Origin of the sequence: Thermogutta sp., assembly GCF_039793925.1 — a bacterium.
Lineage (GTDB): Bacteria > Planctomycetota > Planctomycetia > Pirellulales > Thermoguttaceae > Thermogutta.
Genome location: NZ_JBAMME010000199.1, coordinates 57,813 through 115,483, shown reverse-complemented (window position 1 = coordinate 115,483; position 57,671 = coordinate 57,813). Strand labels below are relative to the sequence as shown.

39 protein-coding genes and 3 tRNA genes are annotated in these 57,671 nt (G+C 57.3%); 14 read left to right on the top strand and 28 right to left on the bottom strand.

Going from position 1 to position 57,671, the window contains the following annotated elements; all coding sequences use genetic code 11:
* Window positions 1–39 precede the first annotated feature (39 nt).
* Window positions 40–756: a TlpA disulfide reductase family protein gene (locus ABJK56_RS07685; RefSeq protein WP_347244075.1), complete on the top strand. Its 717-nt coding sequence runs from the start codon at window positions 40–42 to the stop codon at window positions 754–756.
* 165 nt (window positions 757–921) lie between these two features.
* Here the strand turns inward: ABJK56_RS07685 and ABJK56_RS07680 are convergent, their stop codons facing one another.
* The 3 genes from ABJK56_RS07680 to ABJK56_RS07670 all read right to left on the bottom strand — a co-directional run bounded on the left by ABJK56_RS07680 (window position 922) and on the right by ABJK56_RS07670 (window position 7,796).
* A complete protein-coding gene (locus ABJK56_RS07680) occupies window positions 922–2,829 on the bottom strand; it encodes a DUF4914 family protein (RefSeq protein ID WP_347244074.1) in 1,908 nt (635 codons plus the stop codon).
* 462 nt (window positions 2,830–3,291) lie between these two features.
* Window positions 3,292–4,110 (bottom strand): sugar phosphate isomerase/epimerase family protein, encoded by an 819-nt coding sequence (locus ABJK56_RS07675; protein ID WP_347244073.1) that lies wholly within the window; start codon window positions 4,108–4,110, stop codon window positions 3,292–3,294.
* Window positions 4,111–4,250: 140 nt separating this feature from the next.
* The gene (locus ABJK56_RS07670) at window positions 4,251–7,796 is read right to left on the bottom strand and encodes an aminotransferase class I/II-fold pyridoxal phosphate-dependent enzyme (RefSeq protein ID WP_347244072.1); all 3,546 of its coding nucleotides are present in this window, start codon (window positions 7,794–7,796) and stop codon (window positions 4,251–4,253) included.
* A gap of 465 nt (window positions 7,797–8,261) precedes the next feature.
* On the opposite strand from ABJK56_RS07670, the gene ABJK56_RS07665 reads away from it, so the two are divergent.
* Entirely contained in the window at window positions 8,262–8,933 is a 672-nt protein-coding gene (locus tag ABJK56_RS07665) for a hypothetical protein (protein WP_347244071.1), read from the top strand.
* Window positions 8,934–8,961: 28 nt separating this feature from the next.
* On the opposite strand, the gene glgB is transcribed toward ABJK56_RS07665, so the two are convergent.
* The 20 genes from glgB to ABJK56_RS07565 all read right to left on the bottom strand — a co-directional run bounded on the left by glgB (window position 8,962) and on the right by ABJK56_RS07565 (window position 34,781).
* Entirely contained in the window at window positions 8,962–11,019 is a 2,058-nt protein-coding gene (glgB, locus tag ABJK56_RS07660; RefSeq protein WP_347244093.1) for a 1,4-alpha-glucan branching protein GlgB, read from the bottom strand.
* Between the two features lie 549 nt (window positions 11,020–11,568).
* On the bottom strand, window positions 11,569–12,219 hold the full coding sequence (locus ABJK56_RS07655) for a hypothetical protein (protein ID WP_347244070.1): 651 nt from the start codon (window positions 12,217–12,219) through the stop codon (window positions 11,569–11,571).
* A 165-nt stretch (window positions 12,220–12,384) separates the two neighbouring features.
* A complete protein-coding gene (locus tag ABJK56_RS07650; RefSeq protein WP_347244069.1) occupies window positions 12,385–13,380 on the bottom strand; it encodes an aldo/keto reductase in 996 nt (331 codons plus the stop codon).
* A 257-nt stretch (window positions 13,381–13,637) separates the two neighbouring features.
* Window positions 13,638–14,600, bottom strand: coding sequence for a hypothetical protein (locus ABJK56_RS07645; protein WP_347244068.1), 963 nt, complete (start codon window positions 14,598–14,600; stop codon window positions 13,638–13,640).
* 4 nt (window positions 14,601–14,604) lie between these two features.
* Window positions 14,605–16,176 (bottom strand): hypothetical protein, encoded by a 1,572-nt coding sequence (locus ABJK56_RS07640; RefSeq protein ID WP_347244067.1) that lies wholly within the window; start codon window positions 16,174–16,176, stop codon window positions 14,605–14,607.
* Window positions 16,177–16,187: 11 nt separating this feature from the next.
* Window positions 16,188–17,825, bottom strand: coding sequence for a hypothetical protein (locus ABJK56_RS07635; RefSeq protein ID WP_347244066.1), 1,638 nt, complete (start codon window positions 17,823–17,825; stop codon window positions 16,188–16,190).
* 67 nt (window positions 17,826–17,892) lie between these two features.
* The gene (locus tag ABJK56_RS07630; protein WP_347244065.1) at window positions 17,893–19,329 is read right to left on the bottom strand and encodes a prepilin-type N-terminal cleavage/methylation domain-containing protein; all 1,437 of its coding nucleotides are present in this window, start codon (window positions 19,327–19,329) and stop codon (window positions 17,893–17,895) included.
* 43 nt (window positions 19,330–19,372) lie between these two features.
* Window positions 19,373–19,894 (bottom strand): prepilin-type N-terminal cleavage/methylation domain-containing protein, encoded by a 522-nt coding sequence (locus ABJK56_RS07625; protein WP_347244064.1) that lies wholly within the window; start codon window positions 19,892–19,894, stop codon window positions 19,373–19,375.
* On the bottom strand, window positions 19,891–20,718 hold the full coding sequence (locus tag ABJK56_RS07620; protein WP_347244063.1) for a prepilin-type N-terminal cleavage/methylation domain-containing protein: 828 nt from the start codon (window positions 20,716–20,718) through the stop codon (window positions 19,891–19,893). The genes ABJK56_RS07625 and ABJK56_RS07620 overlap by 4 nt, the downstream gene beginning before the upstream one ends.
* Window positions 20,719–20,769: 51 nt before the next feature.
* A complete protein-coding gene (gene gspG / locus ABJK56_RS07615; RefSeq protein WP_347244062.1) occupies window positions 20,770–21,222 on the bottom strand; it encodes a type II secretion system major pseudopilin GspG in 453 nt (150 codons plus the stop codon).
* 211 nt (window positions 21,223–21,433) lie between these two features.
* Window positions 21,434–22,636, bottom strand: coding sequence for a type II secretion system F family protein (locus ABJK56_RS07610; RefSeq protein WP_347244061.1), 1,203 nt, complete (start codon window positions 22,634–22,636; stop codon window positions 21,434–21,436).
* 179 nt (window positions 22,637–22,815) lie between these two features.
* A complete protein-coding gene (locus ABJK56_RS07605; RefSeq protein ID WP_347244060.1) occupies window positions 22,816–24,540 on the bottom strand; it encodes a GspE/PulE family protein in 1,725 nt (574 codons plus the stop codon).
* Between the two features lie 509 nt (window positions 24,541–25,049).
* Complete coding sequence (locus tag ABJK56_RS07600; RefSeq protein ID WP_347244059.1) at window positions 25,050–25,790, bottom strand: hypothetical protein; 741 nt, start codon at window positions 25,788–25,790, stop codon at window positions 25,050–25,052.
* Window positions 25,791–25,990: 200 nt separating this feature from the next.
* Entirely contained in the window at window positions 25,991–27,307 is a 1,317-nt protein-coding gene (locus ABJK56_RS07595) for an ABC transporter permease (RefSeq protein ID WP_347244058.1), read from the bottom strand.
* Between the two features lie 80 nt (window positions 27,308–27,387).
* Window positions 27,388–28,092: an ABC transporter ATP-binding protein gene (locus ABJK56_RS07590; RefSeq protein ID WP_347244057.1), complete on the bottom strand. Its 705-nt coding sequence runs from the start codon at window positions 28,090–28,092 to the stop codon at window positions 27,388–27,390.
* 190 nt (window positions 28,093–28,282) lie between these two features.
* A complete protein-coding gene (locus tag ABJK56_RS07585; RefSeq protein WP_347244056.1) occupies window positions 28,283–29,191 on the bottom strand; it encodes a hypothetical protein in 909 nt (302 codons plus the stop codon).
* A gap of 135 nt (window positions 29,192–29,326) precedes the next feature.
* On the bottom strand, window positions 29,327–31,360 hold the full coding sequence (locus tag ABJK56_RS07580) for an ABC transporter ATP-binding protein (RefSeq protein WP_347244055.1): 2,034 nt from the start codon (window positions 31,358–31,360) through the stop codon (window positions 29,327–29,329).
* Window positions 31,361–31,708: 348 nt separating this feature from the next.
* A complete protein-coding gene (gene rsmH, locus ABJK56_RS07575; RefSeq protein WP_347244054.1) occupies window positions 31,709–32,593 on the bottom strand; it encodes a 16S rRNA (cytosine(1402)-N(4))-methyltransferase RsmH in 885 nt (294 codons plus the stop codon).
* A gap of 215 nt (window positions 32,594–32,808) precedes the next feature.
* Window positions 32,809–33,381 (bottom strand): BMC domain-containing protein, encoded by a 573-nt coding sequence (locus ABJK56_RS07570; protein WP_347244053.1) that lies wholly within the window; start codon window positions 33,379–33,381, stop codon window positions 32,809–32,811.
* 71 nt (window positions 33,382–33,452) lie between these two features.
* Window positions 33,453–34,781 (bottom strand): 4Fe-4S dicluster domain-containing protein, encoded by a 1,329-nt coding sequence (locus ABJK56_RS07565; protein WP_347244052.1) that lies wholly within the window; start codon window positions 34,779–34,781, stop codon window positions 33,453–33,455.
* Between the two features lie 449 nt (window positions 34,782–35,230).
* On the opposite strand from ABJK56_RS07565, the gene ABJK56_RS07560 reads away from it, so the two are divergent.
* From ABJK56_RS07560 to ABJK56_RS07550, 3 genes are all read left to right on the top strand, one after another.
* A complete protein-coding gene (locus ABJK56_RS07560; RefSeq protein WP_347244051.1) occupies window positions 35,231–35,788 on the top strand; it encodes a hypothetical protein in 558 nt (185 codons plus the stop codon).
* Between the two features lie 242 nt (window positions 35,789–36,030).
* On the top strand, window positions 36,031–37,431 hold the full coding sequence (locus ABJK56_RS07555; protein ID WP_347244092.1) for an ATP-binding protein: 1,401 nt from the start codon (window positions 36,031–36,033) through the stop codon (window positions 37,429–37,431).
* Between the two features lie 79 nt (window positions 37,432–37,510).
* Window positions 37,511–38,887, top strand: coding sequence for a sigma-54 dependent transcriptional regulator (locus tag ABJK56_RS07550; RefSeq protein ID WP_347244050.1), 1,377 nt, complete (start codon window positions 37,511–37,513; stop codon window positions 38,885–38,887).
* Window positions 38,888–39,013: 126 nt separating this feature from the next.
* Here the strand turns inward: ABJK56_RS07550 and ABJK56_RS07545 are convergent, their stop codons facing one another.
* Window positions 39,014–40,291, bottom strand: a complete 1,278-nt coding sequence (locus ABJK56_RS07545; RefSeq protein ID WP_347244049.1) for an alkaline phosphatase family protein — start codon at window positions 40,289–40,291, stop codon at window positions 39,014–39,016.
* A 564-nt stretch (window positions 40,292–40,855) separates the two neighbouring features.
* Between ABJK56_RS07545 and speY the strand changes: the two genes are divergently transcribed.
* From speY to ABJK56_RS07530, 3 genes are all read left to right on the top strand, one after another.
* The gene (gene speY / locus ABJK56_RS07540; protein WP_347244048.1) at window positions 40,856–42,001 is read left to right on the top strand and encodes a deoxyhypusine synthase; all 1,146 of its coding nucleotides are present in this window, start codon (window positions 40,856–40,858) and stop codon (window positions 41,999–42,001) included.
* 74 nt (window positions 42,002–42,075) lie between these two features.
* Window positions 42,076–43,329, top strand: coding sequence for a DUF58 domain-containing protein (locus tag ABJK56_RS07535; protein WP_347244047.1), 1,254 nt, complete (start codon window positions 42,076–42,078; stop codon window positions 43,327–43,329).
* Entirely contained in the window at window positions 43,271–45,772 is a 2,502-nt protein-coding gene (locus tag ABJK56_RS07530) for a transglutaminaseTgpA domain-containing protein (protein ID WP_347244046.1), read from the top strand. Before ABJK56_RS07535 ends, ABJK56_RS07530 begins: the two co-directional genes overlap by 59 nt.
* 79 nt (window positions 45,773–45,851) lie before the next feature.
* Here ABJK56_RS07530 and ABJK56_RS07525 read toward each other — a convergent pair whose 3' ends face one another.
* Window positions 45,852–46,211, bottom strand: coding sequence for an ATP-dependent Clp protease adaptor ClpS (locus ABJK56_RS07525; protein ID WP_347244045.1), 360 nt, complete (start codon window positions 46,209–46,211; stop codon window positions 45,852–45,854).
* Between the two features lie 145 nt (window positions 46,212–46,356).
* On the opposite strand from ABJK56_RS07525, the gene ABJK56_RS07520 reads away from it, so the two are divergent.
* From ABJK56_RS07520 to ABJK56_RS07495, 6 genes are all read left to right on the top strand, one after another.
* Window positions 46,357–47,745: a dipeptidase gene (locus tag ABJK56_RS07520; RefSeq protein ID WP_347244044.1), complete on the top strand. Its 1,389-nt coding sequence runs from the start codon at window positions 46,357–46,359 to the stop codon at window positions 47,743–47,745.
* 115 nt (window positions 47,746–47,860) lie between these two features.
* Window positions 47,861–49,132, top strand: coding sequence for a serine--tRNA ligase (gene serS, locus ABJK56_RS07515; protein ID WP_347244043.1), 1,272 nt, complete (start codon window positions 47,861–47,863; stop codon window positions 49,130–49,132).
* A gap of 791 nt (window positions 49,133–49,923) precedes the next feature.
* Window positions 49,924–51,504 carry a 2-isopropylmalate synthase gene (locus tag ABJK56_RS07510; protein ID WP_347244042.1) on the top strand — a complete coding sequence of 527 codons (1,581 nt, stop codon included), beginning with the start codon at window positions 49,924–49,926 and terminating at the stop codon, window positions 51,502–51,504.
* Between the two features lie 102 nt (window positions 51,505–51,606).
* Window positions 51,607–51,691, top strand: a tRNA-Leu gene (locus ABJK56_RS07505).
* 843 nt (window positions 51,692–52,534) lie between these two features.
* Entirely contained in the window at window positions 52,535–52,726 is a 192-nt protein-coding gene (locus tag ABJK56_RS07500; protein ID WP_347244041.1) for a hypothetical protein, read from the top strand.
* A gap of 252 nt (window positions 52,727–52,978) precedes the next feature.
* A complete protein-coding gene (locus ABJK56_RS07495; RefSeq protein ID WP_347244040.1) occupies window positions 52,979–54,556 on the top strand; it encodes a hypothetical protein in 1,578 nt (525 codons plus the stop codon).
* Window positions 54,557–55,081: 525 nt separating this feature from the next.
* Here the strand turns inward: ABJK56_RS07495 and ABJK56_RS07490 are convergent.
* The 3 genes from ABJK56_RS07490 to ABJK56_RS07480 form a co-directional block, all read right to left on the bottom strand.
* Window positions 55,082–55,155, bottom strand: a tRNA-Lys gene (locus tag ABJK56_RS07490).
* Window positions 55,156–55,277: 122 nt separating this feature from the next.
* Window positions 55,278–55,361: transfer RNA gene (locus ABJK56_RS07485), tRNA-Leu, on the bottom strand.
* A gap of 365 nt (window positions 55,362–55,726) precedes the next feature.
* On the bottom strand, window positions 55,727–57,472 hold the full coding sequence (locus ABJK56_RS07480) for a VWA domain-containing protein (RefSeq protein ID WP_347244039.1): 1,746 nt from the start codon (window positions 57,470–57,472) through the stop codon (window positions 55,727–55,729).
* Window positions 57,473–57,671 lie beyond the last annotated feature (199 nt).

Below are 57,671 nucleotides of genomic sequence, written 5' to 3'. Positions count from 1 at the left end.
GGACGGATATGTAGTTTGTTCGGAATGTGAGGGACAGAGATGACTTCGCCTCCGCACGAGGACCTTCAACCGCTGGAAAAACCGCAGCATACCGAGAGCCCTACGCCCTCGAAAATCCTCTCTGTCGCTAGGCTGTTGGGCAAAGGCTTTCAGATTCTGGCGATGCTTTGCCTGCTGGGGCTCTTTGCCCTGGTGATCATCAAGTACTCTCCCTTCAGTCCGGAAAAAGTCCCGGTAGGAGAAAACCATCCGGCGGTCGGCCGGGCGCTGACGACGCTCACACTCGCGCCGCTCACCGGAACCACCACGGGCATCACATCCGCCGACCTGTCCGGACGGGTGACGCTGATCAACTTTTGGGGCACGTGGTGTCCCCCCTGTCGCCAAGAATTTCCTCACATGAAAGCCCTTTTCGAGGAATTTAAAAACCATCCCACATTTCTTTTCCTGTCGGTCTCCTGCGGGGGCGATTCTCAGGAGAATATCGAGGAACTCCGTCGCAGCACGTCTTCGTTCGTCAATTCCTCTGGCGCCGCATTTCCCACCTACGCCGATCCGAATTACCGTACTCGCAATGAGATTGATCGGATCGCAGGTTTTCAGGGATACCCGACGACGATTCTCATCGACGGCACCAGGACAATCCGCGCGATGTGGGTAGGCTACTGGCCAGGCATCGAAAAGGAAATAGAACGAACGCTCAAAAAACTCCTCGCCGAATCACAAAGCTCTCATGGCGACAGTGCGAAGCCGTAAGGCTCGCGCAGTGCCTACATTTGTCGGCACGGACCAAATCGACTACGGAGCGCTGCCTTCACCACAATGCTCACCTGGACGGTCGAGATCTTAATCGCGGCGCAACGTTATTTCCCACCGGCTTTTCCGACGGAGTTTCTTCCTCGAAGACGGCCGCCTCGTCCATCAGGTGGTGTAGGGATTGAAGGGAATCAATGACTCGAAGGTGCTGAGCGGAGCACGCTCCAGACATGCCCGAATGATCCGCCGACCAAGGGGATCCAAGCCGGGCATGGAAACCAAATCTTTGAGGTTCCTTTCGAAAAACTTATAAAGGATCTCCGCACCGCGATCGTACGCTTCCGGTCCCACTTCAGGCTGGGAATCCACTTCCAGGAACCAACTGGGAATCTGAGTGCCCTCGATCTGCATGAAGGAGAGTGCATACCCCAGCAGCGGACAGCGAGCCGGCTTAAGCTGTTCAGGCCGGAATCGGGCACCGCCGCGTCGCGCGAGGTATTCCCGCATAAGCCACTCCGGCATGAAGCCCACCTCCCAGCATCCGATGTGCTGATTGGGTACCAGGACAAAACGCGTATCGGGCGTCTCCAAAATCTGCCTAAGCAAGAGGTTGGCCTGATCGACTTTACACCCTGTGGCGAACGGCCAGTACGATCCCACACCCTCGCTCTGAAGCGAATCGCTATCCACGATGCTGGGATTGGAATGACCTCGGGGTGCTACCAACCGCCACAACCACGCCAGGGCCGGCGGTAGGACGTGCATCATTCCCAGGATACCGTAGCTAGGATTCTGTCGCGTGCAGGGTGGTGTACGGACTCCGAAACTCCGCACGTCGACGGAAACCGGCTCGTTGATCACGTTCGGCACCAAGCGCCGCGGCAGAATTACCCGGGGATTTGGGCAGGGTTTGCCCGGTGCATCTTCGATGTGTTCCCAAATCAGACACGTCGCCCGGGGAACCGCGTGGATATTCAGGAAAATGATGGGCTCCTTCGCCATCGTGCAAATGCGTTCAAGATAGGGATCCGTGCCATATTCCTTGATGTGGTCAACCCGCACGAACCACGCGGTTTCCGCATCGGAGACCACCAGTTTTTTCCCTTTGGAATTTTGAAAGCCCGGATGGCACAGGGCCATGTCATCCGTTACCGGAAACAAAGTGCATCCCTGAACCAGGGAAATGTAGCGTTTCTGGCCAGTGATGATGTTTCTTCCCAGCAGAAGTCGGCCATCGGGCTCCCGATGCGGATACTCGAGCATTTCGCTCTTCCCTCCGCCGCTGGCTCCTTCGTGCATGATGGTCATGATGTTGTCGTAAGGCGTCATGACCTGCACGGTGGAACCGTGTAGCGTCACCCAACCCTGCTCTTCTCCCAGGGAAAGGAGCACACCGTAAACACCCTTCTTGGCGCTGGGTCCCGGGTAGAGGTTCAGCGAAAAAACCTCATACACCGGAGGACCACGGTGGTGAATGACCACCTGTTTGCCGTCGCAGAGGGTGTGTCGGAAGGGGGGCGCAACAAACACCACGGCCTCGGGACAAAACTCCTGCGGCAATTCCACCGCTGGAATCATCTCCTGCAAAAGGGCGAGGGCACCAGCGAAGAAACTCGCGTTAAGGGGCGCGACGAGAGCGGCCTGAAATCCCCACCGCTTTCCGCCGGCGTAAAACGGCAGAATGATCAGCTCCTGTTCCGCAAGCCAATCCAGAATCTGCTGCCGCACCTGCTCAAAAGGAATTGAGAAACGCTCGTGAAACCGCGGCTTGTCGGTGGGACGATCATCCGCCACCACCATGCAATCGGGGTCGCGCCGCCGCATATAGGGCTCTGTGTAATTGACCGCGATGCCATTCCGGCACCGGACTACGGTAGCCTCTTTGACAAGTCCTTTCCCGGGGACCTCATAAACGACTTCAAAGTAATCGCTCTCTGGACCTCCCACTGCCAGGTCGAAAAGCTCTTGCGGCTTTTCGGGAATAATCACTCGCCGCGCTGTTTGCAGCACGCGGAGGAGACTTTCTGGTCCAACGATCCGACTTCCCACTGCACTGTTCAAATCGACTGCCATGATCGTAAGCTCGTATCTTTTCGTCCCGATAAATTTCGTTTCGAACCAACAACCGTTTGGGCGTCCTTTTCATAGGCACACTGCGCTCGCGCAGACCAACGCTACGCTGGAACGCCCGGCCGAAATGCTATCTTAAACAGACCGAAATGCTAGCTCCCACCGCTTCAATTGCGGGGAACGCCAATCGTCCTCGAGAGTGAGCGAGTCGCTCTGACACCATTCTCTTTATCTTAACGCCCGGGCAACGGGGCGCAATGGCTGTGTCACGCATAGAACATTTTGCCATGCATAAAACATATGCATAATGCTTCATTAATGCTATTCGACCCAACCGGGAACCCCGGCGCGGAGACTTTACTCGTGGCGCGCCCGAGAAGCACTGACACCGCACTTTCTTGAAGGTTCGCGATGTGTTCTCAGGAGCTTGCCGTGGATCGCCCGGGCTGTCCGCGTTCTGCCTCACTATCCCTTGGCGGCCTCACCCAAAAGCCGAGCGTATGCCGACTTCGCATGCTCGAGGAGGTAATCGTACGAATAGGCCTCCACGTCCTCGCCGATCAGTTCCACATCGAAGAACCCATCGTAGCCGTTGTCACGGAGGGCCCGCACTATTTCAACGAGGGGCAGAGCCCCCTCTCCAAGCAGGCAACGGTTTACCTCGCCATTAGGGGGCGACTTGGCGTCGCCGAGTTGAACCAGCGCGATATGGGGAATCAGTTGCGGAATCCGTGAGACGATGTCGGGAACAGCGCCTAAATGATAGACATCGAAAATCAGCTTCACCTGGTTGGAACCGAGTGTATCCACCAACTTGAAATAATCGTCAAGATCGGTGATGAAAGTAAAATCGGCGGCGCAGCCGGGGTGCATCGGTTCCACACCTAAAAAGACGCCCAGTTCCTGCGCCAGGGGGATCATCTCCTTAAGGGCCTCCCGAAACAATCGCCGGGCGTGGTTGTGTGTGTGGAGTCCCCGAGCACCACTGTACACGAGAAGGCACTGGGTTTTCAGCTCTGCTGCCGTCCGGACGGCTTCCAGGGCATCTTCCACGGCTCCCTTGAATGTTCGGCCGTCCGTGCCGGTAAATCCGCCGGCCCAAAACAGATGTGACACCCGCATTCCCGTTTCGCTCAGCAACTCTGCCCCTTTCTCTTCGCCGAAGTCGGAAAGCTTCTGCCGCCACACACCGATGGCCGGGATTCCCGCCGCTTTGTACCGCAGGACATCTTCCTCGAAAGACCAGCGGAACGTTGTGGTTTCGGAAACAGATAAACACGCCATCCGTGTTCGCCTCCCAGGTTTCAACCGTGATCCGGCCGAACGCCATCGCGGACTTGCCCGCGTCCAGTGTAACCAGTATGTCGCAAACCTCCGGACACGTAAAGGTGCACACGACCGTGCAAGTTGACAGTTTTCTGTCTTCACGTGCTGGAAGATGCAGACGCCGATTTAGGGAGACGATAGCGGGGGTCGATGCGGTCGATTTCTTCCGTCATGACGTCAATCGTATAACGGATCTGGTCTTCGGTATGGCGTGACGTAAGGAAGAATCGCAACCGTGCGGCGGACTCCGGCACAGCCGGATAGACAATCGGTTGGACGTTGATGCCACGACGGAAAAGGGCCTGCGAGAGTTGCATCGAATGCAGCGAGTGTCCAAGGATGATCGGCACCACCGGCGAATCCCGGCTGGCGCCCGTATCAAACCCACGTTCCTGGGCAAGGCGGAGGAAGAGGGCCGCCCGATCGCGGAGGCGTTGGACACGCTCAGGCTCCTTCTGAAGTAGCCGCAGTGACGCGAGAGCCGCTGCGGCGTTGGGCGGCGACAATCCAACGCTGAACACGAACCCGGGAGCCGTGTATTTGAGATACTCAATCAGGGCCTTCCTGCCGGCAATGTAACCACCGCAACTTCCAAAAGATTTGCTGAGGGTTCCCATCCAAATGTCCACGCCATCGCGAGGAACACCAAAGTACTCGCCGATGCCGCGCCCTGTTTCTCCGATCGTGCCCATTGAATGCGCCTCATCCACCATAAGAAGCGCCTTGTGTCGCTTCTTCACTTCAATGAAATGCGGCAAATCCGGGATGTCGCCATCCATGCTGTAAACGCCCTCGATCACGATGAGCACCCGCCGGTACTCCCTTCGGAAAAGGTTCAACAGCCGGTCCGCTGTCCGCCAGTCATTATGTGGGAAGGGCCGACGGCGGGCACCGGAGAGAATGGCCCCTTGAAGGATGCTGTTATGCGAGAGTTCATCATGCAGAATGAGATCGCCCGGTTTGAACAGATGACCGATCACCGTCTCGTTGGTGGCGTGACCGCCTACAAACACAACGGCGGACTCCGTTCCCAAAAACTGGGCAAGCTCCTCCTCCAGCTCACGGTGGATCACCTTTTCGCCGGACACAAGTCGGCTGGCGGAGACGCTTGTCCCGTAGCGTTCGACGGCCTCCTGCACAGCGCGAATGACTACCGGGTCGCCCGACATTCCGAGATAGTTGTAGCTGGAAAAGTTGATCATTTCACGACCGCCGATAACCGTGCGGTCATTCGTAATACCCTCGTGGACTGTGAAAAACGGATTCCCCAGTCCACTGGCCTCCAGAACCCGCAATCTTTCCTGAAGGGCACGGTACTCAGGGAACTTCTCAACGTTGTAAAATTCTTCAGGAATGTCCTGACCGGCGGGGATGATGACGCGGCGCTCCTGCTCTACCCCGCCAAGGTATTTCTCCACTGCTTCAACAACTTGCGCACAAGTTTCCAGTTCTGGCAGGATCTCGGCCGGAAAGCGGCCACCGAAGCGCTCTTCCAGCGAGGCGAGAATCTCCATCCGTTCAAGGGAATCAAGTCCGATTTCGGTAATGGCAGTGTCCAACGTCAACCCTTCGGCGCGATCTCGGGCGACTCGCCGCACTTCCGCCAAAACCGCCTCAATAATTTTTTCACGATTCGGACGCGCAGATGTGATTCTGCCCGACGCCCCGCCTGATTGAACGTTCCGACCAACGTCACCCAGGCTGGACAGATTGCTCCCGCCTCCTGCGGCCTGCCAGGCCGGGCCAAGATCGCTACCTTGCACCAACCGTTGGATGAGATCCCCGTTTCCCCCCGAGGATACTGCGGACGCCGTCTCTGGAATTTTTTCGGCCGCGTGAATCGCGTCCGGAGTTGTTGCGGATATGCTGACCAGGGCGACGGGTTCCTCCTCGTGGGACTGTTCCCTGTGCCATGCAGCCACTACTTCCAGAGTTCCTTCCAGATAGGCCTGACGGCACGCGAAACGTTGAATCTTATTGCTGGATGTCCGTGGGATGCTTCCCGCCTTAATGAGCACGATGGCGTCCACCGCCAGTTCATGTTCCAACGCCACGGCCCGGCGGATCGCCTGAAAGATCGAATCAAATCCCTCTTTGACCCGGCGCTCCACCTCCTGAACGATGATTAACTGCTCTCGCCCATCGCGCTCCACGGCGAAACATGCCCCGGCGTTCGGTCGCAGTCGTTCATCGGCCTCCTCCACCGTCCTTTCAATATCCTGGGGATAAACATTCACACCGTGGATGATGATCATGTCTTTGATTCTACCGGTTACGAAGAGCTCACCCCGGTCCAAAAACCCCAGGTCGCCCGTCCGCATGAAGGGGCCTTCTCCATCGGCCAGATGCGCCCGGAAGGTGTATTGCGTCGCCTCTTCGTTCTCCCAGTAGCCGACGGCCACACTGGGGCTTTGCACCCAGATTTCGCCGATTTGACCTTCGGGAAGCCGCTGGCAGGTCTCGGGATCCGCGATGACGATTTTGCCATCCGGAAGCTGCTGACCACAACCCACAAGCGCCCGGGCATGTGGTGCCTTGGGATCACACTCCACGGCTCGGCCACGCGCAATTTGCTCGCCGTCGAATACCCGGATGATTGGCGGCTCTTTGACAAATCCTCCGGAGACCATCAGCGTGGACTCGGCCAGGCCGTAGCAGGGATAGAAGGCCTCCCGTCGAAAACCACAGGGGGCGAAATACTCGCTAAAGCGTTCAATCGTGTCGGCCCGAACAGGCTCCGCCCCGTTGAACGCCACCTCCCAGCAACTGAGGTCCAGTGTGTCCCGCTGCTGCGGAGTGATAGCCCGCACGCACAGATCGTAGGCGAAATTTGGCCCTCCGCTTGTGGTCCCACGGTACCTGGTGATCGCTGCCAGCCACCGATAGGGTTTTTGCAAAAATGCCATCGGAGCCATCATGACATTGGGCCGTCCTACAAACACCGGCTGAATGATGCCTCCGATCAGGCCCATGTCGTGATAGCTGGGTAACCAATAGACCCCCGTGCCACTCCGCCGGTGCTCAAACGCCCAGCAAATAAGGGCGGAGTTGTGAAGAAGGTTGGCGTGAGTCAGCATGACGCCCTTGGGTGTCCCGGTGGAGCCTGACGTGTACTGCAGGAACGCCAGCGTTTGACCGTCGATATTCGGGTCCTCCCACCGATCTTCCATTTGCGGTTCGATTTCCGTGGTGGTCAGCCAGGAAAGCTCTTTGAGATGGGGTGTTTCATCGATCAGAGTGTCCACACGATCTCGCACCGTTCGCGTGGTGAGCGCGACGCGAGCGCGCGCGTTGTCCGAAATCGCCTGAATCCGTTCCATGGATCGGTTTCTGCGCGGTGGATAAACCGGCACTGCCACAACACCAGCATAGAGGCAGCCAAAAAACGCGGCGATGAAATCGAGCCCCGGAGGATATAGCAAAAGTGCGCGCTCCCCCACCAAATCGTGCGTTTGCAACCAAGCGGCGATCGCGCGAGCCTGCCGATCGAGTTCCCGATAAGTAATCGGCTGCTCTTCCGTTTCGCCATCCACCAGGTAGATGAAAGCAATGTCATCCGGTTGATAGGTGGCACGATGCCGTAACAACTCGACCAGAGTGGTCGGTCCAAAAAAACGACCGGGTAGTTTCTCCGACTTGTTCATGGCAAAACTGGATCATCCGTCTCTTGATGAGGCCAATTCTTTGACAGCGGTTTTCAGCCAGGCTCAGTGCCGAATTCCGAGGGGCAAATGCGTCAATCCTCAAGCCGCTGCACTCAGTTTTGTGGCCTCCGGAATCGTTATCATCAAAAAAGCGCTTCCACAGGAAGCTTCATCCTTTAGTCTGCCGAGGTTCCCTCATGCTGGGCGAAGGGGATTTCGCCGTTCGGGCCCTGAAGAACGATGCAATCCTTCACCTATTTCGACACATCTTAGCCTATGTTACGCTTTTTCTCAGGAATCCGCAAAGGCGGTCGGATAGCCATCCCTCGTGGGATAGCGATCCCCCAAGAAGGCGATGTCCTCGGATCGGAAGCAGGAGGCGTCTCCTCCAGGTTCTTGAACCGCCTCGGGAAAAGAGCGACGATTGAATCCAGAGCGGTGGATTCTCGACTGGAGGGTGGTGCGATGCTTGTGGTCACGTGTCCTTCCTGCCAAGCACGTTTGAAAGTCAGTTCGCAGTTTACTGGTCGGGCGGGGAAGTGCCCCCGGTGTGGGGAAATCGTCCCCATTCGCCAGAGCGAACAAACACCAGCGAGCTCCGCTCCGGCCGAGCTTGCCGCCAGTCCCTCGCCACCGGCAGGGGACGAGGACCTACCGCATATCGAGCATCCGGACCGCCTGGTCCGGCACTTCCACTATCTTGTGTGCGACCGGCAAGGGCTGGTCGCCACCTGGGAGTCCAATGGTCAGGGATGGATGATTCGTTCGGGAACAACGTTTGTGCGAGCCGTCCGGAATGCGGACAAGTTGCCCGCTCAAGGAGATTTCAAACTCGTCGAACTGCAAATCGTGCCACATCAGGACGGTTCGCACCGCCTGGAAGGCCTGCACGTCTATCAATTGGCCGCCCGATACGCGCTCACAAGGATTGAACGCGGGGAAGACGCGATCCTGGGAGCCATCCGCGGACCGGGCTCGCTCAACCGGGATCAGAAGGCGGCCGTCTTTCGGTACATCCGCGAGAAATTCATGCGTCCGATATGGGAAGACAATCAGACGCTCATCGACTACCTGACCAATCAGGATTATCACTCGCCGGGCATTTCCCCACCCACCCATCCTGCCAGCCCAGCGTGAACATCAAGGAGGGATGTCTTCGGTGCCATCACCGCGCGGGTGACTTTTCTGACTGGATGTGGAGCCAATCTCTTCGCGGTTTGAAGATGACGCCCGCCAGCGGCGGGAGCACGATTTTCATCGAGGCGGGAAATCCGTGCCATGGGACGGGCTCGGAGACCGCCCGGCCGTAATTGCCGATGTTGCCGCCGCCGTAAATCTCGGCATCGCTGTTAAAGATTTCTTCGAACTGACACACCTCGGGGACGCCGATGCGATGTTCCCACCGCGGCACCGGTGTGAAGTTGAGCGCAATCACCAGGTAATCGTTGGGATCTTTGGCCCGACGGATATAGCTGAGTGTACTTTCCTCCCAGTTATGGCAGTCGATCCACTGAAAGCCCTCCCAGCGGAAATCGACCTCGTGAAGGGCACGTTCCCGCCGCAGGAGCTTATTGAGATCTGCCACACACCGCTGGAGCCCGCGATGTGTGGGCCAATCGAGAAGTTCCCACTGCAACTGGGCGTCATAGTTCCATTCGTGCCACTGCCCGAATTCACTGCCCATGAACAGCAGTTTTTTGCCGGGGTGTGTCCACATATAGGTGTACAGGAGCCGAAGATTCGCGAACTTCTGCCACCAATCGCCCGGCATCTGCGAGATGAGCGAGCCTTTTCCGTGAACCACTTCATCGTGCGATAGCGGAAGGACGAAGTTCTCGTGGAAGGCGTAGATGAGGCTGAAGGTAAGCTCGTTGTGGTGATACTTGCGGTAGATGGGATCCTTGTGCATATAGCGGCGGGTGTCGTTCATCCAACCCATGTTCCACTTCATGCTGAAGCCGAGCCCGCCTTGGTACGTGGGATGCGACACCCCCGGCCAAGCCGTGGACTCCTCGGCGATCGTGAGGACCCCCGGGAACTGTAAATGAACCTGTTCATTGAGCAGCTTGAGGAAAGCAATGGCCTGAAGATTTTCCCGACCTCCGAATTCATTGGGAATCCACTCGCCCGGACCCTTGCTGTAATCCAGGTACAACATGGAGGCGACGGCATCCACGCGGATGCCATCCACGTGGTATTTGTCAAACCAGAAGAGGGCGTTGGCGATCAAGTAGTTGCGGACTTCATATCGGCCATAGTTGAAGATGTGTGTGCCCCAGTCACGATGCTCGCCCAAGCGGGGATCTTCATGCTCATAGAGGGCGGTTCCATCAAACCGGCGGAGTCCGTGGCCGTCTTTCGGGAAGTGGCCGGGCACCCAGTCGATGATCACGCCGATGCCGTTCTGATGGCAGTAATCCACAAAATACTGAAAATCTTCCGGAGTCCCGTAACGAGATGTGACGGCATAATAACCGACCACCTGGTATCCCCAACTGGCCGTGAGGGGGTGCTCAGCGATGGGCAAAAGCTCTATGTGGGTGTAGCCCATCTTCTTCACGTAGTGCACGAGTTCGTGGGCAATCTCGCGATAGTTCATCCAGCCAGTCGGGTTGTCGTTTGGTCGCCGCCAGCTTCCCAGATGGACTTCGTAGATGGAAATAGGTTCTTCCAGCCAGTTCCGCTTCTTCCGCTGTTCCATCCACTCTTGGTCGTGCCACTGGTAACGATTGATGTTGAAAACGCGGGAGGCACTTCGCGGCGGGACCTCGGCCCAGAAGCCGAATGGATCGGCCTTCTCGAAAACCTGGTCGTGATAACGGATCTGGAATTTGTACAGGTCTCCTTCTTTCAGACCGGGGATGAAAATTTCCCAAAACCCGTTGGGAATGTGCTTCCGCATGGGGTGGCATCGACCGTCCCAGCGGTTGAAATCTCCGATGACGCTGACGCTCGTGGCGTTCGGCGCCCAAACGGCAAAGTTCACACCCTCAACTCCGTTGACGGTACGGAGCTGCGCGCCGAGTTTGTTATAGCACCGCCAGTGGCGTCCCTCGCCGAGCAAATAAAGGTCGTAATCGGTCAAAAGCGGGGGAAAAGTGTAGGGGTCGTGCATGATCACCTGTTTGCCATCTTCCTGAGCCACCCGAAGCAAATACTGGGGTTGCTGGCCATTTAGCGGGCAGAGGGCCTCAAATAGGCCCGCGGGGTGAATCCGGCGCATTGGCCGGGGCACGCCCTCGTGGGCCAGATCAATGACCCAGGCCTGTTTGGAGTGGGGAAGAAACGCGCGAATAGACAGCAGCTTTCGCCCGTCTTCCTCCACCACGTGGGGGCCCAGCACTTCAAACGGATTCTCGTGTTTTCCCTCCAGAAGCCGACCCAAATGCTCCAATGGAACGTGCGTCCGCACGGTCACCTCCTTGTCTCCCATGTCACCTACGACGCAGCTTATTTTACCCAAACTTTTCGATTTTCTCACCCGATACCGTTTCCAACAACAGGCTTTGTAAAGGCATCGTCAGAAAGCCGCACTGATCATCCAGATTCTCTAAATTGCCGAAAATGTTGATAAATCTCAAAAAATGCACATTAACAAAATTCTCTGATCGGTATGACAGCCCCGTTTGGTATAGGCGTGAGAGTCACTGAACCAGGCTAGCCCCTCCGCGGCAATCCCTCACGAAACACCACGATTCGATTCTTTTTGAGGGAACTCCGAACGACTAAAAGATGGGGCCAAACTCAGCGAACTCCCGTAGGACCGAGGATATCACCCACTCGTCCTCAAGGAGTGCTTGGAACCGGCTCGCCAGCTCAATGGCCGAATCCACGCGGCGAGCCACTTCAGCCTTCTTCCTATCAGCGACGACTTCATTGCAGAACGAGCGGGCTCGCCGCGATCGTTCCCAGGAAGGGAACTCGTCACAGGAAGAACGACCCCATTGGAGAAGCATTCTCTCTTCCGCCAGTGAGGGCGATCGATACGCCAGAGCCGGCACTGGATTTCGTGAAATTGGGTGGCTCGGGCAATTCGCTGCCACAAATCGAAGTTCCGCACCGGGACCGACTGGTCGTAACATTCCCAATGCCAATCCGATTGCGGCCATTGGTGTAAACCAAAGAGAAGGCCCTCTCGAATTGCCGGGCTTGCTGTCCAGATAATCACCCGGGCGGACTGGTTGAGGGATTCAAGGGCTCGGGCGATCGTTAGGAGTTCGAGACGCTCGCCGCAAACGCCAGGCTCTTCATCTTCGGCTACGAACTCATCATGGCCCTCCTCGGACCGGAGAACGAACCGCCAACGGAAAGGATTCCCGTTGAGGCCGGTTTGGTACAAAAGTACAAACGTCAGACGCGGGACAGCAAACTCATCGTCCGTCCCGACCGCGACGTCCCGCGAGCGATTCACATGCGAAATCATCGTTGATACCCCGCCGATGTCCTACTCAGCGAATATGAACTACAAAGTCTTCCTGAACCATCTTGTTACAGGATATCGGCAAACTTTGCCTAGATTTTGCAGATTAACTGAAAATTTGCAGGACATCGGCGGAGTCAAGCTGGTGGGGAAGGAAACCCTCTTGTATCACGACCTCTTGGCAAGATTGTGCCACCAGTCGCAGCCGTAATTACCCACTTTGTATTGCTCAATCTGACCGGTGGCTGCGGGTCCTGCAGCCTTTGCCAACAACTCCTGGACTTCCTCGTCAGCAAGTGGGCGGAAATTCCTGGCCATCTCGATGTCTTGCCGCAGATTCTCGCGCGATTGAATCCCACAGATCAGACTGGAGATTGGAAGCGAGAGTGCAAAGCGTCGGAGCAACGGTGCCGGTATGCCCAGCTCTCGCGGCAATCGCCCACCCTGCGACGCCAGGGCCTTCATGCCAATAGCGCCAATATTTCTCTTGACACAAACCGGCAACACCTGCTTTTGAAAACTCTCGTAATGGGCATCCAGAATGTTGATGGGCATTTGAACGGTGTCCCATTCGAATGGTTTGGCGAGCATCGCCAAATGGAACCGCGGGTTCTTATGGCCGGTGAAGCCGATGTAACGAATCTTGCCTGCCTTGCGGGCCTCGAGGGCGCACTTCAGAGCCCCATTTTCTGCGAAGATGAGATCCGGATCGTCGTTCCACTGAATGCCGTGGAACTGCCATAAATCGATCCGGTCCGTTCGGAGACGGCGGAGGCTATCCTCAAGATTCTGGCGGGCGGTTTTGTAATCCCGTCCACACACTTTCGTCATGAGGAAAACTTTGTCGCGGTAGCCATTCTGCGCGAGGGCCTTTCCCATACGTTCCTCGCTTCCACCGTTGTGGTAATCCCAGCAGTTGTCGAAGAAGGTCAAACCATTGTCGATGGCCTCATGCATGATGGCGATGGCTTCCTTTTCATCCCGAATCGCCCCAATATCCCAACCACCCAGTCCAATGATGCTCACGCGTTCGCCGGTCTTGCCTAGCGGACGCGTAGGAAGCCCTGCGGGACTGGACTCCTGAGCCAGCAGCATGCTGCGACCCATTGCCAAACCGGCGATGACTGTTTGCAGGAATTCACGGCGTGTGGATTCGAAGTTCATTGCAGCATCTCCTTGGGAAGGGATAACTAAACAAAACAAACGGCAGCCGAGGGCGCACAATTTTAGCGATGCGAAATTGTTAGAAAAGCCCGCCAAAACGGGCGAAGCTGCTTAAAAAGAACTGTTCGGCGCGGTGAAGCGGAATCGAACTGGGAGAGGAGACGGGTAGGACAAGTCAATGGTAATTAAGTGGTACATTTCTTTTTTATGCGAATGCGGTTCGTTGCAATACAACACAGCGGTTATTCAGAAATGCTTCAGCTTCGATCGCGGGCAAGCGCGGCTGCAAGATTATCTCCCAGGGCCAGAGTGCGCACCTGGCCGTTGATCTCCAGTTCCACCTGCCGTAATCCGATTTTGAGAACCCGGCCGCGGATTTCCCCGACCTGGAACGTATCATTTTCTCCCAAGCGGAGAGTTTTATTTTCCGTGCGGACATAAAGCCACAGTTCCCGCTTGCCATTCACCTCGACGATGCCGTTCACGTAGGCGAACTGGCTGGGATCGAGAACCGGCTCCGGCGGTGGCGTACTCGGTCGTGTGGGACGCGACGGTCGCTGCGGCGCTGGAGGAGGCGGGGGAGGAGGCGGCGTGTACGCCACAAACACGTTCCGATCCACGATACTCTTGACGTATTCCTTTAAATCGGGAAGCTTTCGTTCCACGAGCGGTCCGGTGGGCAAAGTGTCTTTCGCGATGGCATCGTCGAGGGCGATCGCCTCGATGCTGATCAACAGGTCGATGCGTTTTCCCTCTTTCACGGGCGTGATCGACAACCGCTGGATTGCGTGGAGATAGTCTCGGGAATAAAAGGCGTAAAGAAATCGGGTGAGCGATTCGAGGGTTCCCTGTCCGCGCACAGTGAACGGCATGCGATAAAAGAGATTCTTTTCCCGCCGCACTTCCCCGCTGTCCACCTGGATAGCTTCCAATTGGGCATTTTGGGCACATTCCAAAAGCCAGTTTTGATAGAGCCGACGTGCAACGGCGGGATCTGCCGGCAGTGAGCGTGCCGCCCATTCTTTGAGTTGCTCCTTGGCCTTTTGGATGTCTTGAAGCTGTCTCTCTTTCGCCCGAATCGAATTGATAAGCGTGGCCCGCGCCGTTTGCCGGATGCGGAACGGGGTCGAAACGATTGCCCAAATAGTGCGCCCCCCGACAAATATGATCAGCAGGGCTGCGAGAAGTGCCAATATTCGTTCCCTTGGCCCGAGTTTCATGGCATCACCTCACGGCTTGTCTCGGGGCTACGGAACGGGGAGCCGCTGTGGGAGTCAGGCCCGGCGCTCGGCCGCTCGGCGGACGGATGGACCGGGCCGGCGCCGAAGGAGCGGACCGAATCACGACGGACGTTCCAAAGCGCAACGTGTAAGGCTTCTGAGAATCGTCTTCCGCTTTTCCTTTGGAAACCACCCGATGGGTTTCATCTTCGAGCGATTGCTCCATTTTCTGGACACTTTCACTGGAAGCAGCAAATCCTTCTAGAGAAATCTCACCCGCCTTCGATCCAGCGGCCAGGGATACTTTGGTGAGCATCACCTCCTTCGCGGGGGGAATCTTCTCGTTCAAACGCCTCAGTTCTTCCAGCCAGTCAATCTGTGTCCCAATCCAACCTCGAACAGCCTGGGCGAGTTGCGCGACCTGGGCTCCAGCCTTGAGTTCGCGATCCAGTTCCGATTGCCGCTGCCGCAGTTGTACGATCTCCTGATCGAGCTGGGCCAACTGCCACCAGCCGTAACCGATCCCCAATGCCGCAAGGATGGCTGCACCGATACCCGCTAGCAAAAGCTGTCGCTTTTTCGATGGCGGTTCAGGACGCCGGTGCGGATGGAGGAAATCCAGCGAAGGCGTGATTTTTTCCTTCTCGTCTGCCAGGAGCCCGAGGAGCGCTGTGTACTGGCCAGGATGATCGGGGAGCGATTCTGCAAGCTGAGGACTGAGCGTGAACGGCTGGAAAGGATTGAAGCAACTCACGGAAAGGTCCAGTCGCTCACGCAAAAGCCCAACAAGGTGTTCGTGAGCCGGCGTATTCCCGCAGAGAACAAGGTGATTAGCACGGCCGCCGCCCAGTTGATTCTGAGCCGCCATCATTGTCCGGCGGATCTCGCCCACGAGCGTCTCGGCCGACGACTGTTCTCGGAGCGGATCACCGACCAGCCGGGCAGTGCGCATGAACACCAACCGCCCTTCCACGATCACGGAGAGGTCCACTTCGTCACCAACCAGGTCGATGATCAGCCGAATTTCTCCCTCCGAAAGAGGCAAGCACCGGCGAGCCAGGGAAGCCGAGGCACACGGGCGAAGAAGCAGGCGTTCCGGGCGAAGTTGAGCGACCCGGCATGTCTCCTCTATCTGAGCCAAGAGCTGGGGAGAAAGCGCTGCCACCAGGACATTACGCGGCTGGGTAGGATCTCCGTCCAGAGACAGATAGTCGATAGTCCAATCTTCAGTGACGTGTGTGAACTCCCGCAGCGCCTGAAGTTTGACCACTTCCGGCAGATCGTCGTCAGAGACCGGCGGCACCGAGAGTTGACGGAGTTCCACAAACGAACGGCTGATGGTCACGAAGGTGGTGGGACGACGAATATTGCGGGCGGCCAATGCGGCTGCCAGGCAGCGTCCGATATCTTCGGGGCTCGGCCGAAATGGCTCTTCACCCCCCGCAGCCGCTCCCCCAAGAGCATCGCGAAGATTGACATCAAATAGATGCTCCAGGACGAGACGATCCGACCGAGGCGTGGCGACTGCCACCCTCAATTCCCGATCATTCCATTCGTAGGCCAACCAGCGTGCCATGGGTTATCACCTCAGGGGGACCGGACCGTCCCAACACTACCAAGACCGGCCACCTGGCCCGAAGACCCCAGAACGTCGATGGAAAATCCCCGTCCCAGATGGCTCATATCTCTCCAGAATAATAGCCGGGCTGGACGAACGGTAGCGTCGACAATCGCTTCCACCCGGCAACTCGGCCCGCCACCGGCGAAATATCCGACGACCTGCGCGCGGTAAACACTACCCCCGCACGTGATGAAAGGCATGAGGGCCTTCATTTCGTCGAGAGTCACTAATCCATCCGCCAAGATCCAGGTTTCGTAACGATAGTTCTCGTCGTCAATGAGTGTGGGATCACTTGGTCGGGATTGAATGATCATCTCCGCCACACTGGGGTCCAGCGTGGGGATCCCGTACAGGATGGAGCGCGGTGCAAGGTTAATGTTGATGCGTCCCGGAATTACTTTGCTGGAAGTGGTTGTGAGATTGGCCATGATCAGCGGTAAGATGGTCCGCAATAGCATGGGATCACTGGGAAACACGGGGTCAATCACCCGCGGCTCATTCTCTCCCGCAAACTGCATCCGCACCTTTGCTCCGATCAGGTCAAGCACGGTGCTGAACTTCACTCGAGAAGGCCGCGAGAAGTCAATCTGGGCGTCTGCGGGCATCGGTTCCGACTGTTCCGACCCCTCATAAGGGCCGTTCTGGCGATAGCCCACAATGAAGGTTGCGACATCGTGGCCGAATTCTTCTTCTAGCTGGTCATAAAGAGCCTGGAGATCATCCTGGTTGATGTTGATCTTGGCTCGGCCGTCAGGACGCACGTTCAGTTCCATGCTGTACAGGGTGAGGTAAGCCGACCAGCCCCGATACGCGACTGGATCGTCAGCGCTCAGCCCGGCGAAAGCTTCAGGAATGGTTTCATCCGCATCGATGATACCGTTACGATTGCGGTCTGCTCCGAACAGCAGTTCGGGCGTCACCCCCCGCACGAGAAGCAGTTCCTCAATGGTTTCTAGCGGCCCATTTTTCGTCGCGTAGGCCGGAGACAGCCCTGAATAGTATTCGATTTCCGCTCCAAACTCCCGGGGTTCGTCGTCGGCATCCAGCCAGTCCATGATGGCGTCGGCGATGTCTTCCGTCATGCCAGGCAACCCCATGAGAAGTTGCCGTCCGCCATTTTCGGCGTACTGGTCGGCCAGAAGCAGACTGTTGACGTTAAGTTTGGCCGACTCGTTTTCCAAGCCATAACGGACGGCCGTTCCCATAGTATCTTCCCAATCGGGGGCAATGACGGAGAAAAGCCCGGTGTCAAGCGGGTCGGCGGCCTGGTGGACAACCATTCCGGAGAACCAGGCGGGATTATTAAACCATCCGCCGTTGTCGTTCTGCCACTCCTCGTCCATTGAAACAAAAAGCCGCACCGCTTCCACACCAGAAGCGGCGAGGGCACGCGCCTGGGCCATCCGATTGGAGACGTGCACACCTTCGCGTTCCGCCAGCATGAGGTCTCCCAGCGTCAGGGCGGCCAATGAAAGAAGCGCCACCGTCACGAGCACGACAAGTAGCACCATCCCGCGGCGCTGTCTTTTCGGACTTGCCGAGCTCACGCGCAGGGCACACAGCGGCTTCTGTCGTTCTTGTACTTCCCACAGTTTGAGTGTCATATCGCGCCCAGCAGAGCAGTCACATAAAGCGTCCGCTCATGTATGAAGACCTCTCGAATCAGCCAAATCATCGGGATGGCCCTCCCGGCGGAAAGTCCCTCGGCGGAGTGCCCGGCGAACCTCCCGGTGCGCCAGACGGCGGACCGCCGGACCCCGACGGTGGTGGACCAACCCCACCCGGCGGCGCTCCTCCGGAGGGACCGGGACTTGGGGGTGGACCGCCCCGACCACCTTCCCCAGAACTCCTCCCACCGCCATCGCGGCCTGAACCACTGTCACGCCCTGATTCTCCCGATCGACTACCTCCCGATCCCGATGTGCCCCCACTTCCTGAAGGGGCCTGCTCCTGTGGCGTTTCTTCCATACTTTCTTCCTCGGGCGTCATTTCCTCACCGGAGCCCGATCCACCCGTACTTTCCGCCCCCGCCGTCGCGCCAAGAGTTCCGGTTTCATGCGCAGCCGGCAAGTACACCACCGTGCGATACACATGGTAGGCACTTGTATCCAGCAGAAGTCCTGAACTGGTACTCGCCATTCCGCTTACGCCCTCAGAAGACACGTCCGTGAGCGTGCCGGACGAAGAGGAAGGAGCGGAAAAGGTCTCGTCAAGGCCGACCGATTTCGGACGCAGATACAGGCGTATTTCCACCGCTTTAGGAAGGCACCCCTGGGAGCCTGAGTCCCATGAGTCGGTCCATCCTGAGCCATCAAAGTAAGCGAACTGGATGGCTGCCACTTCGGGAGCGATGGGCTGGAGTTGCTGGTCAATCGTGTCGAGCTCACCGGTTTGTGCTGCCCAGACCGTGACCGCCCGGTCCAGTTCCCGCCGTACCAGTCCCCCCTGCTCTTCAAACCCGGTTATGCCCGGCATAGCCGCGAATGAATAGTTAATCGTTTCCTCGGGCGAAACGACAAAGTAGGCTACCGTTTTCACATCACTCACGCGGTCGATGAAAAGACCTTCTGAGGACAACATGATTTCCGAGGAAAGTTGGTCTGGGCGAGGCAGTCGGCTGACATCTACCTCGATCCAGTCGGATCCGCCGTACAACCCCGGGACCGACCGGGGCAGCGTCGTCATGGTCCAATCTCCGCCCAATTCACTGACATCGCTACCGCCGGTTAATTCCCCCAACAATTCGCTATCCAAACCTGCAGCGCCGGCAAGTGACGACAGATCACTCTGTGCCGCTTGGGTAACCAGGCCAGGGATGAGCTTCTCAAAATTGACTGGATCATACGGCACCGCGCCCCGGATGTCCTGGGCAATGCGTTCCAGAAGGGTGCGAGCAAGTTGGGCTTCCTCCACCTGGGCCCGGGCCTTCTGAACGACTCGGTAGTGGAAGTCCACCGCGGCTCCGAGCGCAGCGAGAAGAATCGCGACCAACCCCAAGGCCACGATGACTTCCAGCAGCGTGAACCCACGGTCCCTCAGCAACCAGTCGGGGCGATACCGCCCAGGCCCGCCGGATCTTCTCCCATGGATGCCGCTTGCGTCACTCATGATCTTTGCCAGGCTTTCAATGCACTGACCCACCCCACTGCACTTACTCGTTTGATGTTTCCGCCGACCCGGAGCCGCTCCCGGCGGAGCCAGCCGACATTGTCCCCGCACTCTCCTGTTCGCCAGGTTGAGTAAATTCCATCGTAGGATCGAGCATCCATTGCGTCAGGCTGTACTGAACCGGATGGGCCACCATGCTCGGGTCCTGGGCCACGATCACCTGCACACTGAGCAGCCCATCCAACTCCAGCGGGGCAATGTCCACAGTGTAAAGCCATCCTGGTTCTGCCGTGTCGTCAATGTCTTCGACCGGAGCATCAGCCACGGTTTCCAGCGGCAGCGCTCCCGCATTAAGCTGCGCCAGAATTGCCTCCGCGATGAGTTGCGCTCGCGTGAGATCCCGGACCCGCGCAGCATTTCGATACGCGTTGTACACGAGTTGTCCGATCGCTGCCAATGACGTTAAAAGAATGGCAAGTGCAAGGATCACCTCCAGGATCGTGAAGCCCCGAGATTCCCGCCTGCGGTAACTCTTTCGGACAATCGTGTTCGCTGCGGTGGTCATGGCAAAGAGCCCTGCTGCCCGACCAGTGTGGTGCCCTCCTCATGCTCTCCGTTGTAAGGATCGCCAACCAGGACAGAGCCGGTCAGCCCACGAAGCGAGATATCAATCCGCCGTCCATACTCGTTTTGCAGCGTCAGAAGGGCCGAACTGGTCGATCCATCCGGAAAAAAGAAGATGGTGGTACCGGAAGCGGTGCCTCCTGTGGGAGTGCCCGTCCCCAGAGCTCCCATGATGGATGCGTCCGCTCCCAAACCGGTCACGTCTTCTGAAAAGGTGGCGCTCAAGTTGGAGTCCATCACCTGCATGTCCGCGAATGTGATCTTTTCCGGCAATTCTTTCCGACCGGTGATCACAGTGTCCAAGCCCATGTTGCCACTCTGCGAACCCAGGAGCGATGACCCGGCAGCGCTTCCACTATCCAGTGGTGGCAGCGACTGATCCGCCTCCGTAAGTCCGGCGGATTCGATTCCCGCGTCACTCCATGGCTGGACGGCGTATCCGCTTCCCCCCACTTCGCAGATGAAGCAATAAATTCGACCACTGGCCATGGCTCGACTCCGCGCCCGGGCCCATTCCACCCGAATCTGATCAGCCGCGAGCTGGAGACGTCGGCCCGCCATCGGCTTCTGAATGGCCGTCAGCACCAAGCCACCGATGATCACGATAATTCCCAGAACGATGATGATTTCGACAAGCGTGAAACCTCGCCGCACTGGTCGCTCCCAACGCGACTTTAATCCAAAGAGTTCCTGCTGGCTCTGATGGCAAGCCAGCAAGACGCGGGCGGGCATGCCGACCGGTGAAACGAGGCGGTGAAGTCCCATAACGTGGTTCTCATAGTTTGAAATGATCAAGCCGTTCCCGGCGTTACCCCTTTACTGGCCCCAATTTGTGATGTCATCTTCTGTGCCATCCACCCCGTCGGGGCCCATGGACCAGATGTCGGGCCGGCCTGTCGTATTGTGCTGAGGTGGATACATGTACAGGTACTCATGCTGCCACGGATCCAACGGCACGGCTTGGGCATTCAGATAAGGCCCATTCCACTTGGTCGGATCAGGAAGGTCCGCAGGTGGCATGATTAGCGCATCCAGCGAGGGAGGATAATCGTTGAGGTCAAGATAATAGGCGTCACAGGCCTGTTCAAACGCCTTAATCTGCGTCCGGGCCGCATTTTCGTACGCCCGACGCTGCATCGGAATGAGGTTTGTCACCGCCAGCGAAGCGATCACCAGGAGAATCGTCAGCACAATGAGAACTTCAATGAGGGTCAAGCCTCGCCGGCGTTCCCGATTCATCTCCACTTTCCAAATAGTCGTTGGCTTCATCACAACCTCATCCTTCTTTATCAGACCTTCTTCCCTTCTCCGGTTGGGCATATACCCCTTTCCGCCGGTCCCTTCAAGTCATCCCTCCAAAAATACTAACGCTTCCCACGCGAAAACGCTTCGCCCCATTATCGAAGGGGATAGGCCCCCAAAATTGAAGGCCACCGTATGCAGATCGCTGTCGTCACGCGGCCGTGGCCGACTTTGCCGGCTAAATCGCTTGGCTCATCTTGAAGATAGGCAGAAGCAGGGCCACGACCACCACCAAAACCCCGGACGCCACGAGGAGGAGGAGAATCGGCTCGAGCAACCGCACCCCCACATCGAGCTGACGCCATGTTCTCCGCTCCAGGGCCTCCGCAATTTGTATGAGGACGGTTTCCAGCGTGTTGGCCTCTTCTGCCACTGAGATCATCTCGATCACCATTGGAGGAAAGAGCCGGCAACTGGCGAGGGGCACCGCCAATCGCTGGCCCTGAGAAATGCTTTTGGCGGCTTTCTGAATTGCTTCCGCCAAAAGAACGTTTCCCGTCGCTTCGCTCGCAATCTCCAGGGCTCGCAGGATCTGAACGCCATTCCGTAACAAAGTTCCCAAAACGCGGCAAAACCGGGCAACCGCAAAGTTCAGAACGATCGTCCCCAAAATGGGCACCTTGATGATGTATTGGTCCCAAACTCGGCGACCCGATTCACTTCGCAGCCATGTACGGAGTGCCATAATTACCACCACGACTCCGCCCGCAACCCAAAGCCCCCAGGATTGGAGGAAGGCACTGAAGGAGAGTAGCCCTTCGGTCAAGGCGGGTAGCTCGTTCCGGTTGCGGAGATTTTCAAAGAGCCCCTCAAACTTCGGCACAAGAAAGACCAACAGGGCGCTCACCACAATCGTGCCGATGATCATCAGCATGACGGGATACGCCATCGCCCCTTTGACGCGCTTCCGCAAATCCTCTGTGGCTTCGGTAAATTCCGAGACGCGGTAGAGGGCCTCTTCCAAAAAACCGCCTTCGGTTCCCGCCCGCACCATGCTCACGGCCATTTCGCTGAAGATGTGCGGGAAACGGGCCATGGCATCGCCCAGCCCTGCTCCGTCTTCCACCCGCCGGGCCACTTCGCCCAGAACTTCTTTAAGCACCGGATGAATAGACTGCGCGCGGACAATTTGCAGCGCCTTCAACAGGGGAACGCCGCTGCGCAGGAGGTCAGCGAGCTGACCGTAGACCACGGCCATGGTTTGGGCAGGAACGCGACTGCGCTGAAAGAGACGTCGGGGCGGGGCCTCAGCACGGATCTCGACAGGATAAAGCTCCCGACTGGCAATCGTGGCAAGCGCTTCCCGCTGGGTCGCCGCCTCGATCGACCCGGTCACCTTCTTGCCGCTACTGTCAACCGCGACGTAACTGTACTCGGGCATCTTTTCCCCGCACGAGAGGGCCAGACGGGCCGCACCCGCACCGACGATGACGTACCGCCACTCTATTTTTCAAAGCTCTGGTCACACCCGCCCACTTTGGCGACTACCGTGCCATCCATTTCAGGAACGGATGCCGCATTACGATTCATCCCATTACGACAAATCGAAAACCGAGCTGTCTAATGCTCATCCGGGCGGGTGACGCGGTCTATCTCTTCAATTGTAGTCCGACCGCTCAAAACTTTCCGCCAAGCGTCCTGACGAAGGGTGATCATCCCTTCTTCAATAGCAGCCTGTCGGATCGCCCAACTGCTGGCCCTATCGTGAGCGAGTTCCCGAATGCGCTCGCTGCTGACCAGGAGCTCGAAGATACCGATCCGCCCTTTATATCCCACATGTCGGCACGCTCGACATCCAACCGCCCGATAAAGCAGGACACCTTCCTCGAGGATTTCCCTGGGGAAATCGCGAGGCAGTTCCTCGGGTTTTGGCCGATACGGTTCTTTGCATTCCGGACACAGTGTGCGGACCAACCGCTGGGCCATCACCGCCTCGACTGTGCTCGACACCAGGAACGGTTCCACCCCCATATCGGTTAAGCGAGTGAAGGCCCCCGCCGCATCATTGGTGTGCAGAGTGCTGAACACCAGGTGACCGGTCAAGGATGCCTGGATGGCGTTCTCCGCGGTTTCTAGGTCACGGATTTCGCCCACCAGAATGACATCCGGGTCGTGCCGGAGGATGCTTCTCAGCGAGTTGGCAAAAGTCAACCCGATTTTGGGGTGCACCTGGATCTGGTTGATTCCTTCCAACTGATATTCGACAGGGTCTTCGGTGGTGATGATTTTGATCGATTCGTCGCGAATTTCTAACAGTGCGCTGTAGAGCGTGGTTGTCTTACCAGAACCCGTCGGACCGGTCACCAGAATGATCCCGTGGGGCAAGTTGATCAATTCGTGGAATTTCTGATAGACATCCTCTTCCATGCCCAGTTTACGGAGATTGAACTCCATCGCTCCTTTGTCAAGCAGACGGAGCACAACTCCCTCGCCATGGATCATGGGAATTACCGACACGCGCACGTCCACTTCGCGCCCCGCCACTCGCAGTTGGATTCGGCCATCTTGCGGGAGACGACGCTCCGCAATATTAAGGCGGGCCATAATTTTTAGACGGCTGATGATGGCCGCCTGGAATCGATTAATCTCAGGAGGAACGGGCTGTGGATGGAGAACACCGTCGATACGGTAACGGATTTTCAACCCCGAGGGCTGCGATTCGATGTGGACGTCGCTGGCCCGCAGCTCAATCGCCTCCAGGAGAATTTCGTTCACCAGCCGAACGACCGACGGTTCCTGGGCAAGCTGGGAAAGCTCCGAGCCATCCGTCTCAATTTCTTCCAGTAATTCGATCTGGTTTTCTTCTTCCTGTTGACTCTGGGCAATCAATTCGTCGATTGTCTCCCCGCCCACTCCGAGATACGTCTTAATGAGCTTGGCGATTTCCGCACGAGAGGCAAGAACGGGGATGACGGTTTTCCCCGTTGCGGTGGCCAGTTCATCAAGCGGATAAAGATTAAACGGATCGCTCGTGGCAACCACCAGGGTGCCATTCTCGTCCTTGATGGGGAACAGCGATTCGCGATAGATGAATTTAACCGGGAAATTCCGCAGAATGCTGGGGTCGATTTTGACTTCGGACAAATCCACATACTCGATGCCGAGCTCTTCTCCCAGCGCGCGGAGCGCTTCCTCTTCCGTCAGCAACCCCAGCCCCACGGCGGCCTGATCGAGACGTCGTCCTTCGCCCTGGTTTCGCCGGGCGAGCTGCAATTGCTGCGGAGTCAAAAGTCCTTTTCGCACGAGGATTTCGCCTGCTTCCATCGAAACGTCACTCTTCGTCAAACGACTCGCTCCCTGCACGTCCCGTGGTTCAGGACGCTGCGCAAAGAACGGGGAGCGCTCGTTCTTTCCACGAACCTCCATCTACTCGGCCCGGGTCTGCTCTCTGCTTCCACACCAGGGCCTCCCGGTCGTTGCTGACCCCGACGACCGAGTACCGGCTCGACCTCAATATGATCCCAACAAGGCAGGTAAGACAATGCCCATCTCAGGCGGGTATGGTACGGTGTGAAAGACAGCCGGCCCCGTCATGAGCGAAATTCGCTCACTTAAGGATTGCCATTAAGGGACTCAGCGCACTTGTCCCCGCACCATCGTCCCCCTCCAATTTCACAGCCGATACCCTCATGAGGTTCCGCAACTATCTGTCCAGAAAGCCGCAGGTGAACCAAAAGCCAAAGAATCGGGGCCCGTTCGTTGAGACATTAATACGATCAAAATACTGATCAAATCGCTTGTCTAGGAACGGGCCCCTGGTTACTCATGCCCGCGGATATTCCTCGATCAGGGGATCACGTTCCCCGATTGCCACCGCCACGTTGGCCGCCCGGGCCACCGGGGCCACCCGCCGGGGCGGGGAACAGCTCGCTGAAGTCGATGTCGATCTTCTCACCGATCATCTCGTTCCATTTCTTCTTCTGCTCCTCGGTGAGCTGACCGAGCACGGCTTCCTCTACCTTTTGCCGCATTTCGCGGAAGCGCTCACGCATCTGAGCGGGATCAGGACGCTCACCCTGCTGCGGGCGCTGGCCGCGAAGCTCCTCACGAACCTTGTCGCGGGCCTCGCGGATCTTTGTGAGTTGCTCCTCACTGATGCCCAACTCCTTCCGAACATCTTCCCGCTCCACAGCCGCGGCGATTCCACCCAACTGGAGTTGAATCTGGTTTAACCGCTTCTGCTGATGGGGCAGAAGGACATTCTGAATGGCCTTGTTGGTTTCTTCCTGCAGCTGACGGAACCGTTGTGGGTCGCGCTGGCCACTCTGGAATGCCTCTCGCATTTTCTCCCGAGCTTGCTCGGCAATCTTTTGGAGCTGGGCCTTCTGGTCATCTGTCAACTCCAGCTCCTTTTGGATCTTTTCAGACCGCAGGAGGAACTGGACGCCCATGCCGCCACTTGGGCCGAAGCCGAAGGGGCCGCCCGGTCCCCGCTGTCCGCCCCGTCCTCCCGGCGGCTGAGCAAGAGCTGTTCCCGCGACCAATGCTACTCCCAAACCAAACACCAGCACTGCTGTCCACGCACGCATCCTCATCTGACAATCCTCCACATGTGCAACACGACACCTCAAAGAAGATCCTACGGGTCGGGTTTGTTGAGCCGCTGCCGACCGGAGAGCGTCCACCACTCTCCAATGGAAATTAACCCGACCGCCACAGAAAAGTTCCGGCCCGGCGGATACGGCAACTTGTGCCATCGAGATGGCAGACCCCCTGCAACTCCCGAGGGACCAGATCAGACGCCAGAGGCCAGAGCCCGGGCAACATCCGTCCGGTACGCGATGAGGGCGGGCAAATAGCCCACGATCGAGGCTAAAATAATCAGTCCTGGAACCAAAACAAGCTCAATGGGCTGGAAACTGAGGGCGGAAATCTGGACTCCGGTTTCTTCGAATATGACGCCCGAAAAAGCGCCGATCAGTCCGTGGCCCAAACAGACCCCAAAAGCCCCACCACCGAGTGAGAGGAGGATTGACTCCAGCAGGATGACCGCCATCACCGTGGTACGCTTGGCCCCCAGCGCCCGCATGATCGCGATTTCCAGGCGTCGCTCACTCATTGAGTTGTAAATGCTTACCATCAGACCGATCCCCGCCACCACCACAATGAGCACTGCGAAAATGAGCAGCACGGTCTGAATATTCCCCAGCAATCCTTCGAACAGTTTGGCGACCTCCTCCGCGGGAATGACGCATTGAACGCCCGGCTCTTTGCCAACAAGTTGCGGGAGCGCCAAGGCCCTGGCCGTATTTGTCCAGTCTCGTTTTACCAGAACGGCCGTCAGCAGCTTCTCGTTTTCGCTGTGAGCTGGCTCTGATTCCTCGTGACTGGAGCTCGTTGCGGAGTTATGTTCTTCGCTCTGGGTTTCCCCTTCCGAGCTTGCCGATTGCTGCTGGTCGTGGAGATGGAGCTTCCAGAACCCTTCGATGTTCACAAAGATTCCGCGGTCGTTGGGTGTTCCGGTGGGCTTAAGCACCCCCACGATTGTGAATTCCTCGGGATGCTCATGGCCACCCTGGGAACCGAAGCCATGCGTGACGCGGAACGTGTCTCCGACTTTCAGCCCCGCCTTCCGCGCCACAGTCGCCCCGATGACGGCCTCAAATGGTGCATCACGCCGGAAATTTCGTCCATTTTCTTCGAACTCATAGGGACGGTCGCCAAGGTAACGAAACTCTTCAAACATTTCGGGAACGGTGGCAATCACCGGATAACCGGCGTAGCTGCCGCCGATGCATACGGGAATGGCCGCCGCAACCTCGGTGGCAAACTGGCCGTGGTGGAGGTCTTCGTAAACTTGATACGGAATAGTCCCCCGCGGCGGCTGGAGGTAGTAAACGGTACTCAGCACCAGTTCCAAAGGCCCCCCCTTGGCGGAGCCGACAATCATGTCGTACCCCTGCGAACTGCGTCGAAAGGAACGATCCAGCACGTGGTAGATCACCAGGACCGCCACCACCAGGGCCACGCCCAAGGCCATCGAGAAAGCCGTGAGCGCCGACGCCACCGCCCGATGTTGAATGCTTCGCCAGGCAATTTTCCAGAGAGGCATATGTGATGAATCTCTTGTCGTTTGTCCTCTGCTTATTACGCCAATCGAAAGCGGGGCCAATCCCCTGGGAAACTTTTCCCTCACCTCTGACGTTGGGACAGAACCAGGTTAATATCGGGGAGATGAACGATACGGGGAAACTGCCGGGCCACCTCAGGACTGTGCGTCACAAGAATGAGGGCCACGTTTTCCTCCCGGCACCCTTCCCGCAACAAATCCAGCACCGCCTGCTGGTTGCTGGAATCGACATTGGCTGTGGGTTCGTCCGCCAGAATAAGCTTCGGCCGATTGGCGAGTGCCCGGGCTACCGATACCCGTTGCTGTTCCCCGACCGAAAGCTGTCGTGGTTTATGATGAAGTCGATGCCCCAGTCCTACGCGTTCCAGAAGCTGTTTTGCCCGTTTGACGTCCGGCTTGCCCCGACCGAATGTCATTCCCAACAGCACATTTTCCAGGGCGGTAAAAGCCGGCAAAAGGTTAAAAGTTTGGAACACGTAGCCGATGTTCTCCGCTCGGAACCGGTCGCATTCCGCCTCCGAGAGGAGGGTGATATCCCACCCGGCGATACGGACTTGGCCTTCGTCGGGCCGGCTGATTCCCGCGATGATGTGAAGCAGCGTGGTTTTCCCACACCCGCTCTCTCCCACGATGACAACCTGTTCGCCCGCTTCCACAGTAAACTCCGGAATATCCAGTATGGGGAGTTCGCCTCCGTCCGGCTCGCGGAACGACTTGCGGACGTCCTGGAGGAGTAGCAAGGGTGCTTGGTCTTGCGGAAATGTCATAAGGCCTACTTCTGTCGCCAAAAAACCGCAAATTGTGTATCTATCAACCAGAGATTCTCACTCACCGATACGGTGGCTCGGAAAGGATGGTTCATTTCTCGAGCACACGGCGGGAACGCAAACCCGTTTTCGGACGAATCCTGTTGTGTAGGCCCCGGGTGAAGGAGGCCGGGCGTCAATTAAGCCGATTTTACTCTCGGCGACGCGGCTTCGGAAACCCAGCCAACACCCAGGCCACCAGGATACCAAACACGAACGAAGAGGAAGCAGTTTCCACCAGATGCGTCAGCCGGACACTCGCCGAAGGCATCAACGGATTGGGCAAGAGCAGCATGAGATTCTGCGGAAGGCTAAAGAATAGCGCTACGAGAGCGGCAGTCGTCACCGGCCCCCAGCGAGAACCATAAACGATCGGTGTCGCGCATGCCACCCAGAGCATTCCTCGGATCAGTTGAAACACCCAAAATAAAGGCGCGTCGCGCAGCGTGCGAAATGTGTGGGAGAGAAACGGCTCCACAGGACCGGGCTGCCCGTAAAATTCCCTCAATTGAGGGTTTTGCCAGGCGATGAAATAACCGGCCATCCAATACAGAACCGCATACAACATCGCCAGCGGCAGGGCTCTCTTCAACCAGTGGCAGACCCGGAAAGCTCCCCAGGGGGCAACCTCAGGATGGATCTGGCTCCTTCCTTTTCCCAGAACCCAAACGCTGAAAGGAACAAAAAGAAACGCGGGCGGAACTCCCATCAGAAACAGGCGTGGCAAAAGACGAGGATCGACTGTTCGGCCGGCCAGAAAGTACCAGGTCTCCAATTGGGGAAGCGCGGTTACGGCCCCAAAATAGGCCAGCGAAATCACCACGGCCAACTTCCAACCACCCAATTGTGATCCAGCGATCAACAGGGTAACCACCATCACATGAGCGGCGGCAATCAGCACAAACGCAATCCTTGAAGGAACGGGGCCCGGCTCCGTAGGGAGATCAGATGGAAGTGCGGCGGCTACGGCAGACGAACCCAAAACAAAGCAAATCAGAAATACAACCAGCATCGCTGCTAATTTGACACACCAAAGCAGGATGGAGGCCACCTTCTTCATGCTTCCAATGTCGAGTGATGTCACCCCAGGGACCCCGCGGGAGGACGTTCGTGAAGTTTGATCGCGGACCGGTTCCGGAAAGAGTTCACTGGGTCGCAAGATTCAACCTGACCATTTTCTGCCACCTAACAGGGATCACGCCGCGCGGAGATCCTCGTATTGCAACGAATGGAAACGCCGATAGGTTGCCGACCGCGCGAGCAACTCGTCATGGCTGCCGATATCGACGATTTGGCCGTCCTGCATGACCATCACGCGATCGGCGAGGCCGATCGAGCTGAGCCGATGGGTGATCATAATCGTCGTCCGCCCATTAATGAACTTTTCCAACGCCTCCTGAATAAGCTGCTCGCTTTCCACATCAATTTGACTGGTGGCCTCGTCCAGAATGAGGATGGCGGGATCCCGAAGAATTGCGCGGGCCAGAGCAATCCTCTGACGCTGTCCTCCGGATAGGCCCGCCCCCATCGGACCGAGAACAGTGTCGTAACCATGGGGTAGTTGCTCGATGAAATGATGCGCGTGGGCCGCTCGTGCCGCCTCGATGGCCTGTTCATCGGTGGCATGGGGAGACCCGTATTTGATGTTGTTGAGAATCGTATCGTGAAAAAGAACCGGTTCCTGAGTGACCAGGCCGATCTGTTTGCGGAGCGACCGCAGGCGGATATCGGGAAGCGGCACCCCGTCTAGTCGGATTTCGCCCTGCTGGGGATCAAAAAAGCGGGGAATGAGCCCCACGAGGGTGCTTTTCCCACATCCGCTGCCGCCCACAATCACCAGAGATTCCCCAAACGGAATGGTCAGGTTAATATCGCGAAGGACGGGCCGATCTGGGACATAGCCAAACCATACGTGGTCGAACACCAGGTGTTTTCGATGCCGCGGAATCACCCGAGCGTCCGGCTTTTCGCGAACCTCGGGCGCCCGCTCCAGCAGTGCATACACGCGATCGGTGGCCGCGAACGCGGCCTGAAGGCCCGAGAAGACGTCCGAGAGTTTCCGCACTGGATCAGCAGCCCCTGCAAGCAAGGCGTAGAACAGCACCAATTCTGGCATAGATAGCGGTTGGCTGGAAAGCGAGACTCCGAAAAAAGTTGTGTCCTGGTGGAGAACAAGATAGGCTCCGGCGATCATCGCAAGACTGATGATGGTGATACCCAGCACCTCCGTAACCGGATTGGTGAGCGCATCGTACATTGCGATCTTCATGCCCTTGGCATAGTAGCGACGACATGTTTCAAAAAAGCGTCGACGTTCAAAAGGCTCCATGGTGAACGCTTTAACGATAGGGAGAGCCCGCAGGGCTTCCTCCAGCGTTCCATAAAGCTGGGCCATCTCCTCCATCGCCCTGCGATTGGCCTTTTTGAGAAGTCGGCCCAGACGCCAGATCGCCCAACCCGCCGGTGGAACCACGAGTAAAGAGAAAACGAGAAGCGGCCAGCAGATGTAGGCCGCCCCAGCCAGACACGCAAACATTTTCAGTGGCTCACGCGTCATCTTGCCGAGCAGGATCGTCAATCCCCCCTGGATGGCGTTCATGTCGTGGGTGAAACGGCTCATCATCTGCGCGGCGCTTTCCTGACCAGGCCGATTGATCTCCAGTCGCAGCGCATGGGCAAAAAGCTGACGGCGAAGCTGAAGGATCGTCTGATGGGCCACCCGCGCAACCAAAATGGAGTTGGTCACCAGTGCAGCGCTCTTTAACACCGTCCCGAGGAGAAGTAAGCCGAGAATGAAACAGAGTGTCGAAAACGGATCTCGAGGCGTCAATCGCCGAATCCACGGCCGCAACCATTCGTACTGGCGCTGCCGGAGTTGTACCTGAGCCAGCTCCGCCTCCAGGGTGCGTACCCGGTCGGAAAGCTGGCCTTGCGGAGGTTCCACCGATCGCTGGGACCGAGCTTCCTGGTTTGGTGTCACCTCGCTCGAGGAGTCAGCCATTGCGGCAAGCTCTTTCCGGATCGCCCGCTCCGCCTTGCGGCACTCTTCGATTTTCATATCTACCCAATAGTGAAGCGATTCCCCCCGGAATGCGACCTCCACGATCGGATAAATGGCCGAAATGTTACCTCCCCACAGAACCCCGACCGCCAAGGCGGTGACGCTGACACCCAGCAGCGCCAGGGGCTGTCGAATGACATACCTCAGAATCTTGCCAAAGTTCTTCATAAACGGACAAAGGATTCTCTGGTATCGAATTCACGCAGCCGCTATCAATTGCACTTCTATGGTGGGTTTCTTTGCAGGTAAGTGCACCAAATCAGACGTGTTTTACCAAATTCGCTGAAATCTCAAAAGATCAAACGGTGTGAGTCTCATGGCCCGGATGTGGAGCACGGTCCTTTGAAGAGACGCCTGCCACGGGGTCCGTTGAATGTCGGAGGGTCACGCTCGTCGTGACCGGTGAATCGGGGTGGGTCCCCGAATCTCAGTAAACGGACCTGACAAGCACGCCCTCTGAGGGCTCGCGACCAGCGTGTCGTTCCCGAAGGTACCGTGAAACATGGTGCGAGGCCTTCAGGTTCGAGCGGCCGCCCGCAATTTAGCACTTCGTGCCCGTGGATTGGCCGCTATTTCTTCTTCGCTCGGCGTGATCGGTTTCTTGGTGAGGACCGTATACCGGGGATCGGATTTGAAAGCTTCCTTCACCAGGCGATCTTCCAGCGAATGAAAGCTAATTACCACGAGGCGGCCACCAGGTCGGAGAATATCTGGATAGCGCCGTAACGCCGTTTCGAGGGCTCCCAGTTCGTCATTAACGGCGATCCGCAGTGCCTGGAAAGTACGCGTCGCCGGATGGATGCCACCGGACCGATGCCGAGGCACAACGCGACAGATAAGTTCCGCTAGGTCGCGTGCCGATTTGATCGGGCTCTTTTTTCGCTCTTCCACAATTCGGGCGGCAATCCGCCGGGAAAACCGTTCCTCGCCATAGCGGTAGATGAGATCGGCCAGGGCTTTTTCGCCCATTCGATTGACCAATGTCCACGCAGGCTCTCCGGAAGTTGGATCGAACCGCAGATCGAGCGGTCCGTCGGCTTGGAAGCTAAAACCGCGGCTGACATCGGCCAACTGATCACTCGACATCCCCAGGTCAAGCAGAATGCCATCGACCGTTTCTACATCCAGGTCCTCCAAGATTTCTGGCAAATCTCGGAAATTCCCCTGCACAATTCGCACTGGCAAGGCCGCCAAATTTTTTTCTGCACGATGCACCGCCGCAGGATCGCGGTCCAATGCAATGACGGCACCCCCCGGCCAAACGCGCTGGGCAATCAGCCGTGTATGTCCACCCCCTCCTAATGTGGCGTCCACAATGATCTGCCCAGGTTGCGGGTCCAGGAATTTGAGGACTTCCTGGGGCATCACCGGAATGTGGCATGTTTCAGCAGAGACATCCATGGCTCACTGACATACTACAGACGTTCGGATATGAATAACGGGAAACCGGGCGTGCTGCCGCTTGATGCGGAAAAGGGATAGGGCCAACACTTGTTTCGGGCCTCTTCCTCCCGGTTTCATTGTAACGCGATACCCCAGGGGGTGGACGCTTTCCCCTTGGATGCCGTTTCCTGCCGAAAAGATCCCGTCTCACAATCCTACCGCTTCCGGAGGTGTCAGAGGTAATCGGCAAAGAGTTCTCGCGATGGTCGCGGGATGACCACTTCGGAGACCAGCAATCCCCGGGAGCGGGCTTCCTCCGCTCCGGCTGTCACACCTGCCCGAACGTCGGCCACAGACCCCGTCATGAGAACCAGCCCCTTTCCCCCCAGGGCCATCGCAACGTGAATTCTGAAGAGGGTGACGCGAGCGGCCTTGGCTGCCCGGTCGGCTGCTGCCAGAGCAGCGGTACCACTGAATGTTTCAATGACCCCCAAGGCCCCCGCGTGATCGCGATCCAGGACCACCGATTGCCCAAGGGCCGGGAACACCGACTCGTGGACATTCGGTATGAGCAGTTCGTCGATCACAGAATCCCGGGCTGCGGCAAGCCCCGCCTGCAGAGCCGCCTGGACGTCGCTGACCAACCCGCCGACGATAATGAGGTATTTTCCTGAGCAAATTGTCCGCGCGATGAGAAGGTCCACGGAGGCTGCCTTCAGCATCACGTCTTCCACTTCATAGCCAACTCCCACGCTCGACAGTTCAACGGCTGCGATGGCTCGGCCAGTGGGTTGAATTTCTGCCATCGTTTACTCCTTCCTTTTTCCAATTCTGTATTTGCATGCTTTGGCGTATGTGCCAAATCAAGGGCGGTATGTTACTCCCGTTCAATCCAGATAATTCCGTCGTTAATCGCACTCACCCGTCCTGCGATCGACGCGTGCACAGGGGCGCCCAGGGCGGGTTTTCCATTTGCCATCGGAGGACGCCCGATCACCTGGCCACGTTCCACCCTGTCACCGACCTGAACGACCGGCTCGCAGGGGGCTCCCACGTGCTGCTTTAACTTGATTCCTACGCGTCGTGGGACGACGGTTCGTTCCACGAGTGGCCCTACGTTGGGATAAACCGTCAGGCCCAGTTTCCGCATCAACCGAGCTGTGGGAGCGCGGCGGTTCTTGAGCAGCCGGTCTGCTCTCTCTGGAACGAATGGAGGGTTTTCCCACCGTCGCTTTTCTGCAAGAATTCGGCGTTTGTTCTGCGCGCAGACGTTTTTCGGATCAAGGTCTTCTGGGCAGGAGTACAGGCTGCACAGATTGCACTCGCAGCAGAACACAGTGCCCTGCACGTTGGCTTCGCCCACCAGATTGAAGCCGAGGCTGCGCATGGCGCGGTGGGGCTCGATGGGATGCCCGAGCAGCCACCGCGGGCACAATTCCGTGCAGAAGCTGCATTGATCGCAGGCCGATCGTCCTATTCGTGCAATTTGTTTCCAGTCCTGGCGGCGCCGCCGGATGACGATGTGATCCTCAGGGAGAACAATGACACCGCCCGTCGTTTTGTCCACGAGAGCCTGCGGGTTCTCTTCTAGATACCCCATCATCACCCCGCCCACCATCAACTGGGGATTTTCCACCGTTGCACCGCCCGCCAGCTCGAGGCATTCTGCCAGTGTCACACCAACCGGCACCCGAAGGGTCACGGGCTCTTTGACCGCTCCAGCGATCGTCAAATACTTTTCCACAACTGGTTGGGAAGCGGCCTGTGCGACGTTGAATGCCGTCTCCACGTTGATCACCACCGCCCCCACATGGAGAGGTATTCCACCAGGTGGGATGATGCGTCCCAGTGCCTCGTACACGAGAATGAATTCGTCACCCGACGGATAGGCATCAGGGAGAGGAACGATCTCCACCCGCGGAGGAATTAACCGTTCCAGCTTTTCGATGACATCGTGATACTTTCCTTTGATGCCGATGACGCCCCGTTCCGCTCCCACCAGTTGCATGGCAATTTGGAGGCCTTCCAATACTATGTCCGTGTAATCGCGGAGAATCTCTTTGTCCTTATGCAGGAGCGGTTCGCATTCCGCTGCGTTGATAAGGACAGTATCGGCACGGGCAGATAGTTTCACATGCGTGGGAAAACCGGCACCACCGGCTCCCACCACACCGGCTTCGAAAACTTGTTCGACCGTGACCTTCATTTTTTGTGCGCCTACATTGTCAAGGATCGTCAGTGATCTTTCCGGCAAAAGAAAATTGGCAGGAAAAATGGACAAAACTGGCGGATGACTCTTTCCAATCTTAGCTTAAAGCAGGCCCAAGATGAATTCCTGCCCTCTTTTCTCGAACTTCCCCTGGACCGGCAAGCTGTGCAGAAATTGCACACGGCGATAAAGCGTTTCACCGCCGCGCCCCTGCAAATATTTCGCGGTCGGTGAGGAATTTGATCGCGGTCTGGCCCACCTGCGCCCAGGGGAAATCCAGATCTTTGCCGCTGTTCTGGCAGGTTTGACCCACCAACAGCTCAGAAAATGCGCTTTGGCATCGGTTGTGCTTAACTCAGCAAACGGGTCGGCGCCGACCTGAACATCGTTGGAGAGTCGCGAGGAATATCGAACACAAGTAACTCTGAAATGTGGAGGACACCACCATGTGTGCAAAACGATTTGTAGTAAGTTTAGTCGGAATGGCTCTTCTAGTACTTCCCACAACTGTGTGGGCAGGGGAGTCCGAGGCGGCAAACACCCCAGCGTCTGCTGTTGCCACGGCATCGGCATCCGCGGTTTCTAAGGTGGCGGAACTCCGCGCCGAATGGTTCCGCACCATGACAGCCCTGGCCGAAGAACGGGCCAAACCCCAACCCGACAGCCAGCGCATTGCCGACTTGGAGGCCAAGCTTCGTGACCTTCGTGCCGAGTGGGTCAAAGCTGGTCCTGCCTCGGTCGCGAATCCGGCTATGGGCGTGTGTCCTTGGGGTGGGCCCGGTCTCGGATTGGGGCTGGGACGAGGTCCCGGGTATGCGATGGGTATGGGCCCCGGCCGTGGGCCTGGTCCAGGTTTTGGACCGGCGTCTCCCGCTTTCGGTCCTCGACGGGGAAGCGGATACGGCATGCGTGGCCCCGGTAGGGGAATGGGGGCCGGACCCTACTTCGTGGACCGAAACGGCAACGGCATCTGTGACTACTACGAATTCCGCTGGGGTTGGTGAATTCCGCTCACGGCTCCGTGGTTGACAGCGCCAAGTAATCGGCTTTACAACGGCGGGAGATCAAAACAGGTCTCCCGCCATTTTCACAGACTTTCAGGGAGTCCACAAACATTATGAAGGACGCGTCCTCTACGCTAGCGAGCTCTGCGTTCCCACACCTTCCCTCAGTGGAAACTCCTTCGCAAAAAGACAATAGGCGAAGATTGAGAAGCCTCCCGAACACAGGCGGCCTATTGGCCTTCGTGTTCCTTTTCGCAGTGGCACTGCTTTTTGTGGCGTGGCAGTGGCGCGAATGGCAGACGGACCAAATGGCTGCGGAAGAAATCGTCCGCGGGCAGGCCGACGCCCTGGCCAAAGCCGTTATTGGAGCGATCCGTTCCCATCGGCGACTGGGGGCCTTTTTCGATCAGCAAATTCAGGTGGCCCTTGATGAACTGGTCCACTCTCATGACGTGCTAGCGGCAGCAATCACCGACAACAGTCGCCGGTTCTTACTTCGAGCCGGAGCAAACCTCTTGGACATTCCGCCGAACGATTGGGCCAGACTTCCGGAAGGTTTCCTGATCCAGAAGCCTTTCGAGCTTTCGCCACTACCGCTAGAGGCATCGGGGCGAGGGCGAGGCTTCGGCTGGGGACGCTGGTTCCGCGAGGCCACGGAACAGGAACGTCCCAGCCCCTTTGCCAATGGGGGAATCTTCGTTGTTATTTTGCTTCTTGACCGGTCCGATTACGACGCGCAGGTGCATCGGGCCGCGATCAGTCGCCTCGTCGAGCTCGGGACTGGCCTGGGGTGTCTCGGGCTGCTCGCTGTCGTAGGGAGCCTTGCCGCCAGAGCTTTGACTGCGGAACACGAGCGCCGACTGGCCGAATTACGGGCCAAACACTATGAGGAACTAGGGCAGGCGGCCGCCGGTCTGGCTCATGAAACGCGCCATCCATTAGGGCTTATTCGAGGTTGGGCCCAAAAAATCGCGCAGAGTGAAGAGCTGCACTCGCCAGTTGCCCGCGAAGCCCGCCTGGTCATGGAAGAATGTGATCGGCTGGCCGCTCGTTTGACGCAGTTCCTTACTTTCGCAAAACCGTGTCTGCCGCGCTGGGAGCCTGTCAATCCGGAGCCCATCATTCAGGAGCTTCTCACACTCCTGGAGCCCGATTGCGATGCCAAAGCCGTTCGCTGTCACTATGAACAGCCAGACCACCCGATCGTTTTCTGGGCTGATCCCGAGCTACTTCGTCAGGCACTCTTCAATCTGCTGCACAATGCGGTCAAATTCACGTACCCGGGAACGTCCATAGAGATTAGCACGCGTGTCTCTTCCAATTGCTGTACAATTGAAGTGAGAGATCACGGGCCAGGGATTCCCCCAGAGCTGATTCCGCGACTATTTACGCCGTATTTCTCAACCGATCCGCAGGGGAGTGGCCTGGGATTGGCCCTGGTTCGCAAAGTTGTTGAGGCCCATGGCTGGGACATTCAGTACCAGCCCGTGCCACAAGGCGGCTCTGTGTTTCGCATCTTAATCCCTTTGCAGAAACGGAAACACACGTGCACTTCCGAGAGAGCGGCACGACGCGGAACCTGCACCTCAGCCCAAGGAGACCTTGCATCAAACCCTGAATCCCCAGGGCAGCGGAAACCCTAAAAGGCCAAAGAACGCAATTTTCGGGAAGCTTGGTCGCACGCCAGACTGGGGTAAAAAATAACCTTGACATCTACATCCCATGCCCATGCGCGGTAACCCCAGCAAGCAGCCGCTGATTCTGATCGTGGATGACGACGAGGCCCACCGCAAGCTGTTTGCCGAGGTGGTGCAGTCACTGGGCTTTCGCACCATGGAAGCGGCTTCAGCCGCCGAAGCAGGGCAACGAATGGCTCAAGAACATCCTGCTCTTGTGCTTCTGGACGTTCGATTACCGGGGAAATCGGGGCTGGAATTTTTGCCGGAATTAAGGAAAAACCACCCTGAAATCCCGGTCATTCTGATCACTGCTTACGGCGATGTCCGCGAGGCGGTGGAAGCGATGAAGATTGGGGCCGTCGATTATCTCCTCAAGCCCGTCGATCTTGAGGAATTGGAAACCGCCATTCTTGATCACGTGGGGCGTGCTGACGAGCTTGCCACGACATCGCGTTTACCGCCGCTGCCTTCCCACGTGGTGTGCGTGAGTGCCGCGTTTCAGAAGGTTCTGGAAACAGCTTATCTCGTCGCACAATCAGAGGCCCCAGTTTTGATCCTTGGCCCAAGCGGCAGTGGAAAGGAGGTGGTGGCACGGCTCATTCGCGACTGGAGTTCTCGACGAGAGGGCCCATTCGTTGCTGCCAATTGCGCAGGTTTGCCGGAATCACTCGTCGAGAGCGAGCTTTTCGGGCATGTTGCTGGGGCGTTTACCGGGGCAACTGCGGACCGCATAGGATATTTTCGCTCAGCGCACGGGGGCACCCTGTTTCTTGACGAAATTGGGGAACTGCCTCTCACCGTTCAGGCCAAGCTATTGCGGGCATTGGAAACTGGAGAGATCATCCCCGTTGGCAGTGAAAAACCTGTAAAGGCCGACTTCCGGCTCCTCGCGGCCACCAACCGCAATCTCGAGGAACTTGTAAAAACCGGGCGGTTTCGCGAAGACCTCTATTTCCGCATCAATGTGGTGGAACTCACTGTCCCCCCGTTGAAGGAGCGCCGTGAGGATATTCTCCCGCTGGCCGAGTTTTTCGGCCGTCAGTTTGCGCGCCAACCCGTACGATTTTCACCACAGGCGATGGCCGCTCTGCTCTCATATCACTGGCCGGGAAATGTGCGGCAATTGCGAAACGCGATCCAGCGGGCGTGCTTGCTCGCGCAGGGAAATATCATCCTTCCGGAGCATCTCCCACCCGAGCTGGCCGCCCTGGCGTCTTCGGCGCAGGAAGTGACCCGAGAATTTGAGGTAGGCCGTCTCTCCGCAGTGGAAAGGGCAACAATCCTGTCCACCCTTGCCGAGTGCGGCGGCAACCGAACGTTGGCCGCTAAAAAGTTAGGCATCAGCCGGCGGGCACTCATTTACAAGCTCAAGGCCTTGGAAGCCCTATCTCCTTCAAACCGCAGCGGCCCTTCTGAATGAAAAATATTGCCAAACGAACAAAAAAGGTAGGGGCGAGTTGTTTCACCCCTACCCACGGACGAGCTCACGGGTGACGGGTTTCTGCCTCCCACGTGTTCCTACGGCAGATCAACGGCCCGCTGGCCTTTAGGGAGCCTGTGTGGCGGGTGCCGCCTGACCTTGTTGAGCGCGTCGCTGCCCTCCCCGCCTCTGTGCCCGGACTCCCTGGGCTCTTGCCGGTGGGGTTTCCGGAGCTTTTAAAACCGGCTTCGTAGCGGGCTGCGTCAACGGTTCGCCGTCCAGCGGCGGCTGAAGCTTGCTCAGGTCCACTCCAAACCGCGCAAGAATTGTCGGAGCAATGTCCTGCCGCATCCCATCCCGCTTCACCAGGGGATCGTTTGTCGCCAGGAACACATAAGGGGCATAACTGTGGTTCGTGGTTCCTTCATTGAATCCGTGGTCAGCCGTCACATAAATGAGTGTCTTATCGTACAGACCAAGCTCTTTCAGCTTTTCAACGATCTTGCCCAGCCATGCGTCGTTGGAGATGAGGGCATCGTTGTACTCCTTAGAATTTTCTCCGAAGCGATGCCCCTGATGATCCACAGACGCAAAATGCACAAAGAAGAAAAACGGCTTATCGCGGTACTTTTCCAAAAGCTCAATAGCCCGCGAACCGACTTTCTCGTCCTCCATCAAACCATATTCCCAAACATCGCAGGCTTTGTGCATGGTGTAATACGGCGAGCCTTCGAAAACGAGATATTTGACGCCGTTCTCTTCGACAACCCGACCAATGACTTGCCGACCTGCGCCGGGTTGGGCTGGCTGCCCAGCTTTCTGCTGAGCCCGCCTCTGGCCTGCTTGACCGGGCTGCGCCTGCTGTTTTTGCTGGCCTTGTTGTCGGGCCTGCGCCTGTTGCTTGGCTTGCGCTTCACGTTGGCTCTGAATCTTGGCCGCTTCCTCATCAGTAATCTGCCGTTTGAATGGCTCCCGGATTTCACCGCAGTGCTCCCGCTTACCGATCACCGCGACACACACAAAATCGGGGCCGAAATGCTCCTTGAGACGCTCAAAAACGCTCAGGCCCTTGGGAACATCCCGGTATCGCCCGTTGCTGTAGACCCCTGTGACTTCAGGATTGTAACCTGTAAGGATCTGCGTCCACCCGGCTTTGGTGTCGGTCGCCCCCGTGACGACGTCGATGTTGACGAGGGCCCCTTCTTTGGCGAGCTGTTGGAGGTTGGGGAGCTCCCCGCGTTGCAAACATTCCATCACGTGCGCCCGTTGTGCACCATCCCATCCAATGAGGATGATGTTTTGCGGTTTTGCTGCCTTTCCGGACTCTTCTGCGAGAACCGGGTGGCCCCACAGCAGCATTAATCCCAGGGCCACGAGAACCAGAGGTCGAACGAACCGCCTCATAGCGTCACCTCCCGAATCGCTGAGAACCGTCCACCTACCATCTCGGAAATCTGCCGATGAGCAGCCGTTTGTGCACCGCAAGACTCAAAATCGATGCGGGATTGGGAATCTGCGCCTCCCTTATTGCGCCGGCGCTGTCAAGCGCACAACGCACAAGACATTATTGGCGGGGTCTCATCGCGGACACTTTTGGCTGACAAAACTGACGGCGCGTCGATACCTTTTCGATGAAAATGGCAGAAATTGCCCCGCCGAGAGGAAATCCGCCGTTTTCTAACTGGTGTCGACGTGGCACCCCGATAAAATTTCAGCGCTTGGGCCCTTTCTAACCCCCGATTTTTGGGGTTTAATTAACTCTTCCTACAGACTTCCTCGGGGTACCTCCAACACCGGTGTGAGCAAGCCACCAAGAAACGCGGAAATTGTGCCCAGCCACGGAACGCGGCTTGCTTCGTTTCTGTCGAACTTGTTTTCGCAGGAGATAGCCGGCCCGAGCACCCCGGACGCTTACGGGTTTAAGCTTCGAAAAACAGTTGGACAAACAATCCTTTGGAGTTCTCCGCGATGAAGGATTGCCCACGACGAAACCATAAATCCGAACACGACATGCTGCTTTCCGGCCGACGCATTCTGCCCCCAGAGATAAAAGGTGATGAGTCGGCGGCTGACCTGATCGATCAGTGCTTTCTGGCGTACAACGCCGGAAGGTTGAGAGAAGCGCTCCAACTATTCACCCGAAAAATGCTCGAACCGGAGGTGACGGTCGGAATATCGCTGGCCGGCGCCCTCACTCCCGCTGGACTGGGGCCTTCCTGCATTGTCCCGCTCATCGAGGCCGGTTTCGTGGACTGGATTGTGAGCACGGGCGCCAATCTCTACCACGACCTTCACTTTGCGTTTAATTACAAACTGGTGGCCGGGGACTTCCGCTACGACGATCGTTATCTCCATGAGGTGGGTGTGGTGCGGATTTACGATGTGCTTCTTTCCCTCGACGAATGCTTGATTGAAACGGACCGGCGGGTCCAGGAAATGCTCGTTCGCCCAGAATTTCAGGGCCGACTTACCACTGCCGAGCTGCACCATCACATGGGGAAATACGCGGCGGAAGCCGAGGAGAAGGCGGGACTTCCGCACGTTTCCGTGCTCGCTGCAGCCTACCGTTGCGGTGTGCCGGTCTACACTAGTTCTCCGGGCGACTCCACCATCGGGATGGTGGCCGCCGCCGAGCGCTTTCGCGATTCGCAGCTCGTACTCGATCCTCTTGCCGACGTCAACGAGACGGCGGCCATTTACTACTGGTCGAAGCAGGAAGGACGCCGCTCAGCAGTGGTCATTTTCGGCGGAGGAAGTCCCAAGAACTTCGTGCTTCAAACGGCTCCTCATGTGACCGATATTCTGGAAATTGAGACGAAAGGCCACGATTATTTCCTGCAATTTACCGACGCGCGGCCGGATACCGGTGGACTCTCCGGGGCTACCCCTCAAGAAGCGGTGAGCTGGGGAAAGGTCGATCCCGATCGTGTGCCGGACTCGGTGGTGTGTTACATTGATTCCACTGTGGCCATGCCGCTTCTCACGTCGTACGCTCTGACCCGACGCTCCCGCCGCCCCCTCAAACGGTTGTTTGAAAGGCGGGAGGAGTTGGTCCGCCAACTCCGGGACGAATTCCTTCGCCGTCACGGCTCATCGGACCAGCCCACTGGGTGAGGCAACACTTTGCTTATTATTCACACAAAGACGACAACATCCCGACGGCCAGGCTCGCTTATAATTGATGCGTGATGAGCACGCGAGCCAAAATAACCGTTAGTCTCACGCCGGTGGGGCGTTATTATGCTTTCCTGGTGGTGGGTATCTTTCTGGCCGCCATGGTGCGGCAGGTTAATCTGCTGCTGCTTCTGGCTGGCCTGATCGCCGCGCCGCTGTTCTTAAGCTGGCGTATGGCGGGGCGGAATATACGCCACCTATCCGTCCGCCGGAGAGTCCCCGCCCAAATATGCGCGGGGGATCTGCTGGTTGTGGACCTCCAATTGGCCGTTTCTCCACCCCGAGGCAAGGTGTGGATGGTTTCTGTATTGGATTCCGTGCAGCGAGACAGTTCGGATCCGAACGCGGACACCAAGAGCGTTCGGGTGTTTTTCCCCTACGTGGATGGCACCTGCCCTCAAACCCTGGCTTACCGGGGAAGGATTGGCCGACGCGGATGCTACACGCTCGGTCCGCTCGTTTTGACAACTCGCTTCCCTCTTGGATTGTTTGAAGCTCGTCGCCAGGTCGACCTCTATGACCGAATCAGCGTGTGTCCCCGACTGGGACGACTCACCGAGAATTGGCGGCGGCGTCAACATTTCACATTTGAGGGCGGAAGCCGGGCCGAAAGGTGTGCGGACCGAGTGTCGGGAGATTTTTACGGACTTCGAAGCTGGCAGGCCGGCGATAGTCCCCGCCTGGTTCATTGGCGAAGTTCGGCTCGACATGGGGAACTGCTGGTGCGGCAATTCGACCGCCCTCGTGAGCAGCATCTGACCGTCCTACTCAACCTGTGCTGTCGTGCCAATCAACCCGAGAGCCAGGACGTTTTCAAAAGTGAAGAGGACGTGGAAAAGGCGATCAGTTTCGTCGCCACCGTGATCCACGATCTCTGTCGGAAAGGGGGAGGCTCCCTCCTTCTGGGCGTCAGCGCAGAAGATGTCGTCTGGTTGGGCGGACCCGCTTCGCCCGGATTTCTGGAACGGGCAATGGACGTTTTGACCAGAGCCGAGCCTTCGGAGGAGGATCGCCTGGTGACCCTGTTTGCGGAGGCTCGTCAGAAAAGCCCCCAACACGCCGATTTTCTTCTGGTCACCACAAGTCCCTTGCAATTTCGACCCGGTTTATCTGGTGATAGAAGGGGCCAGTCCGTCCAAAGGGACGCCCTGGCAGCCCGTTCCGGGCAAGCGAGTACCCTCTCGCGAGATTTTCGGCTGGAAGTCATTGATGTCACATCTGGGAACCTTGACAACATTTTTGAATACCAAACCGTCGCCAGGTCGTGACGGGCCGATCGCAATCAACAGGGAGAGACGCCACCAGACCGTCAGCACCTGGCTCACGCGCCTGCTGCAGATCAATATGGCGGCGCTGGCGGCGCTGGGGACGTTCCTTTTGGCGATGGGCCAGCAATCACGCTGGTTGATGTCGCTGGCTCTAGTCGCTTCTCTCGCCAGTTTGCTATTGGTTGACCTAGGGAGAATCTTTGCTTTCCCCGGGTGGGTTACCAACATCCTTTTGGTTGGCGCGCTGGTGATCACGGGGTTCGACGTGCTCCGGTATTCCGGGCCACTCCATGTTCTGATTGTGGCTAATCTTTTGGTGTACATTCAGTGTGTCCTGCAGTTCCAGCGAAAGGACGTCCGGATCTACCGCTATTTGCTCATGCTGAGCATTTTTCAGGTCGTCTCCGCCTGCGCGTTTTTTCACGGGGTCATTTTCGGATTACTGCTGGTCGTGTATCTGATTTTGGCCCTCACGGCCCTCCTCCTGGTGACGTATTTTGGTGAATGGGGTATGGTGAGCAACCAGCACGTGGGTCGCATGGGCTCCCAGGAGAACGACGCATTCCCGACGGTGATCATTGCTGTGATGGGGGATCCGCCTGATCCGCGTTCGCCGCTCGGGATCAACTGGGGATTGCTGGGCAGAGTGGCCCGCCTGGTGGTCAGTTCCGCCCTTTTCAGCGGGCTCGTGTTTCTTATCGTTCCGCGACTCAGCACGCGTCCCTGGCCGGGTCTTGCGCCCGCACCTCTCCGAACGGTGGGTTTCGATGCCGCAGTCACTTTAGAGGAGGTGGGGGACCTCCTGGACGACCCTACGCCTGTGATGCGAGTGGAGCTCGCGACCCTCGACGGAAAGCCACTGGGATATGTGGGACCGCTCTATCTGCGAGGTGGATCGCTCCAGGCCTACTACGAGAAACATTGGTCATTGAATCCCTTCTTTGTCCAAAACGAGACTCGTCCTCTTCAACCGCTTTTCCGTGGACCAGGGCAATCACTCTTCCTGCAAAGAGTTGTTCTGGAACGCACCCAGGGTTCGGAGGTTTTCGCCATTTGGCCGGTGGGCAAATGGGACGATTCCCCTCTGCTTTACGATACTGATCGTACCCGGGTCCTGAGAGTTACAGAACAGGATCGGCGGGCTACTATTGAGATGACCACATCAGCCTTGGAGTTCAACCGCCTGGCTGATCTTGTCCCGGCCCCGGAGCCGGTGCTACAGGGCCCTTTTCTGCAACTTCCCTGGATCATTTTCCAGCCCGATTGGTGGGGCGGGCGTTTCGTGGTCCATCGTGAGCTGTATTACAGACGGGGGTGGGATCGTTTGGAGCAACTCGCCACCAAGTGGGCCAAAGAGGCACCCTGGCCTGAGGAAGATCACTTCCACATTGCCAAGCATTTCGAGCAGATTCTGGCCTTTTCGGGCAAGTTTCAATACTCCGGCGAGGCGGTCGCGCGTGATCCTCAGCTTGATCCTGTGGTCGATTTTCTCACTGAAACACGGAAAGGACATTGCGAATATTTCGCCACAGCGTTGGCACTCCTTCTACGTTGCCGGGGAATCCCCACGCGAATCGTCATTGGGTACAAAACGGAGGAGTTCAACACACTGGGGGGATTCTATCAGGCCCGGCAGCGCGATGCCCACGCCTGGGTGGAAGCTTATCTCAGCCCCGACAAGCTCTCTCCCGAACTGCTGGGTGGCAAGCCGCCGGAAGTGTGGAAATACGGGGCATGGCTTCGCCTTGACCCGACGCCCTCCACGGCCATTCGCGCGGGAGAAAACCAAACCTTCTGGCAACGCCTTTGGACCACCTACACGTTCCTCGACTACATCTGGCTCAAGTACGTGATGCAACTGGACAAGGTCACGCAACAATCGGAGGTCTACCAACCGGTCCGCCGTCGCGTTCAGGAGGGAATCGAAACCCTTGTCCGACCGGAACGGTGGCGGGAAACCCTCCATTCCGCCGGTGCAGCGATGCGGCGGGCGCTGACGCCATTTCTCGAGTGGTACGCTTTAGGTGGTATCTTGGCAGTCCTGATTTTCGGTGCAGTCGGCCTTCTTTGGGTCTGGAGAGATCCTTTACGCCGGATCTGGATCATCAAAAAATTGCCGCTTCGTCGGAGCTGGGCTCCACTTGCGGACAATGTCGTCGTCCAGGTGCATAGGGAGCTCGAGCGGATGCTCCAGCGCGCGTACGCGCAGCGTTTACCCGCCGAGACCCCCCGAGCCTTTGTCGAGCGTGTAGCCCAACTTCAGTTTGCCGGCGCATCGTCCCAGTATGATGGTTGGACTGCATCCGCCCGTCGAATTGTCGAGCTGTATTACCGGTTCCGATTTGGCAATCACACACCCACGGCGCCGGAAATCGAGGAAATGGCCCAAGCCTTGCACACTGTGCGGTCGGCACTACGCGCCCGCCACCGGCGCAACGGGTAAAAGAGCGGCCTCCGGAACAATGGTCACTCCAATCTGCAGCGATATTGCGGAGTTGCACCCTCTGATGAGGAAACGCATTTCACTCCGCCGGTTCGATGGTGGCTGTCATCGAACCGCGACATTCCTTAACGAGGGGGTCGCGGCCGAAGGCGTGAATCTGATCCCGCTTGAGCTCCGCATGCTCCTTGGTGGTGGTAAGAACAATGCACCGGCCGGTCTTATCCACCTCTTCGGCCATCAGGTAGGCCTTGGTGAAGGGGTAGCCGAAAAGCTGCATCAGCATGCGGATGACGTAATCGTAGGTGTGGTCGTCATCATTCCAGAGGACGACGTGATAGCGCGGGACGTGCTGGCTGCGCGGTTTTTTGCGGCGCTTTTTCTTCGGAAGGACCTGGACCAGTGTCGTCCCGGATTCCCCCAATTTTTCTTGGTTGCTCATGGCCGTATGTTTCCGTAGGATTTCCGCAAGCAACCAATCCCGGACCGCCCAAATCCCCATTGGCAATGACGCTCCCCGTGGTCGTATCTGCCTCTCCCAATTATAGTGAGGATTCTTCCAGCTACAAAGTTGAGGAGAAAAAGCTGTGCGCGAGATCGATCAGGTCATCGAATATCTGCAATCGGAACAAGAGGCGGCCGTTGAGCGACTCTGTCAGTTTTTGCGAATCCCCAGCGTCAGCGCGGATAGCAAATATGCTAGCGACGTCCGTCGTGCCGCGGAATGGGTGGGCAGCTTCCTCCGCGAGGCGGGATTAAAGACCGAGACCGTCGAAGACCGTGGGCACCCCCTCATTGTCGCACAAACCCCCCACCAGGATGGACTTCCCACTGTCCTCATTTACGGCCATTATGACGTTCAACCGGCCGAAAATGTCCATCTCTGGACCAGCTCGCCGTTCGAACCCACCATCCGCAACGGGGCGATCTACGCGAGGGGCGCCAGCGACGACAAAGGACAGCTTCTCACGCATATGTTGTCAGTGCGGGCATGGAAACAGGTCACCGGAAGCTGGCCGGTCAATTTCAAGTTCATTGTTGAAGGAGAAGAGGAAACCGGTAGTCACGTGCTCCAGCGTTTTCTCGAGCAGGCAGGTGAGCGCCTGGCATGCGATTGTGTCGTGATCAGCGACGGTAGCCAATTTGGGCCGGATCAGCCCGCCATTACGTATGGTCTGCGAGGAATCGCTTACTTCGAGCTTCGCGTCTTTGGACCCTCTCACGATCTGCATTCGGGGGTATTCGGCGGCACTGTGACCAACCCTGCGAATGCGCTGGCCCAGATGCTTGCCGGACTGATAGACGACGAAGGACGCGTGAATATCCCTGGCTTCTATGACGACGTTGATCCCCCCACCCCTGAAGAGCGCGAGCGATTACGCCAGTTGCCGTTCGACGAAAAGGCCCTCTGGGAGAGTCTAGGAGTTGACTCGGCAGTGGGTGAGATGGGTTACACCGTTCTGGAACGGCGGTGGATTCGGCCTACCTATGACGTGTGCGGAATTTGGGGTGGCTATCAGGGGGAAGGTGCCAAAACGGTCATTCCCGCCGAAGCAGGAGCCAAGATTAGCTTTCGACTGGTTCCGAGACAGCAACCCGGTCGGGTGCGGCAAATCCTTGAAGAACGCTTGAAAGAACTCTGTCCGCCTGGGGTCCGTTTTCAGCTCTTGGATCTTCATGGATCACCGGCGGTCGTCACACCGCTGGACAGCCCATTCATCAAAGCGGCCGAGAAAGCCCTTCGAGCAGTGTTTCCCAATCCACCTGTTTTCACCCGGGAAGGTGGTTCGATCCCTATTGTCAGCAAGTTTCAGGAGCGGCTCCGGGCGGACGTGTTGCTTTTGGGCTGGGGCCAATACGACGACAACGCACATGGTCCCGATGAGAAATTCCTCCTGGCCGATTTCCATCGCGGAACGCTCGCCAGCGCCTATCTTTGGGAAGAAATCCGCGAAATCACAAACACCCGAGGGTAGGCGAAGCATCTTTCGCCAAAAGGCGGCGTTCCTAACCGGCCGGGAGCAACGGTCGGTGCAGACTTGAGCCGCAGCGTCACCGGGAAAAATTTTCTGACGGGAGGATAAGGAATCAATGCTTGATCGACGATTTGTGCTGGAAAATGTTGAGGCCGTCAAACGCAATTGCGAAATCCGCGGTGTGCGCGTGGATGTGGACCGTTTTGTAGCACTGGAAACGCGCCGTCGGGAATTGCAAGCCAAACTCGACGAATTGAACCATCAAGCCAACCAAATCGCCAAATCCATCGCCCGCTGCGCCAGTGAACAGGAACGCCAGGCCCGGCGCGAAGAAGGGCGGCAGGTTCGCGAACAGGCGACGGCGGTGGAAAAGGAACTCCGTTCCGTGGAGGAAGAATCGACGGCACTCCTCAAGCAAATTCCCAATATGACGCATCCCGACGCTCCGATCGGCGATGCTTCCGCATCGCGGGAGGTGGGACGAGGCAAATGGCCTGTGCGGTCATTCGACTTCCCCGTTAAAGATCATGTGGAGATAGCAGAAAAACTGGATCTCATCGATTTCGAGGCCGGAGCCCGGGTGGCCGGACATGGCTTTTACTTTCTGAAAAATGAGGCCGTCCTGCTTGAACTGGCCCTGCAGCGGTTCGCAGTGGACGTTCTCCGGCAGGAGGGCTTCGTCATCACAACCACACCGGACCTGGCACGGAATGATATCCTCGAAGGCATCGGCTTTTTGCCGCGAGGACCTGAAACGCAGATCTACAGTATCGAAAACAGCGATCTCAGTCTGATCGCAACAGCCGAAATCACCCTCGGCGGCTATTACGCCGGACACATTTTCGAAGCAGATCAGCTTCCTCTCAAAATGGCAGGCATCAGCCATTGTTTTCGGACCGAAGCGGGGGCACACGGGCGCGCCACTCGCGGGATTTATCGCGTCCACCAATTCACCAAGGTAGAGATGTTCGCATTCACCCTGCCGGAACAGAGCGATCCGATGCTCGAGTATTTCCGCAGTATCGAGTGCCGGATTTTTGACGAACTTGGAATTCCTTATCGGGTCATTGACACAGCGTCTGGCGATCTGGGGGGCCCTGCCTACCGGAAATATGACCTGGAGGCCTGGATGCCCGGCCGTGGAGAATTCGGCGAGGTCACCAGCACCTCTAACTGCACCGACTATCAGGCCCGCCGTCTGGATATTCGCTATCGCATCAAGGGTGAACGCGGAACACGATTCGTGCACACATTGAACGGGACGGCCATCGCGATCAGCCGGGCACTGATTGCCATTTTGGAGAATTACCAGCAGGCCGACGGTACGGTTCTCGTTCCCGACGCACTTCGCCCATATATGGGGATCGAACGCATCGGGCCACGATGAATTCCTGAAATTTGACTCCACAATGGGAGTTTCCACCATCACACCATTAAGAAGTGTTGTTTAGAACGGCCGTTCAAATCGCGGGCGGATAAGCCGCGCTTTGCCCGCTTGCCCTTGACGCCGTCAGGCACTAGTAATAAATTTGATTAGCGTGGACGATCAAAAGAAGGAGCAACGATGATTCGTATTTGCGCGAACCTTAGCCTTGGCCTGTTGTTACTGCCTCCTGTCTGAGGCCGGCCTTTCGGTTCGCGCAACGGAAAGCGAAAATTCATGAACCCAGGGCCGGCAGGTCCTGGGTTCCTTGCTTTTTACGGATGATTCAGCAAAACCGTGGAGTTGTACTGCACGAGAGCTTTCCTATCGGCAATTGATAAGGGCCACTTCCCAAGCCGGTAACTCTCGGCAGCCGAATAGATCGGCGGTACGAAAGTGGCCTTCCGGAGGAAGCCTTGATAATCGCAAGAGCGCGCCATTTTGATTGGCCATGATGGGACCCAGCACTTCGCACCGACACTGGCTTCATCCCACGAGGGCATGGTTGGTGTTGCGCCCGCCGACCGATGGGTCGGCTTCCCGCTTGAACGAGTTCGTTTCGGTCGGACGGGCTGCCGCTCGTCCTCAAAGGTCTTGATAAACCCTCCTTTTGTTAAATTGCAGTTTTCAAAGGACGTTTCTGGACCAAGAACCTGCTGGGTCGAGCCAATTCCAGGCCGGGCGAGAATGGCTTAGGGGCGCAAGGTTTTACTTCCGGCCTGATGGGAAAACACAGGAGAAAAGGTGACTTAACGATGTACGACGACGAAACCCCCAAACCGAGCACAACACGACGGATCATCATATTCGACACCACACTGCGGGATGGCGAGCAATCGCCGGGATGTAGCATGAACCTTCAGGAAAAACTGGAGGTTGCCCATGCCCTGGCTCAATTGGGCGTGGACGTGATCGAGGCGGGCTTTCCCATCGCGTCCCCTGGAGATTTTGAGGCCGTCAAAGCCATCGCCCAGGAAATTCGCGGACCAGTGATCTGTGGTTTGGCCCGCTGTCGGGAAGCCGATATCGATCGGGCATGGGAAGCCCTTCGCTGGGCTGAATCGCCGAGAATTCACGTTTTCTTGGCCACCAGTGCGATCCATCGCGAACACAAGTTGCGGATGACCAAGGAACAGATCATCGAACTGGCCGTCGCGGGTGTCCGCCGGGCGGCGAAATACTGCTCCAACGTGGAGTTCTCGCCTGAAGACGCCGCTCGCACTGAAATTGATTTCCTCTGTCAGGTTGTGGAAGCCGCGATCGATGCAGGGGCCACAACGGTCAATATTCCCGACACGGTGGGGTACGCTGTGCCCTCTCAGATGTATCGGGTGATCAAAACACTCCGCGAACGGGTGCCCAACATCGACAAGGCCGTGATCAGTGTCCATTGCCATGACGACCTGGGCATGGCCGTCGCCAATAGCCTGGCTGCCATTCAAGCCGGAGCCGGACAGGTGGAGTGCACAATCAACGGGATTGGAGAGCGGGCAGGCAATTGCGCTTTGGAAGAAATCGTTATGGCGCTGCGTGTGCGGCAGGACGTTTTCCATGCCGATACCGGCGTCGTCAGCCAGCGTCTGGTACCTACAAGCCGCCTGGTGGCCGGGATCACGGGAATGGTCGTCCAGCGAAACAAGGCCATCGTGGGGCAGAACGCGTTCGCTCATGAGGCTGGAATTCATCAGGATGGCATTCTTAAAGAGCCGCGAACCTACGAAATCATGCGGCCGGAGGATGTTGGCTTCTCTCGAAGCGACCTGGTGCTGGGCAAACACAGCGGTCGGGCGGCCCTGGCAGCCCGCGCCAAAGCCTTGGGTTACGAGTTGACGCCAGAGCAACTCGACCGCGTTTTCCAGGAGTTCAAAATTCTGGCCGACAAAAAGAAGGAAGTCTACGATGGCGATCTGGCGGCCCTCATCGAGCAGCAGACGCGCGTTGTGCCGGATACCTGGACGCTTGAATCGTACTCGCTTACAGTAGGGACGCAGCGGGTTCCCGAGGTGACCATGACGCTGCGTCGCGCCGACAATGAAGTCCGCACGGTTACCCTCAGTGCAGGTGACGGCCCCGTAGATGCCGTCTTTCTGGCCATCGAAAAATTGACGGGTATTTCTGTTGCCTGCCGCGATTTCCGCGTCCACAGCGTGACCGTCGGAAAGGATGCCCTGGGTGAGGTCCAGGTGCAGGTCGAGTATAATGGCGACATTTACCGAGGGCGCGGTGTTTCTACGGATAGCCTGGAGGCCAGCGCCAAGGCGTTTCTGAATGCGATCAACCGGATCCTGGCCAAAAACCACCAGCCTAAAGCAACCGCGGCAAAGCCTGCTGGTTGATAGGATGGGACGGTACGATAAATGAAAACCCCAGGCCGTCGAGAACGGGGGCCGCGATTTCCGGACAGATAGCCTAACGAGTAAGTGGCCGATCGAGGCCGGGGCCGAGTGGCGGAATGGTAGACGCACAGGACTTAAAATCCTGTGGGGAGTTATCCCCGTGCGGGTTCGAATCCCGCCTCGGCTATTTGGGGTAGTTGAACCAGATTGCAGTCCGCCACAACTGATTGCAGGAAAAAGTGTTGCGGCAGACCGGTAAAAGGCGGCTTCAAGATATCTCTAGCCATTTCCACTCCCTTCTGCTCGGTCTCGAGGCCCAGCTTCCGCAAAAGATAGAAGATTTTCTGCCACAATCCGCTCTTAGCCCATGTGCGAAAGGAGTGATAGGCTGTGTGCCAGGGACTAAACTCAATGAGGTAAAACTCGTCAGGGAGCCCCTGTCCACAGAACCCACAAATTGGCCTCCAGAATCACCGGCCGATCGCGCCGTGCTCGCCCCGTCTTGGCAGGCGGTCCAAATCACCCTTTGATCTTCTTCCAACGTTCGTCCGTGATTACTCGGCGGGCGATAGTCGCATCCTCCGTATAAGAGTTTTGAACTATCCTCCGCGCAAAAGATTTTGATTATTCACACCGATTGCCATGAGTCACCTCATTGGCAATTTTCATACGAGATCCTAGCCACCCAGCGAAAACGGTTTTGAGACAGAGCCCCGTAGCGCGTGGCTGGCAATAGCGAGGCAGCACTTCGTTCAAGCCGTGCGAGCCCGGGTCCGCCGACTTTCAGCGGGCCAATTTGCAGGACATCCAGATCGGCCACCTGCGTCGGCGCTGCCTATGCGGGATCCAGTGGTGGATCAGATATGAGTCGAGGTCAATGTCGACAACGGCGCTACTGAAACCGTACTGCCCACCTTGACGGACCACCTAAACACGGTTCGGGAGATTGCGAGCTTCGACCCGGAGACGGTTTCTCCCGTGATGGCAACCGTCGGCAAGCGAGGTTTGGCCGACGGAAGAGGCAACTACCGTGGCCAACCACCTCATCTATGACGCCTTCGGCAACGTGACGTCGAAAGGTAATGTGACTATCGATAGTTTCTTTTCATTCACGGCCCGACCGTTCGATAGTCATCCTCAACCTCAAAGTAGCCTCAACCGCTGGTACGATGCGGCCGTTGGTCCCACCAGAGTTATAGCGGCGGATGCTTGCAGCAGCTGATCGCTGACCGGCTTGGAAGTGGCTCATAAGCTCCGCTTTGCCGCCCGATTCAGCAACTCCGTGAACCCCCACTTGGGCACATTTCTATTGGCGGCCAACCCAGTCGGCTAGGGTTTAGGTTGAAGTGGGCTGTGTTGCTCTGTAAAATATGCCAATTTAGTTTGGCGTTGATGCTATCTTCAGGATGGAGTGCGAGGCCTCTACTCTTTTTGGTCGCGCCGCTGGGAAGTGGTCTAGCTTGGAGGTGCATCCATGAAAGCAAAAGTCTCCTCGGTTGCGATTGGGGTTATTGCGACGGTGAGTTGGTGGGGATTGTGGGGGCCTTCCCCCGGTTTGACGGAGTCCCGGAAATTGGCCGATTTCCTGCACGGTTACGCTGTCCAGCTTCCCGACAACTGGTCGCTTAAGGCCGACGGTCGGATGATCTGGTTCACGGACGGGTCGCGATTTATCGTTATTCGCGCGGCCGCTCAGGGCCGACTTCACGAAGTGATGGAAAACTGGTTCTGGGAGCATCAGGCCCTGAAGACAGCCACAGGACAGGAACGATTTGCCTACCGAGCCCATGGGTGCGGGCTGATCATTATAGGTGATGGTCTCGGTTTCCCTTATGGACTTGACCCCATGGCGGCTGTGAATTCTGGCCTAACGGGAATGAATCCTGACTCTGACTATCGGGAAGTGACTGTCTGCCTTCCTGGGCAAAACGGTGTGCTCCTGGTGAGCTTTCTTGCACCCGAAAAAACCTCCAGGAGAGGTTGGCAGGAAATGGTGGACATTGCGCGAACATTTGAGTTTGTGCCGCGAGAAAAACTTGTGGCCTGGAGTGCGCAGACGATTCTCGACTCTGAGACGGGCGGTCCGCTGGGAACGCTTCACGTTCCTCAGGGAGCGGAATACCGGGGGCAGACCGTCATCCTGGGAACCCAGCGTCAGCCAGCAATCTTTATCCGCCAGGGCGACTTTTTGTTCCGTCGCGACAATATTGTGCTCCAAAGTACAGTTCTTCAGACACAGTTTGGTGGGAATGGTCAGACGATCCTCAATATCAATGGCGCGAGCTCGATCCAACCCCAGCCGATTTTCCTTACTTCCGTCGACGACGTGGAAAAGCTTGTCCTGGCTATCTGGCAATCCGAGACAGACGAATCGTGGACCGTGACGAAGCGTCGCGACCTCCCTGCGACTCCCATGGAGAAGGCCTCGTTCCAGCAGGCCGCCCAAATGCTGAATCAAATTGCGACGGTCTACGGGCGTGCCGCGACAACCAGTATGATCAAACGGGAAGTGCGGGCTGAAGCAGACACCCTTGTGCGCGAGGCGATGATTACGGGCACGCTGCTCGCGGCCCAGCAAGCCGATTTTATTTCTGCCAGCCAGGACTGCACCGCGAGTTTCTCTGTCATGATGAGTCAGTTTAGCAAGGAAAACGAGGAGCGCGATCGTGGCATTGTCGTGGGGGTCTTGGCCAGCCTGCGATTCAGTCCTGAGGCGGTGCTTGCCTTACTGCAACGGTTTTCGATCGACAATGCGCGGCTCAATCGGATGGTACTCGAAATGGTACAGGAACAGCAGGAATTCAACAGCCGAATGGCTACCGCCTGGACCAACGCTTTGAGCGATCAAACCTACGTCCGGGATCCTGCAACGGGCGAGATTATGCGTCTCTATAAACGTGCCTGGGATGAGAGCGACTTCTGGCGGGATCCTATCTGGAACACTGTGCTTGGTGGTGTCGAACCGGGGAGCGAACTCGAGGATATTCTCCGTTCAGAGGGTTGGCGGCGTCTTGACCAGTCCCTCGAGGGGTTCCCGGAACAATGGAAGTAACGAAGCCGGAACTGGAAACGATGGCTCTCTTTGTGACCCTGTAAGGACAGGTAACAGGGAGCACTTTCATCGCAACAATCTTTGCTTGAGCCCACATAGCAGGCTTGGATTACAAATTTTGGCCTCACGGTCCGCTCATCGAGCTGCCTTATGTGAGGTCCTTGCGTCGCGGCAAGTTCCGCCGCAGGACTGGGACGCGCGCTACTTCGAAAGGCATGGGAACGCGTTCGGTTGCTTGGCTCTACTGGTGGGCCGCGGGGAGTTGCGATAACTCTGCACAAACTGGAATCGCTGCGATAGGCAGACCTGGCACGGTTTCTCACGAGCAGGCAGCTCGGCTCTAAATCATTTCGAAGCCTCGCTTTGTCCCACGGTGATGCGGTAAAAGAGACGGCTCGCTTTTGAGCACGGCCGAGTCCAGGATTTTTCGGCGATACTTCGGAAACACCTTTTGCGCATAAAAAACCCCCGTACAACTTGCCTTTGCCGCGAAGTTTACGGGGGTCATGTTTACCGACAGCCAAATGCCCCCTGTAGGATTCGAACCTACGACCCGCTGATTAAGAGTCAGCTGCTCTGCCGGGCTGAGCTAAGGGGGCATCTCGTTGGGCCACTATGGCTCCTCGCGCTAAGCGGTGGCGCGACAGCCGCTTTTAACTATTTACGAAACTTTATGTATGTAAGTGCTCCGAGACCGTTTGAGCAAGTGGGAAATAAAAAATGCGGGAAAGAGGACTTGAACCTCCACGGCCTTGCGGCCACCAGGCCCTCAACCTGGCGCGTCTGCCAATTCCGCCATTCCCGCGAATGACCATCACCTCATAAAAATAGTCTACTGGTCCCCTCTGCCGCGTCAAGTCCCAGATTATGACCGGTTGGGTTCAGCGCGGGTAACCCCAAGGGGAGGGATTTGATGTCCGAGTCCGCCAGCAAAACCCTGGCGGTGCGGCTGCGGAAGCAAGCAAATGACGACCCCCGCGGAAGGACCAGCCCACGCAGCTGGATTCCGACGGGGGCTCGCGCCTGTCGGCAGGTTATCGGCCGTCCCTGGCCACGTTGTCGGCTTCCCTACCTCTTTTTGGCACCTCGAGAGTTTTCGTGTGCCAAATTAAGGGAGAGTGTGAGCGATTTCTGTCACCCTACGACTTGGATTTGAGTTCGCATGCCGGGCTATTTTACCAGGCGAACGGGTCGATGGGCCGCCACCGTGCGAAATTTCTCAATGAGCTGCTCGCGGTAGTTTGTGACAGCCAGCGTACCGGGCACGATGAATGACTGGCCATTGGTCATGCGAGCAATTTCGTCGAGTAGCGCTGTGTCCGCGTCCAACCCCAGTCCGATCGTAAAGATCGGAATTCGGTTTTCGGCCGCTCGTTGCGCCTGGGCAAGGGCATAACTACGCCCCTGAGCCTCGTTATACGGCCGATTGGCTTTTCCGTCGGTCATCAGCACGACCATTTTAAAGGCTCCCGGTCGTCCACGGGCAAGAAGTTCATCCACTCCGTTTTTGATTCCCGCGCCGATGTTTGTGTAATGGTCATAGTGACCGGCCTGCCGGTGGATGATGGTGTCTTTAATAGCGTCGAAAGACTGAGTGAGTGGGTATTCGGTAATTGCCGTTTGATCTGGCGAATTGTAGATGACGAGAGACACCCGATCGTTGGTGTTCACAGCCTGAATGTAGTCGAAGAATACGCCGACGGCCTCTTTGAGCTGGCTGACAGGCTGCTCGCTCACTTTCCACAAGTCGGGCGTTTCGTTGGCCTTCGGCTTTTCCTCCAGCCAGTAATTGATGAGGGTCAAGTAGCCGTACATCTTCCGATAACCAGCGTTTTTGATAAACGTGCTCGTTTTCACGTAGTTGATGTAGCTCTCCCAGCTTCCGGACGGATAGGGATAAGGTACCTTGTCAAGGCCAAAGGCTTTCATGATATTTGCGGCGGTGTCTTCGAAACGTTCGCCGTAGCCGGGACCCTCGCCGCTGGCATTGCATCCGGACTTAACCCAACAGCGGTCGATTCGCTTCTTCGCATTCGAACCGGTACCGCGGAATGTCCCAGTTTTCCCGGTGAGTCCGTCAAATTTCTGAGTAGTGCCGTCGGAGAACTGGAGCACCACGTTTGAGAGATCCTTTGTGGACACCACATAGACATCGTCCCCACGAAACGTGACGGTGATTTGAGGTTCGCAGGACGATTGCGGCGGTTTACCGACTTGCGTGTAGTACTGCGGCGTAAATTGCAGTGAACCGTAGGTCGGCGAACCGAGTTCCTCGTAAATTTGCTGTATGTTGGCTTCCACGGCTTCGCGGGCAGCCGGGCCGAATTCGGTGATTCGGCGAAGCTCACTGTCATCGTTCATCGAGGCCGAAAAGTCAAGGACCAGCACAATATCCCGGGGCTGGTACTGGGCAATCGATTCGGCCTGGAGGACGAACGCATCTCGGCCGAAGATTCGGGCAAAAAACAGAGGCCCGCCGTTGTGCCTGGTGGTCACGCGAATAGCGGAGGGGGCCGTCGCAGCGGGAAGGAATTGGCCTGTCTCAAAGTCCCATTCCCCAAACTCTACGCGAAATTCCTGGGAGTGCTGGGCGAGAAGCTCTTCTAAGCGCTCTTCCCAGTTTTCCAACTCTGTCAGATTTTGGTGCCCCACCGGGTTCCGGGCCAAGAATTCGAAGGCTTTCAGCCGGGCGACGTCGGTTCCTTCGGCCAAGCTAGCGGCACCCGCCAGGGCAGCAGCATCCGTGGCCCGTTTGAGCTCCGTCTTCAACGTCATCATGTAACCCACGTCCACAGAAAGGGCGAGCAGCCCCATCATAAAGACCATGAGCAGTGCCGTAAGAACAACAATCGCGCCTCGACGTCTTTTCTTGTCCTGGCATTCCCGCGGCACCCGAAGCAGATTCGCCGACCTCATAAGGCCCTCCCTATCGAGACGAGAACCACCGCAGACGAGACAGGCGCGATTCTTCGATTCGGTCTATTGGAAAAGATACGTTATTTTTCGCGGTAAAGCAAAAAATAATGAGGAACTGCTTCTCAGCGGTCGAAACACATACCTAGTCCATCTTGAAGAACCGCCGTGGTTGTCGAGATAGGGGCCGGTGATGGATGCG

Coding starts and splice junctions, on each gene's coding strand:
- ABJK56_RS07685 (WP_347244075.1), top strand. CDS start 40: ATGACTTCGCCTCCGCACGAGGACCTTCAACCGCTGGAAAAACCGCAG.
- ABJK56_RS07680 (WP_347244074.1), bottom strand. CDS start 2,829: ATGGCAGTCGATTTGAACAGTGCAGTGGGAAGTCGGATCGTTGGACCA.
- ABJK56_RS07675 (WP_347244073.1), bottom strand. CDS start 4,110: ATGGCGTGTTTATCTGTTTCCGAAACCACAACGTTCCGCTGGTCTTTC.
- ABJK56_RS07670 (WP_347244072.1), bottom strand. CDS start 7,796: ATGAACAAGTCGGAGAAACTACCCGGTCGTTTTTTTGGACCGACCACT.
- ABJK56_RS07665 (WP_347244071.1), top strand. CDS start 8,262: ATGCTTGTGGTCACGTGTCCTTCCTGCCAAGCACGTTTGAAAGTCAGT.
- glgB (WP_347244093.1), bottom strand. CDS start 11,019: ATGCGCCGGATTCACCCCGCGGGCCTATTTGAGGCCCTCTGCCCGCTA.
- ABJK56_RS07655 (WP_347244070.1), bottom strand. CDS start 12,219: ATGATTTCGCATGTGAATCGCTCGCGGGACGTCGCGGTCGGGACGGAC.
- ABJK56_RS07650 (WP_347244069.1), bottom strand. CDS start 13,380: ATGAACTTCGAATCCACACGCCGTGAATTCCTGCAAACAGTCATCGCC.
- ABJK56_RS07645 (WP_347244068.1), bottom strand. CDS start 14,600: ATGAAACTCGGGCCAAGGGAACGAATATTGGCACTTCTCGCAGCCCTG.
- ABJK56_RS07640 (WP_347244067.1), bottom strand. CDS start 16,176: ATGGCACGCTGGTTGGCCTACGAATGGAATGATCGGGAATTGAGGGTG.
- ABJK56_RS07635 (WP_347244066.1), bottom strand. CDS start 17,825: ATGACACTCAAACTGTGGGAAGTACAAGAACGACAGAAGCCGCTGTGT.
- ABJK56_RS07630 (WP_347244065.1), bottom strand. CDS start 19,329: ATGAGTGACGCAAGCGGCATCCATGGGAGAAGATCCGGCGGGCCTGGG.
- ABJK56_RS07625 (WP_347244064.1), bottom strand. CDS start 19,894: ATGACCACCGCAGCGAACACGATTGTCCGAAAGAGTTACCGCAGGCGG.
- ABJK56_RS07620 (WP_347244063.1), bottom strand. CDS start 20,718: ATGGGACTTCACCGCCTCGTTTCACCGGTCGGCATGCCCGCCCGCGTC.
- gspG (WP_347244062.1), bottom strand. CDS start 21,222: ATGAAGCCAACGACTATTTGGAAAGTGGAGATGAATCGGGAACGCCGG.
- ABJK56_RS07610 (WP_347244061.1), bottom strand. CDS start 22,636: ATGCCCGAGTACAGTTACGTCGCGGTTGACAGTAGCGGCAAGAAGGTG.
- ABJK56_RS07600 (WP_347244059.1), bottom strand. CDS start 25,790: ATGAGGATGCGTGCGTGGACAGCAGTGCTGGTGTTTGGTTTGGGAGTA.
- ABJK56_RS07595 (WP_347244058.1), bottom strand. CDS start 27,307: ATGCCTCTCTGGAAAATTGCCTGGCGAAGCATTCAACATCGGGCGGTG.
- ABJK56_RS07590 (WP_347244057.1), bottom strand. CDS start 28,092: ATGACATTTCCGCAAGACCAAGCACCCTTGCTACTCCTCCAGGACGTC.
- ABJK56_RS07585 (WP_347244056.1), bottom strand. CDS start 29,191: ATGAAGAAGGTGGCCTCCATCCTGCTTTGGTGTGTCAAATTAGCAGCG.
- ABJK56_RS07580 (WP_347244055.1), bottom strand. CDS start 31,360: ATGAAGAACTTTGGCAAGATTCTGAGGTATGTCATTCGACAGCCCCTG.
- rsmH (WP_347244054.1), bottom strand. CDS start 32,593: ATGGATGTCTCTGCTGAAACATGCCACATTCCGGTGATGCCCCAGGAA.
- ABJK56_RS07570 (WP_347244053.1), bottom strand. CDS start 33,381: ATGGCAGAAATTCAACCCACTGGCCGAGCCATCGCAGCCGTTGAACTG.
- ABJK56_RS07565 (WP_347244052.1), bottom strand. CDS start 34,781: ATGAAGGTCACGGTCGAACAAGTTTTCGAAGCCGGTGTGGTGGGAGCC.
- ABJK56_RS07560 (WP_347244051.1), top strand. CDS start 35,231: ATGTGTGCAAAACGATTTGTAGTAAGTTTAGTCGGAATGGCTCTTCTA.
- ABJK56_RS07550 (WP_347244050.1), top strand. CDS start 37,511: ATGCCCATGCGCGGTAACCCCAGCAAGCAGCCGCTGATTCTGATCGTG.
- ABJK56_RS07545 (WP_347244049.1), bottom strand. CDS start 40,291: ATGAGGCGGTTCGTTCGACCTCTGGTTCTCGTGGCCCTGGGATTAATG.
- speY (WP_347244048.1), top strand. CDS start 40,856: ATGAAGGATTGCCCACGACGAAACCATAAATCCGAACACGACATGCTG.
- ABJK56_RS07535 (WP_347244047.1), top strand. CDS start 42,076: ATGAGCACGCGAGCCAAAATAACCGTTAGTCTCACGCCGGTGGGGCGT.
- ABJK56_RS07530 (WP_347244046.1), top strand. CDS start 43,271: ATGTCACATCTGGGAACCTTGACAACATTTTTGAATACCAAACCGTCG.
- ABJK56_RS07525 (WP_347244045.1), bottom strand. CDS start 46,211: ATGAGCAACCAAGAAAAATTGGGGGAATCCGGGACGACACTGGTCCAG.
- serS (WP_347244043.1), top strand. CDS start 47,861: ATGCTTGATCGACGATTTGTGCTGGAAAATGTTGAGGCCGTCAAACGC.
- ABJK56_RS07510 (WP_347244042.1), top strand. CDS start 49,924: ATGTACGACGACGAAACCCCCAAACCGAGCACAACACGACGGATCATC.
- ABJK56_RS07495 (WP_347244040.1), top strand. CDS start 52,979: ATGAAAGCAAAAGTCTCCTCGGTTGCGATTGGGGTTATTGCGACGGTG.
- ABJK56_RS07480 (WP_347244039.1), bottom strand. CDS start 57,472: ATGAGGTCGGCGAATCTGCTTCGGGTGCCGCGGGAATGCCAGGACAAG.